The 57,671-nt window shown below is 39.0% G+C and carries 53 protein-coding genes (1 of these 53 only partly in view); 18 read left to right on the top strand and 35 right to left on the bottom strand.

Annotated elements, in window-relative coordinates:
* Positions 1-124: 124 nt before the first annotated feature.
* Positions 125-1,699: a sensor histidine kinase gene (locus tag G4Y78_RS01370; RefSeq protein WP_163830941.1), complete on the bottom strand. Its 1,575-nt coding sequence runs from the start codon at positions 1,697-1,699 to the stop codon at positions 125-127.
* A 248-nt stretch (positions 1,700-1,947) separates the two neighbouring features.
* On the bottom strand, positions 1,948-2,724 hold the full coding sequence (locus G4Y78_RS01365) for a substrate-binding periplasmic protein (protein WP_163830940.1): 777 nt from the start codon (positions 2,722-2,724) through the stop codon (positions 1,948-1,950).
* 102 nt (positions 2,725-2,826) lie between these two features.
* On the opposite strand from G4Y78_RS01365, the gene G4Y78_RS01360 reads away from it, so the two are divergent.
* Positions 2,827-3,708, top strand: a complete 882-nt coding sequence (locus G4Y78_RS01360) for a fructosamine kinase family protein (protein WP_163830938.1) — start codon at positions 2,827-2,829, stop codon at positions 3,706-3,708.
* Here G4Y78_RS01360 and G4Y78_RS30910 read toward each other — a convergent pair.
* Genes G4Y78_RS30910 through G4Y78_RS01325 form a run of 7 tightly spaced genes read right to left on the bottom strand, consistent with a single transcriptional unit; the run spans position 3,705 to position 10,738 of the window.
* Positions 3,705-4,106, bottom strand: a complete 402-nt coding sequence (locus G4Y78_RS30910) for a type IV pilin protein (RefSeq protein WP_329604933.1) — start codon at positions 4,104-4,106, stop codon at positions 3,705-3,707. The genes G4Y78_RS01360 and G4Y78_RS30910 overlap by 4 nt on opposite strands.
* Before the next feature lie 18 nt (positions 4,107-4,124).
* Complete coding sequence (locus G4Y78_RS01350; RefSeq protein ID WP_163830936.1) at positions 4,125-4,502, bottom strand: hypothetical protein; 378 nt, start codon at positions 4,500-4,502, stop codon at positions 4,125-4,127.
* Positions 4,503-4,520: 18 nt separating this feature from the next.
* The gene (locus G4Y78_RS01345; RefSeq protein WP_163830935.1) at positions 4,521-8,084 is read right to left on the bottom strand and encodes a pilus assembly protein; all 3,564 of its coding nucleotides are present in this window, start codon (positions 8,082-8,084) and stop codon (positions 4,521-4,523) included.
* A gap of 34 nt (positions 8,085-8,118) precedes the next feature.
* Positions 8,119-8,646, bottom strand: coding sequence for a pilus assembly PilX family protein (locus G4Y78_RS01340; protein ID WP_163830933.1), 528 nt, complete (start codon positions 8,644-8,646; stop codon positions 8,119-8,121).
* 4 nt (positions 8,647-8,650) lie between these two features.
* Positions 8,651-9,700 carry a PilW family protein gene (locus tag G4Y78_RS01335; protein ID WP_163836350.1) on the bottom strand — a complete coding sequence of 350 codons (1,050 nt, stop codon included), beginning with the start codon at positions 9,698-9,700 and terminating at the stop codon, positions 8,651-8,653.
* Positions 9,697-10,230 (bottom strand): type IV pilus modification protein PilV, encoded by a 534-nt coding sequence (gene pilV / locus G4Y78_RS01330; RefSeq protein ID WP_163830932.1) that lies wholly within the window; start codon positions 10,228-10,230, stop codon positions 9,697-9,699. The genes G4Y78_RS01335 and pilV overlap by 4 nt, the downstream gene beginning before the upstream one ends.
* Positions 10,231-10,273: 43 nt before the next feature.
* Positions 10,274-10,738 carry a GspH/FimT family pseudopilin gene (locus G4Y78_RS01325; protein WP_163830930.1) on the bottom strand — a complete coding sequence of 155 codons (465 nt, stop codon included), beginning with the start codon at positions 10,736-10,738 and terminating at the stop codon, positions 10,274-10,276.
* 385 nt (positions 10,739-11,123) lie between these two features.
* Here G4Y78_RS01325 and G4Y78_RS01320 point away from each other — a divergent pair, with 385 nt between their 5' ends.
* The gene (locus G4Y78_RS01320; RefSeq protein ID WP_163830928.1) at positions 11,124-12,533 is read left to right on the top strand and encodes a phospholipase effector Tle1 domain-containing protein; all 1,410 of its coding nucleotides are present in this window, start codon (positions 11,124-11,126) and stop codon (positions 12,531-12,533) included.
* Between the two features lie 25 nt (positions 12,534-12,558).
* Here G4Y78_RS01320 and G4Y78_RS01315 read toward each other — a convergent pair whose 3' ends face one another.
* A complete protein-coding gene (locus tag G4Y78_RS01315) occupies positions 12,559-12,702 on the bottom strand; it encodes a hypothetical protein (protein WP_163830926.1) in 144 nt (47 codons plus the stop codon).
* A gap of 229 nt (positions 12,703-12,931) precedes the next feature.
* Between G4Y78_RS01315 and G4Y78_RS01310 the strand changes: the two genes are divergently transcribed.
* Positions 12,932-13,213 (top strand): hypothetical protein, encoded by a 282-nt coding sequence (locus tag G4Y78_RS01310; RefSeq protein WP_163830924.1) that lies wholly within the window; start codon positions 12,932-12,934, stop codon positions 13,211-13,213.
* A gap of 66 nt (positions 13,214-13,279) precedes the next feature.
* On the opposite strand, the gene G4Y78_RS01305 is transcribed toward G4Y78_RS01310, so the two are convergent.
* Both G4Y78_RS01305 and G4Y78_RS01300 read right to left on the bottom strand, forming a co-directional pair.
* On the bottom strand, positions 13,280-13,960 hold the full coding sequence (locus tag G4Y78_RS01305) for a gamma-glutamyl-gamma-aminobutyrate hydrolase family protein (protein ID WP_163830922.1): 681 nt from the start codon (positions 13,958-13,960) through the stop codon (positions 13,280-13,282).
* Entirely contained in the window at positions 13,933-14,919 is a 987-nt protein-coding gene (locus G4Y78_RS01300; protein ID WP_163830920.1) for an amidoligase family protein, read from the bottom strand. The genes G4Y78_RS01305 and G4Y78_RS01300 overlap by 28 nt, the downstream gene beginning before the upstream one ends.
* A gap of 71 nt (positions 14,920-14,990) precedes the next feature.
* Between G4Y78_RS01300 and G4Y78_RS01295 the strand changes: the two genes are divergently transcribed.
* The gene (locus G4Y78_RS01295; RefSeq protein ID WP_163830919.1) at positions 14,991-15,185 is read left to right on the top strand and encodes a hypothetical protein; all 195 of its coding nucleotides are present in this window, start codon (positions 14,991-14,993) and stop codon (positions 15,183-15,185) included.
* A 50-nt stretch (positions 15,186-15,235) separates the two neighbouring features.
* On the opposite strand, the gene G4Y78_RS01290 is transcribed toward G4Y78_RS01295, so the two are convergent.
* Positions 15,236-16,972, bottom strand: coding sequence for a thiamine pyrophosphate-binding protein (locus G4Y78_RS01290; protein WP_163830917.1), 1,737 nt, complete (start codon positions 16,970-16,972; stop codon positions 15,236-15,238).
* 6 nt (positions 16,973-16,978) lie between these two features.
* Positions 16,979-18,574 carry an FAD-dependent oxidoreductase gene (locus G4Y78_RS01285; RefSeq protein ID WP_163830916.1) on the bottom strand — a complete coding sequence of 532 codons (1,596 nt, stop codon included), beginning with the start codon at positions 18,572-18,574 and terminating at the stop codon, positions 16,979-16,981.
* An 878-nt stretch (positions 18,575-19,452) separates the two neighbouring features.
* Between G4Y78_RS01285 and G4Y78_RS01280 the strand changes: the two genes are divergently transcribed.
* On the top strand, positions 19,453-20,037 hold the full coding sequence (locus G4Y78_RS01280) for a TetR/AcrR family transcriptional regulator (protein ID WP_163830914.1): 585 nt from the start codon (positions 19,453-19,455) through the stop codon (positions 20,035-20,037).
* A 70-nt stretch (positions 20,038-20,107) separates the two neighbouring features.
* Here G4Y78_RS01280 and G4Y78_RS01275 read toward each other — a convergent pair whose 3' ends face one another.
* Complete coding sequence (locus tag G4Y78_RS01275) at positions 20,108-22,057, bottom strand: ATP-binding cassette domain-containing protein (protein ID WP_163830913.1); 1,950 nt, start codon at positions 22,055-22,057, stop codon at positions 20,108-20,110.
* Positions 22,058-22,161: 104 nt separating this feature from the next.
* On the opposite strand from G4Y78_RS01275, the gene G4Y78_RS01270 reads away from it, so the two are divergent.
* Complete coding sequence (locus G4Y78_RS01270) at positions 22,162-22,698, top strand: TIGR02444 family protein (RefSeq protein ID WP_163830911.1); 537 nt, start codon at positions 22,162-22,164, stop codon at positions 22,696-22,698.
* 113 nt (positions 22,699-22,811) lie between these two features.
* Here G4Y78_RS01270 and G4Y78_RS01265 read toward each other — a convergent pair whose 3' ends face one another.
* On the bottom strand, positions 22,812-24,113 hold the full coding sequence (locus tag G4Y78_RS01265) for a hypothetical protein (RefSeq protein ID WP_163830909.1): 1,302 nt from the start codon (positions 24,111-24,113) through the stop codon (positions 22,812-22,814).
* A gap of 574 nt (positions 24,114-24,687) precedes the next feature.
* Here G4Y78_RS01265 and G4Y78_RS01260 point away from each other — a divergent pair.
* Both G4Y78_RS01260 and G4Y78_RS01255 read left to right on the top strand, forming a co-directional pair.
* Complete coding sequence (locus G4Y78_RS01260) at positions 24,688-25,464, top strand: ParA family protein (protein ID WP_456242951.1); 777 nt, start codon at positions 24,688-24,690, stop codon at positions 25,462-25,464.
* 223 nt (positions 25,465-25,687) lie between these two features.
* Positions 25,688-26,386, top strand: coding sequence for an FKBP-type peptidyl-prolyl cis-trans isomerase (locus tag G4Y78_RS01255; protein WP_222937618.1), 699 nt, complete (start codon positions 25,688-25,690; stop codon positions 26,384-26,386).
* A 124-nt stretch (positions 26,387-26,510) separates the two neighbouring features.
* On the opposite strand, the gene G4Y78_RS01250 is transcribed toward G4Y78_RS01255, so the two are convergent.
* The 4 genes from G4Y78_RS01250 to G4Y78_RS01235 all read right to left on the bottom strand — a co-directional run bounded on the left by G4Y78_RS01250 (position 26,511) and on the right by G4Y78_RS01235 (position 29,734).
* Complete coding sequence (locus tag G4Y78_RS01250; RefSeq protein ID WP_163830906.1) at positions 26,511-27,542, bottom strand: WD40 repeat domain-containing protein; 1,032 nt, start codon at positions 27,540-27,542, stop codon at positions 26,511-26,513.
* 140 nt (positions 27,543-27,682) lie between these two features.
* The gene (locus tag G4Y78_RS01245; RefSeq protein WP_163830904.1) at positions 27,683-28,108 is read right to left on the bottom strand and encodes a heavy metal-responsive transcriptional regulator; all 426 of its coding nucleotides are present in this window, start codon (positions 28,106-28,108) and stop codon (positions 27,683-27,685) included.
* A gap of 122 nt (positions 28,109-28,230) precedes the next feature.
* The gene (gene rsd, locus G4Y78_RS01240; protein WP_163830903.1) at positions 28,231-28,710 is read right to left on the bottom strand and encodes a sigma D regulator; all 480 of its coding nucleotides are present in this window, start codon (positions 28,708-28,710) and stop codon (positions 28,231-28,233) included.
* A gap of 511 nt (positions 28,711-29,221) precedes the next feature.
* The gene (locus G4Y78_RS01235) at positions 29,222-29,734 is read right to left on the bottom strand and encodes a disulfide bond formation protein B (protein WP_163830901.1); all 513 of its coding nucleotides are present in this window, start codon (positions 29,732-29,734) and stop codon (positions 29,222-29,224) included.
* A 165-nt stretch (positions 29,735-29,899) separates the two neighbouring features.
* On the opposite strand from G4Y78_RS01235, the gene G4Y78_RS01230 reads away from it, so the two are divergent.
* Complete coding sequence (locus G4Y78_RS01230; RefSeq protein ID WP_163830899.1) at positions 29,900-30,316, top strand: flagellar basal body-associated FliL family protein; 417 nt, start codon at positions 29,900-29,902, stop codon at positions 30,314-30,316.
* Here the strand turns inward: G4Y78_RS01230 and G4Y78_RS01225 are convergent.
* The 5 genes from G4Y78_RS01225 to hslO all read right to left on the bottom strand — a co-directional run bounded on the left by G4Y78_RS01225 (position 30,313) and on the right by hslO (position 38,471).
* Complete coding sequence (locus G4Y78_RS01225) at positions 30,313-30,534, bottom strand: ribosome modulation factor (protein ID WP_163830640.1); 222 nt, start codon at positions 30,532-30,534, stop codon at positions 30,313-30,315. The two genes, G4Y78_RS01230 and G4Y78_RS01225, sit on opposite strands and share 4 nt — an antisense overlap.
* Before the next feature lie 346 nt (positions 30,535-30,880).
* A complete protein-coding gene (gene gshA, locus G4Y78_RS01220) occupies positions 30,881-32,509 on the bottom strand; it encodes a glutamate--cysteine ligase (protein WP_163830898.1) in 1,629 nt (542 codons plus the stop codon).
* A 332-nt stretch (positions 32,510-32,841) separates the two neighbouring features.
* Positions 32,842-35,172, bottom strand: coding sequence for a Tex family protein (locus G4Y78_RS01215; protein ID WP_163830896.1), 2,331 nt, complete (start codon positions 35,170-35,172; stop codon positions 32,842-32,844).
* Positions 35,173-35,376: 204 nt separating this feature from the next.
* Entirely contained in the window at positions 35,377-36,936 is a 1,560-nt protein-coding gene (locus tag G4Y78_RS01210; RefSeq protein ID WP_163830895.1) for a phosphoenolpyruvate carboxykinase, read from the bottom strand.
* A gap of 635 nt (positions 36,937-37,571) precedes the next feature.
* Positions 37,572-38,471, bottom strand: a complete 900-nt coding sequence (gene hslO, locus G4Y78_RS01205; RefSeq protein WP_163830893.1) for an Hsp33 family molecular chaperone HslO — start codon at positions 38,469-38,471, stop codon at positions 37,572-37,574.
* A 357-nt stretch (positions 38,472-38,828) separates the two neighbouring features.
* Between hslO and G4Y78_RS01200 the strand changes: the two genes are divergently transcribed.
* Together G4Y78_RS01200 and G4Y78_RS01195 are read left to right on the top strand one after the other, a co-directional pair.
* Positions 38,829-39,905, top strand: a complete 1,077-nt coding sequence (locus G4Y78_RS01200; protein WP_163830892.1) for an efflux RND transporter periplasmic adaptor subunit — start codon at positions 38,829-38,831, stop codon at positions 39,903-39,905.
* Between the two features lie 20 nt (positions 39,906-39,925).
* On the top strand, positions 39,926-43,099 hold the full coding sequence (locus tag G4Y78_RS01195; protein ID WP_163830890.1) for an efflux RND transporter permease subunit: 3,174 nt from the start codon (positions 39,926-39,928) through the stop codon (positions 43,097-43,099).
* 26 nt (positions 43,100-43,125) lie between these two features.
* Here the strand turns inward: G4Y78_RS01195 and G4Y78_RS01190 are convergent, their stop codons facing one another.
* The 4 genes from G4Y78_RS01190 to G4Y78_RS01175 all read right to left on the bottom strand — a co-directional run bounded on the left by G4Y78_RS01190 (position 43,126) and on the right by G4Y78_RS01175 (position 46,126).
* Positions 43,126-43,635: an O-acetyl-ADP-ribose deacetylase gene (locus tag G4Y78_RS01190; protein WP_163830888.1), complete on the bottom strand. Its 510-nt coding sequence runs from the start codon at positions 43,633-43,635 to the stop codon at positions 43,126-43,128.
* 712 nt (positions 43,636-44,347) lie between these two features.
* Positions 44,348-45,235, bottom strand: a complete 888-nt coding sequence (locus G4Y78_RS01185; protein WP_163830887.1) for an alpha/beta hydrolase — start codon at positions 45,233-45,235, stop codon at positions 44,348-44,350.
* A gap of 147 nt (positions 45,236-45,382) precedes the next feature.
* The gene (locus G4Y78_RS01180) at positions 45,383-45,607 is read right to left on the bottom strand and encodes a helix-turn-helix domain-containing protein (RefSeq protein ID WP_163830885.1); all 225 of its coding nucleotides are present in this window, start codon (positions 45,605-45,607) and stop codon (positions 45,383-45,385) included.
* Positions 45,608-45,625: 18 nt separating this feature from the next.
* Positions 45,626-46,126 carry a DUF2975 domain-containing protein gene (locus G4Y78_RS01175; RefSeq protein WP_163830884.1) on the bottom strand — a complete coding sequence of 167 codons (501 nt, stop codon included), beginning with the start codon at positions 46,124-46,126 and terminating at the stop codon, positions 45,626-45,628.
* Between the two features lie 194 nt (positions 46,127-46,320).
* Here G4Y78_RS01175 and rsmD point away from each other — a divergent pair, with 194 nt between their 5' ends.
* From rsmD to G4Y78_RS01160, 3 genes are read left to right on the top strand one after another with little or no spacing between them, the layout of a single operon-like run.
* Positions 46,321-46,938 carry a 16S rRNA (guanine(966)-N(2))-methyltransferase RsmD gene (gene rsmD, locus G4Y78_RS01170; protein ID WP_163830883.1) on the top strand — a complete coding sequence of 206 codons (618 nt, stop codon included), beginning with the start codon at positions 46,321-46,323 and terminating at the stop codon, positions 46,936-46,938.
* A gap of 8 nt (positions 46,939-46,946) precedes the next feature.
* Positions 46,947-48,284, top strand: coding sequence for a YdgA family protein (locus G4Y78_RS01165; protein WP_163830881.1), 1,338 nt, complete (start codon positions 46,947-46,949; stop codon positions 48,282-48,284).
* Between the two features lie 2 nt (positions 48,285-48,286).
* A complete protein-coding gene (locus G4Y78_RS01160; RefSeq protein WP_163830879.1) occupies positions 48,287-49,273 on the top strand; it encodes a hydrolase in 987 nt (328 codons plus the stop codon).
* Positions 49,274-49,318: 45 nt separating this feature from the next.
* Here the strand turns inward: G4Y78_RS01160 and G4Y78_RS01155 are convergent, their stop codons facing one another.
* Together G4Y78_RS01155 and G4Y78_RS01150 are read right to left on the bottom strand one after the other, a co-directional pair.
* Complete coding sequence (locus G4Y78_RS01155; protein WP_163830878.1) at positions 49,319-50,254, bottom strand: substrate-binding domain-containing protein; 936 nt, start codon at positions 50,252-50,254, stop codon at positions 49,319-49,321.
* A gap of 491 nt (positions 50,255-50,745) precedes the next feature.
* Complete coding sequence (locus G4Y78_RS01150; protein WP_163830876.1) at positions 50,746-51,042, bottom strand: hypothetical protein; 297 nt, start codon at positions 51,040-51,042, stop codon at positions 50,746-50,748.
* Between the two features lie 226 nt (positions 51,043-51,268).
* Here G4Y78_RS01150 and G4Y78_RS01145 point away from each other — a divergent pair, with 226 nt between their 5' ends.
* Entirely contained in the window at positions 51,269-52,225 is a 957-nt protein-coding gene (locus G4Y78_RS01145) for an ABC transporter substrate-binding protein (protein ID WP_163830874.1), read from the top strand.
* Between the two features lie 52 nt (positions 52,226-52,277).
* Here the strand turns inward: G4Y78_RS01145 and G4Y78_RS01140 are convergent, their stop codons facing one another.
* Positions 52,278-53,030: an AraC family transcriptional regulator gene (locus G4Y78_RS01140; RefSeq protein ID WP_163830873.1), complete on the bottom strand. Its 753-nt coding sequence runs from the start codon at positions 53,028-53,030 to the stop codon at positions 52,278-52,280.
* A 133-nt stretch (positions 53,031-53,163) separates the two neighbouring features.
* Here G4Y78_RS01140 and G4Y78_RS01135 point away from each other — a divergent pair, with 133 nt between their 5' ends.
* Positions 53,164-53,652 carry a nuclear transport factor 2 family protein gene (locus tag G4Y78_RS01135; RefSeq protein ID WP_163830872.1) on the top strand — a complete coding sequence of 163 codons (489 nt, stop codon included), beginning with the start codon at positions 53,164-53,166 and terminating at the stop codon, positions 53,650-53,652.
* 70 nt (positions 53,653-53,722) lie between these two features.
* Here the strand turns inward: G4Y78_RS01135 and G4Y78_RS01130 are convergent, their stop codons facing one another.
* Both G4Y78_RS01130 and G4Y78_RS01125 read right to left on the bottom strand, forming a co-directional pair.
* The gene (locus G4Y78_RS01130) at positions 53,723-53,917 is read right to left on the bottom strand and encodes a YqaE/Pmp3 family membrane protein (protein ID WP_163830871.1); all 195 of its coding nucleotides are present in this window, start codon (positions 53,915-53,917) and stop codon (positions 53,723-53,725) included.
* 266 nt (positions 53,918-54,183) lie between these two features.
* Complete coding sequence (locus G4Y78_RS01125; RefSeq protein ID WP_163830870.1) at positions 54,184-55,575, bottom strand: FAD-binding oxidoreductase; 1,392 nt, start codon at positions 55,573-55,575, stop codon at positions 54,184-54,186.
* A 255-nt stretch (positions 55,576-55,830) separates the two neighbouring features.
* On the opposite strand from G4Y78_RS01125, the gene serA reads away from it, so the two are divergent.
* Entirely contained in the window at positions 55,831-57,060 is a 1,230-nt protein-coding gene (gene serA / locus G4Y78_RS01120; RefSeq protein ID WP_163830869.1) for a phosphoglycerate dehydrogenase, read from the top strand.
* A gap of 263 nt (positions 57,061-57,323) precedes the next feature.
* A complete protein-coding gene (locus G4Y78_RS01115; protein ID WP_163830868.1) occupies positions 57,324-57,572 on the top strand; it encodes a hypothetical protein in 249 nt (82 codons plus the stop codon).
* A gap of 34 nt (positions 57,573-57,606) precedes the next feature.
* Here the strand turns inward: G4Y78_RS01115 and G4Y78_RS01110 are convergent, their stop codons facing one another.
* Positions 57,607-57,671, bottom strand: partial view of a hypothetical protein gene (locus G4Y78_RS01110; protein ID WP_163830866.1) — the end only. The gene runs 808 nt beyond the window's last position; 65 of the gene's 873 nt are visible here — the last part of the coding sequence; its start codon lies off the right edge, out of view — the gene reads right to left on this strand; it ends in the stop codon at positions 57,607-57,609.

The following is a 57,671-nucleotide window of genomic DNA, read 5'->3' as shown; positions in this document are numbered from 1 at the left end:
CCCCCTAAAACTGCATATTATGACCACAGCAACAAAGTATACCAATTCTTTCGGTGTATATGTTAAAGATTAGACCATTAAGAAGTTTAAATTCTTTCAGAGGTATATCTATTTTTCAAATCAGTCAGGCAATGTCAGAGCCTAATACATTAGAATAATCTATAGCAGGCAAGGAAATAATAAATTTAGCCCCTTTATCAGGTTGGCTTTCACAAATGATCGTTCCCTGTAACTTTTGAGTAACAATATTGTAAACTATATACATGCCAAGCCCAGTTCCACCTTGATTTGCCTTCGTGGTGAAAAAAGGATCAAAAATGTGGGCAAGCGTTTCAGGAGCCATGCCTTTACCATCATCAGCCACAGTTAAAATAACCATATCCCCTTTATCTTCAGCAGCGAGTTTCAACATTCCAACCCCACCCTCTTCATAGCCATGCTGTAAGGCATTACTAACCAAGTTAACTAATAGTTGGTGAATTGCTGTAGGAAAGGTGGATAATTGTATAGATTCATCAATATCAATAATGGGAGTAATATTTTTTGATGTATAGTGTGACAATATGGTTTCTATAACTTCTTCAACTTCTTCTTTTAATTTTACCTTTTGAAATTTTGCTTTAGATTTACCTTTTGCAAACTGACGAATATTAGAAGTCATTCGATGTACAGAGTTCAAACTTGATGTCAACGTTTTAATATGATTTTGGCAATTATGTAATAGTGCTAAGATCACGTTTTTATTTACAGACTCTTCATCACACTGATGTTCTGCTTCAAACAGTTGGTTCTGCAGAGCTTCAGTTGCAGATTTACTTGTTGCTAAGGGGTGTTCTATATCTTGAGTAATACCTTCCAACAAGCCTCCTAATGCAGCCATTTTTTCCGTTTCTACCAAAGCATCTTGTTTTTGCTGCTGCAATATATTCATACCACTACTACTTTGCTCACTGGAGCTATCATCGATTTTCTCGTAAATTGCACCTTGCTCACTTGATGTTACAGGATAATGCTTATTTGTTGCATAATAATGGTAACGTTCATTTATTGCATTGATTAGAATATCCAGCTCATCATTTTCTTTACTGGGTCCTCGCAATAGCGTCAATTTCTTTGAAGGCTCTCCTGGTTGAGTATTTTTTAAATATTCAGCCATTCGAATTAGGTGGCGTGTTACAAGATTCCAAAATACTAACAAAATAACAACAGCAACAATTGCTGTTTTTATACTATTTGAAATAAGAATTACCGCAAACTTATCCACCAGCCTGCTATAAATCTGGCTCATATCTGCCACTACCTTTAAACGTCCTAAGTCAATTGGGGATGAATTGAGTGGTTTAGCAATTAACTCAAACTCCTCTTCTTTTAAGGTTCGGCCTTCATCAATTTTACCTGCCTTCCAAACCACTTCATCGTCCTGGCGAATTTCGGCATATACAACTTCAGGAATTTGGACAAATGCATCCAGCTGGATCTTAATTTGTGGTTCATCAAACAACCATACCGATCGCATAATACTAGGTACACTGGATGCTTTGATTTGTTGGAAAACACCATTCATTCGGCGCATATCTTCCCAATAATCCAGCCCCAACTGCACACTGGTGGTTAAGATGGCAATTGTAGTACTCACCCCAACGACAGCAATGAGTAGTCGTCTGGCAATGGCTCCATATTTCTGTTTATTCAGCAACATACAGTCACTAACCTGCAGCAACCTGTAGCGATACAGGTTACTTAAGTTTTTATCGCGCCGCCTATAGTGATGGACTTTAAAGTATTTACGTCAGCAGCCATCGCCATTATAATAGCGTTTACTTTCATTCTGAAAATAACAGTCAAAATACCGTCAATTTTGTAAAATTTTCACTTAATCATCAGTATAGACAAGAAAGTAGTAGTTTTTCTCATGTCAGCAATTTAACAGCTCTATAAATTACACTGCTATTTATAGAAGTGATATAGCTGTTTATAATCAGTAGTTTTCTTATATTCTAATAATGCTTTATTAATTATTTTTATATCTTCTTGGCTAACGGTTTTTTTGCTAAACATAAAAAATACAGGGTCAGCATTGACGATATAGGGGTGAACTTCTATTTTATCCAAAATACCTTGTTCTGCTGCTTTATATTTTGCTGTTGGGGGTTCCATTAAAATACCATCAACATAGCTTGCTAATAGCATTCTCAACGCTTTATTATCAATCATAGGTCTTTCCAGTAATAACTTTTTAAAGCGCTTGTCCTGGCGAGCTGTATTAAATTCATCTCCAAACCAGGCTCCCAACTCAATTAAAACCCGCATCTGTAAACCAACAACATCTGATAACTTACTTAGTTGCCAACGTTCTGCTTCTCCCTTTCGAATAATAATTCGATATTCCTCATCTCGATAGCTTTTACTATAAAATGCATATTTTTTTCTCTCTTCGGTAATAGAGGCTGTAGGCAACATATCTAAGTTACCTTGCTCAATTTCAACCAATGAGCGCTTCCAAGGCATTTCAATAAAATGATAATTACAACTGGCCCGTTTAAAAACATTTTTAATTACTACTACATCAAGACCTACCACCTCTTTATTTTCATTTTGGTATAAAAAAGGCTCATAATAATTCCAAGCAATTAAGAAAGTTTTTTTTTGGCATTGAGCATACGTTATAGAACTAAACAGCCCAAAACTGACCAACAACACCAAACTCGTAGTAACAAGTGACAAGATAACCAGCCTATTTTTTCATTTACCAATAGCTAACCAATTGATAGTATAGCTCAGTCGCTTATAGGAATATTAATTACATGCCTCTCACCTTGACTATATATGATACTAACTAAAAACAAGTACTTAATAACAACCATCAATAATGCCATTAGTGTTGCAACTAACAGCAATTTCCACACTATAACAGCAACTCCCACTTACGGTGGGGATATTAACCAAACTTTTAAGTTGAAGAGTAATGATCAACAGTTTTTTCTTAAGTTACAGTCTGGAGCACCCTTTAATTGGTTTCAGCAAGAATTTAATGGGCTTTTAGCCATTAGAGCCACCCAAACAATTGATGCACCAAAGCCTATAGTAGTTAGTGAGTTTGAAGACTATCAGTTTCTTGTTTTGGAGTACCTTCAACTTACTGATACTGGTGACTGGCATCAATATGGTGAACAGTTAGCGAATTTACACAAAGCGCAAAGCAACCAACAATATGGCTGGGTAGAGGATAATTATATTGGACATACTATCCAGAAAAATAGCAGGAGAGATAATTGGGCAGAATTTTTTGCTTTTCAGCGCATTGGCTACCAACTGGAATTAGCTTCCTGCAAGGGGTATACACTAGCAATTCCTAACCAACATATAATTAATAGCGTTCATCATCACTTAGTTGAACACCAACCTACAGTAAGCTTAGTTCATGGTGATTTATGGAAAGGCAACATGGGCTTTACAATAAAAGAGCCTGTACTGTTTGATCCTGCTTGCTATTACGGGGATCGGGAAGTTGATTTAGCAATGACGGAATTATTTGGCCAACTACCAGAACAGTTTTACCGTGGCTATCATACAGTTTACCCTATTGATAATAGCTACCAACAGCGAAAACCTATTTATAATCTATACCATTTACTTAACCATTTAAATTTATTCGGTAGGTGTTATTTATGCCCAATTAATAATATATGTACTCTGATCTCAAGTTAGTCCCAGTTTGTTCTTTGACCTGTTTGTGTTAAAGACATTGTAGGCTCTCCAGCCATAGGACCTTCAGGAACAGCATTCAAAGTGTATGTAGTTGCTGTTTGATTAGTTATAGTCAACTCATAGTATGGATTACTTGGAGTTGCTTGATCAATTGGAACCTTGTTGGTGCCAAGTAAAGTTTGAGGTGTCGCCCCCACATAAGTTGCTGGTGATTGTTCGGTATAAAACCTCTCCATTGCATTAGCCAGCTGCATTAAGGCAGACTGAGCGTCGGACCGCATAGACTTTCTTACATATTCCTGGTAAGAGGGATAGCCAACCGCAGCCAATATTCCCACAATTGCAACTACTATCAATAGTTCAATTAATGAAAAACCAAGTGCAGTACGTTTCATCATTATTTTCTCTGTTATTATTTACTGAGGTGGGGGGGCCATTTCTACGGGAAGCTCCCATATTTCATCAATATAGTTGGTCTCACCAAATTTTTTTATCGTAAAACCAATAACCATGCCGTCTTTTAAATCTGCTAAACTACCAAATTCAGTTTTTAACAAATGTACCTTTGCGTTATTCCATATACTAAAATGCAGTGCATCTGCTTCCAGCACATTTTTTCCAGCATTAATCGAGTTAATAATCCTGACCTGCTCAAATTGAGCAGGATAATAAGTCGGTAAATTTTTAGTTACGATATTTGGTTGAGTAATATCTTCAGCACTGGCAATACCAACCAGCAATAGCAGAGGGACTATATATAGTTTTAAGCACTTACAAATTTTGACGAATTTCATCAGTTTAGCTCCAACACGTTACTCAGCAAACAGCTGTCTCCAAGAGAGCCGTCCAGTATTCATTCCTTCAAGATTAGCTCCAAAACTGCTTATCTCTCCTGTGTTTTCCTGTATAACTATTCTGTTACCAATAAATGATGGATCATTAGGTATTTCATCCAGCCTAATACCTGATACAGATGTGCCATTGGGTAAACTATCCTTCTCGTCAAATTTTCCATCATTATTCAAGTCAAATAAAACAGTGGTTTTGGACTTGCCTCCTGTATTTGGGTCAATTCCTATTAAAAAACCACCTGGCAATACTTCACAGGCTAATGCTGGGTTTGGTATTACCGTAGTTGTTAAGAGGCTGTTTCCAATTAAGAATAGTCTGCGAACAGCCCGTTCACCTGGATATTCGATAGTGCCACCACCAGCAATCTCAGCATCAAAGTCCAGCCGCCAACCCATCACATCATCATCTTTAGAATAATTCACTGGATTATTGGTTAAGCTCCTCACTATAAATCCACTGACTTGATCAACTTCATTAATAAATTCTTGCTCAACTAACTCACTTTTACTGACAGGATAGCCTGTACTGCTAAAATCATCCCAAACACCATACATTGATTGTATATCAGTAGATCCTATATCATCTTCTTTAAACCAAGTGCCAGTGCCTACTATCACAATGACACCTCCAAGTCCTTGCTTTGGATTACGAACAACTATTGGCTGATTAACTATTGGTTGAGGTTTGCCATTGGAATCAGTTGCGGTGAAGATAATTTGCCGACTCTTTGTATCATCCCATAATCCTGGATTAGTCGCAGTTAAATCAAAGCGCCATAAATTACCTTGCAGATCACCCACATAAACATAGTCTGTAGTACCATTACCATCAACATCCACAGCCCTAGGCACTCCTAGGCCATTAGGTGTTAAGCCATCACTACTTTCTGCCTTACCTTTTCCTGTCACTGACTTGTAATAATCCTGGTTGAGCACCCAACTACCATCAAGCCCTCCACTCAATTTAGCGATAAAAAGTGCAGCATCGCCATCCGTACTGCTGCTGTTATAACCGTTACCAAAAATAGCTACCCAGATTTTCTCTCCATTTTCCTTAGCATTGGTCATGGTTATAATTGGCCGACTATAGGTAAATCCAAGGTCAGCATCATCCGCAGAAGTAAACTCCCACATCACATTATTAGCAGCCCCTGCTTCTGTGGAAAAAGTTGTTGGGTCTGTAATATCTATGGCAAACAAGCCTTTACCGCCAGCCCCTAGAGCACCAATTAATACGGTATGCCAAGCATCACCATAAAAAGCATCATTAATACTGGGCCTTTCGTCCACATACATTTTATGAACGTAATCAGGGAAAGTTAGGTCAGTTAATTTATCAAAGAATATATTGGGCACATAGGCAAAAAGTTCTTCTCCTGTATCGGCATTAAACCCATGAAGCATGCCATCATTGGCTCCAACATATAGCACAGGTGTCCTATTACTATAAGTAGAAGCAAAGCTAGAGTATGGTTTACTGGTTGGATAAGGGTCATTATCTCGCCCGGTAAACAAAGGAGTACCTACGTAACTTGGTGTAGAATGAATAATATCTCCTAACCTACCTTTATTTTTTAATCTACTACGGAACTCACCTTGGTCTGCTTGATCTCCTTCATGAGTCTGATCACCTCTTAAATAGGCAAGGCGTTCGTCACCTATTTTTCCATCGTTATCACCATAACCTGCGGGCAATGCAAAAGGAACAGGATTATCTAATAAACTTTTTTGAGTGGTAGTTAAATGAGTATCATAGTTAAACGGAACACCTGTTTTAGTACCATCAGCATTCACTCGGTAAGTAATAATATTCCGGTTATTGATGTTATTACCTGCCAGCTTTTCATCCAGTTTTTCAGCTGCTGACCATAGTATGGTACTCGTATCAACTACACCCGTTGTAGTATTAACAGGATGAGCTAATACATCCCCGTTATGTAAATCGGGATTATATAAAGCACGGTAAGCAATAGCATTGGTTTTTAAACTTTGGGTATTAAATGCCACTGCACTGGCTGCCCCAACGTCTGCCTGAATACCCCGGAACATTTCTTTTAAACCAACAACTAACTGCCCTGGATCACTTGCACTTAAATAATTACCTCGACCATTGTAGGCCGCGTGTAATAAATCATCTACTTTTGCCAAATTACTTGAAAACGGATTGGGCCAATTAAAAGCTGTTGCAGGATTGGTTGGAAAACCATTCACACTGCCAGTTAAACCAAATCCAACTGTAAAGGTTGACATATGCTGATGCAAAGTATCATCAGCAGTTAATGAAGTAGAACGTTCAATATCATATTTGGTCGTGGGTACCTTGTTATCTAAACCAGATAAATCAGTTTTGTAGTATTTCATTGCAACATCAGCAAGCGTCTCACTTACGTCATCAGCAAATGCACCACCATCAAATTGATTACTGGTATTTTTATCTTGGTTACCCACACTAGGAGAGTCGCCATTATAAAAGCCATCTGTCATCAAAAGAGAGTAGTTTTGCTGGCAAGTACCAATCGGTGCTGGTTGAATAGGACAATCAGAGCCACTAGCATCAAACCGATTACCTGACTCACAAGCAAAATATTTTCCCACATCGCGTAAATTTTTTCTTAGAGGCGTTCCTTGGGCAGGAATAGGAGTACCATAAATTTTATCTAGCAGTGCTTTCTTATTCCCTGAAAGAGCAGATGCATTCATAGATGCAACAGGGTAATTATTATTTTTAGTATTAATAGTTGTAAAGCCTATTCTGGCATTAGTTAAATCTTTTAAAACAAAGCCTAATGCACCTTTTACTACTAAATCTCTTGAGCGGTAATAACTAAACCAATTAGCAAAGTTTTGCTGGATTTTTGCATCAGCAGCACTAATCTTAAATTCTGTTTCTTCACCATTTTCATACAATCCATCACCATCGTCTTTCCAGGTATAATATTTAAATTCAGGAATCCAAAACCATTGTCCTTGCCATATCCAATTTCCTTTAGTTAAATCAACATACTCTTGTGGATCATATGGGTTATCTGGTGCTTTTGTAATATCAATATCTTTAAACGGATTACCATTTTTATCTAACCCAGGCCAAGGTTTATATTCCTTAGTAGGATTGAAATACAGTTTATTAAAACTGCTAGTTCTGAAACGCCAGTTATCCATTTCAGCAACACATATACCGTAATAATTACTACTACTATAAGTATTTGTATTAAACCTCATTCCATAAGCATAAGGATAATTAAAATTACAACCTGGCTGATGTACAACACTTCCACCATTAGAACTACTTATATTAGTTCCGTTAGGTTGGTTAGCCGTCATCACACCTGATGCCATTAAAGCTTCCCAGTCCATACTACCAGAGTCGTCAAATAAAATAACTATATTTGGTTCTGCCCCCGGTGCTATTTCCAATGCATTTTGAGCCAAATTTAAAGGCCCTGATTTTACTATTGGTACAGCTATTATTAATGCAACCGCCAGCGCAATAGGTGTCCTTCTCATTATGTGCTTATGGCATTTCATACTTTTTATACCCCTTGCAAGCAACCCCTGCATATTACATTTGTTTTGCATACATACTTTGTAAAATAACTTGTGAATCTGCTGAGCTCCCTACTCCTTTAGCAGTGACTCGAAAAACTTCAACCTCACCTAAAGCGGCACTTTCACCATAGTTATCTTGATTTAATGTGGCATTTTCAGGTTTAATAGTTGCGTAATTTTCTATATAGTATTCTGGCAAACCAGCAATACCATAATTAGCAACTTTTTCTTTCTCAAGTGAACGAGTTTTGACAGTGTTCCACTCTTCCCACATTTTATTATCGACTGCACTTTTTGAATAAAGGCCATTCGTTCCTTGATCAGAAAAATCAGCTAAAGTTCCAATATTATTCTGAACAAATAACTCAGCATCCATTAAAGCTGTTTCTGCGGTTTGAAATGCAACATTATAATCTCTAAAATTTGCACTTATTTTAGAGTCTAAATTTGACCGATCAACAGCATTTATACCAATAATTGATAACACTAGCAAAATAATTAAACTAATAAATAAAACAGCACCTTCCTGTTTTTTTTTCATAGTATCAACCTCCTCTATTTCTTAGTTTGACTGTATGCGAAAACGTCCGACGTAATACACCATCATCCTGACTACCAATTGCATCTATAGAATTAACTGTTAACTCAACCTTAGCTGTGATAACACGATTAAAGTCTGTTATAGAAGAGGCATTCTGATACTGGTCAATAGTACCGTCAGGTGTTCCTGCAGTTGTATCTACACCATAGAGTATTTGTAAATTTTCGACCCCACGCAGCATTTCAACAGGGTCACTCGCCTCTTGTCTTCTCCAAAGCGAAAGCACTGGATTGCCCCGATTATTAGTTATATTGTTACCATCAGCATCTTGCGCTCTACCTATGTAATAAATATTAGTAACAAATTTATAAATACTGGCTTCTCCTGGATTATATCCAGGGCCATCTGTTAATGGTGTATTTTGATTACCTGGAACAAATTTACCACCCGCATTATGGGTTAAATTAATATGATTGGTTCCTGCCTGCACATTAGCACTTGTCACCTGGAATAATGACGCTTTGGTGCAGTCACTGATAATAGTTATTTCTCCATCTTCAAGTGTTGTATTGTTTTCAATTTTCATATCTTCCGATGTAGTTGGATTATTACTAACTAAAGAAGCGCCATTATCGATAACCCTTCTTATCACTACTACATCAGTATTTGTCTCTGGTGCCGGGGTTGTACCTGAAATAAAAGCCGGCAAATTAGGCTGCCAACTTGCACCATTAGCATTAAATCCTTCTATTCCAATATTAAAATTGTAAGCAAAATCATTAGCTGTACTCTGTAAAACATTTTTTAATGATATATTTGATAAGTTGGATAAACATCCCATATACCCAGCCATTCGAATATCATCACTAATAAGATCAATAGCAAACCTAGCATTATCTTGTAAATTGGCAGTGCCTTGAATCATTCGATAAGTTTGCTGGTTATTAGTAAATATACTGATGATACCACCTAATAATAATGCACCTAACACCAGTGAGATCATCATCTCAACAATGGTAAACCCCTTGTTTATATCCAATTTACTAGTCTTCATATTTCCGTGACCATATTATAAGAAGAACGGTTATCTGGATCAGTGGAGATAGGATCAGCCCATTCAACCGTAATGGTGTAAGTATTACCATTTATTTCGATTGATCCTGTTCCATCTCTCAGCAAACCTTGTACTCGAACTGCTTGTCCATCTCCACCAATTGTAAAAGTCGAACAATTATTATTTTCATTAAATCTACCCAATAAGCATTTCCACTGTGCCAAATCATAATCTTTTAGTGCACTAGCATTGCAAGTGCCAGTCTCACAGCTATTAGCAGCCACACCAGGTGCATCATCAACACCTGTTGTATAGTCTGCTGTAGGATTAGCCCGTATTCTATCCAAAATATTATTTGCTAAAAAAACAGCATAACTCCTATCAAATGACTGACTGTTATTTTTCAAGCCAACCGCTTGCAAACCAGCTAATCCTAATAACCCAATAGACAACACAAGTATTGAAATTAATATTTCCATTAATCCAACACCTTGCTGCTTAAAGTTGATTTCTCGCAGGGCCTTTGGCATTTTTGTTACCTGTAAATTAACAAAATATTTCATTAATTTTACTCTATTTTATTTTTTCTATTCTAGTGACTCCAGAAGCAGTGACAGTTATCAACCGGCTGGAGTTTGCACCTGGTAGTTGGATATCAACCGTGTCTTGGGTAGTAGCAAGAAACCCTCGCGAATTAAAAGTAATGGTACTGAAATTATTATTGCTATTTAACGCAATACTTTGCTCAGTAAGTGAAGGAAAGTCTCTAATCACTTCATTATTAGCATCACGGACTTCCCATCCACCTCCCCACTCATTATCAGCAGTGCTGCTCTTCGCAACCACACTAATTTGTTGTCCTCTTTTAATAGCTTCGTTACGTGCTATCGCTAACGCTCCAATAAAAGAATTAGCGGTTGTAGTAAGCCTATTTTCATTAATCATATTATTAAAAGCAGGGTAAGCAACACCTAAGAGAATTGAAGCAATAGCTAACGTGATTAACATTTCAATGAGCGTAAAACCTGTTGACCGCATATATCCTTTTCTCCATGCATATTTAATTCGCTCTTCTAATAAATAAGTTAGTACACTGAGAATTTCGCGGAAGCGTAAAAGACAAGCCTCAAATTTTTAGTGATAAGCGGACATTCTTATGGTGAATTGAGTCACATGGTAGCGTCAACTATTCATCATAGTTATATAATTATTGAGTCAAATTTTTTATTTTGACTCAATAATTAATATAAATTGTCAAATAAATGGCTATTTATTGTATTGGTTATAAAAGCTTTGCTATTTGATGACTGCTATATATCAGGAAAAGTTGTCAAAAAATATTTTCCGTTACTATCCTTCCCCTGCTTCTATACTTAAAGTGGAAGTTACCGTTTTTTGAAAGCTGTTTGATGAATTTTATGCAATGGCCAAGCGAATTATTTTATGCTGTGACGGCACGTGGAACCGGCCAGATCAAATAGACAAAAATAGTAAGCGCATAGTTCCTACAAATGTAGTAAAAATTATGCGCGCCATAGAACCCATGGCTTATTCAGGCCCAGGCTTACGCTTGCAAGTTCCTCAAGTCGTTTTCTATGACCCAGGTATTGGTACTGAAGGTCTGATGGAAAAGTATCTGGGGGGATTTACTGGCTATGGCATATCACGCAACATACTACAAGCTTATCGATTTCTTGCTAATAACTACTGTAACGGTGATGATATTTTTTGTTTTGGCTTTAGCAGAGGGGCTTATACTATTCGCTCTCTCTGTGGACTTATTGGTTTAATAGGATTATTAAAGAAAAATGATCTAGACCTTTTACCAAAAGCATATAAGTATTATCGGATGTCACCAGAACAAAGATTCCTTACCAACGAGCATGAAGACTATTTACATATCAAACAAATTTCTAATAACAATATTGCTATTCGTTTTCTTGGCGTTTGGGATACGGTAGGTGCACTAGGTATTCCCTTACCCTTTCTGCAAAAATTATCACATAAGTACTGGGTAGGCTTTTTTGATACTAAATTAGGTAGCAATGTAAAAATCGCCAGGCAAGCTATTGCTATTGATGAAAAACGTACACCGTTTGACCCAGACCTTTGGACTAACTCCACAGCCGAACTTTCACCTGAACAAGATATAAAACAAGTATGGTTTAGTGGTGTACATGCTAATGTGGGTGGCGGCTATCCTGAATCCTATTTATCTGACCAGGCATTATTATGGATGATGGGAGAAGCAAGTGAAGCAGGCTTACAGTTTAATGCCCAAATGATTTCTGAAATTGAGCAATATATCCAGCAAATAGATACATCTACAAATAGTTCCGTTCCTGTTATAAACCAAACTTATTCATTATTTTATCGTTTTCTTGACATCATTAGACTAAGAAATCCTGGACGTGCAATCGGCAGTAATCAGCGTCATAAAAAAGGTCTCCTTCCTGCAATGAATGAGTTTGTTCATCCAAGTGTCGAAAATTTAATAGCGCTAAAAAAACATTATCGGCCAGAAAACTTACTTAAAGCATTAGATTATGATGAGATTCAGTATTTAGGTATCGGTCCTCGCGCTAATCAACCACAAGACCGTCGTATTTCTCCTCGTATCAACTGTTATGAGCCTGCTGAAATTGATGCAGGTAGGGGCCACGAACATATTCATTGTACAATAGTCAACCAATCGGCTGGTGGTGCAGCTGTTTGCTGCGAAGAACCACTAAAACTTGGCCAAGTGATACACCTGAATCGCTCGCGTAGTTCTAAAGTGGGCGAAGTCGTATGGCAATATCAAGATAATGTTGGAATAAAATATGCGGCCTAATTTCTTAAGCTTCTCAATTAACAAGTTAGCAACGACCTTTTTTTGCCTGGCCTGGTGGACAAAATTTACCTTTTTTAGGTGAATCAGGTTCAATGTGTATTGTTTCTGGCACATCAACTTCCACCTCTCCTGTTCTGGGATGTATTGTACAGCCCGTATTCCATAACATAAAGTTTACCAAAAAAAATATTACTTTAATATTCAACTGTTAATACCTCATTTTTAGTTAAATTATATGCCAGTTTAGCAAGTGATCAGTACTAAATCATACAAACAAATGAATTTTATGAGTGTTATCGTCACTGACCACTAAATATGACAAGGTGGTATAAGATGGTTCGTTATTTGCTGCTTCAATTCTTCCTAGTTGTACAATAATGCAGTAAGGGGTTGTAATTATGCGACAATATAATAGTAACGAAGAAAAAAATATCAATAAAAGGGAAATAATTGTCAATCAAGAAATTTTCAAAAAATATGAGAGTTATTTGAAAATCAAGCACACAGAGCTCCATATTAGCCATAAGTTTGAATTTTACAGCTGGGCTCATTTTATTTTACATGAAACTATATTGTTATCACCATTTTATAAATTTCATTCAGATGAATTTAAAGAAGTGCTTATATTAACAATAAGATCCTTTGCAACCTCATTAATCACCACTACTCAAAAAAAGTAGGTTATTTTTACACAAATCAAGTCGTCTAATATTTATACACAAAATGGGCGGCTTTGGTTATATAATTTATACTTTACATGATTGCTTTTGTGCTTCAACAACAAGCCAACGGAACAGTGCCAACTGTGATGGTAAATAAATTAAATATTCAGGATGCCATTGCACACCAATAATCCTACCTTTCTGCCACTCTATTGCTTGAGTAATATTGTCTCTATCCCATCCCACCACTTGCAGTTCAGCACCAGTATCTTTGATTGCCTGATGATGAAGGCTATTAACACGTAAGCGAACTTTATTGCATACTTCAACCAACATTGTATCTGATGTTAATTGAACCTGCTTAGTTGGAAATAAACCTGGTCTATTATGGGTGTGTATACGTAGCGGCCTAATATCTTGATGTAAAGTCCCTCCAAACACCACATTAATCAGTTGAGCACCTCTACAAATCCCCAAGATAGGAATTTTCTGTTCCAGCGCTTTTTGAATCCATTCAATTTCTAACTGGTCTCGGCCTGGATCTAACTTAACTTTATCATCAATATCACCATTATAATGCTCTGGTCCTATATCGTTTCCACCACTAATAATTAAAGCATCGAGTTCTTCCCCACTAGGCGGGTGGCGAACACTAATTCGCTCTGGCGCAGCGCCCACCAGTCTAAGTGCCAATGCAATACACCACCAACCTGGAGACCAACGCTGGGCATTACCTGTTACACCAACTCGTGGTTTTTCAGCCATTGATCTATAAATGCTACCCAGTTTTTACGATTAACACCTAAAATGGGCCGGTCAGCTTCAAGAAATGCAGCCCCCAGTTCATCAAGGTCAGCAGGGCGACTCGCTAATTCTTCTACTACCCACCAAGTATTCCATGCTATTGCCAACGACCAGTCAGGTTGCTCTATATTGCAATCAGGTAAACGATAATGAAAAGTTGGACGCGCTTTAATTTTGGGGTCATCTACCACATTGCGTACTCTATCTTCATCGATTTCTGCTAATAAAGGCAACAAGTCCAATGCTCGATTACGACTACCATTATGTGCTAGGTAGTCTGAAAATATTTCCTCCATTGATAGGCTCGAGTTTGATAGCACTTGCTTCATATATTCTTCTGAATAGAGGTCTATATAAGGGCTTATTTTACGAGTTGGATCAACTTCATTAGCCTGAACCAACCACCATTGCAAAATAGCAAACGCTTTTAAATAAGAAGCAAGTGTTGTTGCATCAAGGCTGGGAATTTCAGGATTAATATGTACTCCATAAGCCGATAGTAATGACTCTTCTGTACCAGCTGCTCCCGCTAAACGCAATGCTGATATCATTGGGTCTAATACGGCTAACTCAGTTACAGGAATTGGGGGACAGACTACCTCGACAGGCACTAATAAAGCAGCAACATCACTAAGTTGCTCAATCCACTCTTCATCGTCACCATTTTGTTTGGCTTCTGCAGCTTTACGCTTGAGGTAGTTCCAATCCAGCTCAACATTGAACTTACCAATTAAATCAACATAAAGAAGTTGCTCAGCAGCAGTTTTTTTCTGTAACTCAGCTCCCAGTGATACTTGCAGGGTATCTACAACCTGCTCAAGAGTAAGGCCTGAAAACTCTAGCTCAAACCCTACCCTGCGAGGGCTACCATCATCCCTGTTCACAACAGGCGGCACCTTGTAGTTGGTTGATTGATCCACTGATGCAAACTCCCTTAACGTTTTTAATCTCATTTTATGTATAATAGTTGGTCAACCTATTAGGAGTTCCCATGGCACGCAAAAAATTACAAGACGAACTATCAAGTGCAACTCGCCAAAAAAACCTTGATGAGCAAGTAGCTGCCTTTCTTAAAGCGGGCGGACAAATTACAGAGGTTCCTCGCGGTAAAAGTGGTATTGAAGCCAATAAAACACGCATTGGCATTGTACTAGGCAACCCATCTGATAAGAAAAACGACAGCTAAAGCCCTCCTCTAGTTTGTTTGATGAAGTTTGGTCTGGTGAAATATCCAGGCTAGCCTGCCAGTTTACGATAAATAGCACGACTTACCATTTTTAACTGGGTTTTTAAGGGGAACCGCTTTAAATTAGTGGCAACAACTCCATCCGTAAATCGAGTTCGCTTACTATAGTCAATAGCTATATCCACTACTACTGGCTTATTTTCTCTAACTAGTGTTAAAGCTTGTTGTAGCTTTTCAGTTATTATATCTTCACCTTTAATTTGTAAATATTCACAACCAGCAGCAGCCGATAAACCTGAATAATCAACCACTCCTAATTGTGTACAGGTTTTCCTGTTATAGGGTATTTGTTGTGCTTGGGCTATTTGCGCTAATTCACCATCGTTAAATATTAAATAAATAATGCCTAGCTGATAATTCGCAGCAGTTGTTAACTCCAAACCACTCATCAATAACGCTCCATCACCAACAACCGCTACCACAATGTGCTCTGGATGAGCCAGTTTCGTTGCAATAGCAGCCGGCACGGCATACCCCATGCAATTAAAGTCAGTGGGTGAAATGAAATGCCGTTCTTGATGGATAGGCATTAGCTCTGCGGTTAAAAAAGTATGGTTGCCATCATCAGCAATAACAAATGCATCATCACCAAGCAAAGCACGTAGCTCCCTAAATAAAGCCGCAGGGTTTATTCTTTCATTACTGTAATGGGCGAGCCACTCTGTTAAATAACGTTGCTTGTTATCCTGAATGCTGCCAGCTAGCTCTGCATAATTCTTAGCAGGGCTTAACTGTTGGAGTTCAGCTAATAGTTCAGGCAATACTTGTTGAGCATCACCTTCAATAGCAACTGTTGCTTGGTAATTTTTATTAAAAACCTGGGGGTTGATATCCACATGAATAAGCTTATCTGGAACAGGTAAGCCATAACTTCCTGTAGCAATTTCCGCAAAACGCGTCCCTACTGCTAATAAACAGTCACACTGTTTAAATGCCTCTTCAGCTGCTGGCACCGCAGCAGGCCCAAACCCCATACCAACATGCAACGGATGATTAGCAGGAAAACTGCTAAGCCCTTGTAACGTTGTAGCAACAGGGGCAGATAAATGTTCTGCTATTGTTTGTACAATAGTTCCAGTATCTACAGCGCCCCAGCCAACAAAAATAGCCGGCTGTTTTGCTTCAACTAATATTTCAGCAGCTGACTTAATCGTTTGAATCACTTCACTAGATAATTCTACTGGGGCTTGTGGTTTATAAATCGGAATACTGTCTACAACACCTGTCTCCAACTGGATGTCTACTGGTACCTCAATAAAAACTGGGCCAGGCTCACCAGCAATGGCAATATCATAAGCTTTATATAAAGTTTCAATAATTTCTGAATGTTTTTTAATATGAAAAGTTGCTTTAGTAATAGGAGCCAATAGATCATGCTGTCGTATGTCATGAAGCTGGTAATGAAATTCGCCTTGGCTACGAATTCCACCACTAATTATTAACATCGGAATACCGTCCAGATAAGCTTCAGCAATTCCACTGGCTGCTTGTGTTATTCCCGCACCAGGCACAATTACTAATACTCCTACTTTACCTGTCGTCCGGCTATAAGCATCAGCCATAAAAGCACCATTACCTTCATGGGTAACTAAAATAGGCTTAATATGTTTGGAGCTAGCTAATTCATCATATATTTCTGTGTTATGTACACCCGGTATTCCATAAGTAAAAGCGATCTGTAATTGCTCCAAACCATGTCTTAATAGCCATGCACCTGTTTTTTTCATCTATCCTTATCCCTTTGCAATATCCTCTGCTGCACTCATAGCCGTTAAAATACATCCTGTTAAAAAAGTGCCTTCTAAAGAGCGTTTGCCGCATAGACCACCACCGCCAAATCCTGCTGCTTCACCGACTGCATATAAGCCTGGCATCATCTGTTGATCTTGTTGCATAACCTGACTGGCTAAATTAGTTTGAACACCACCAAGGGTTTTACGTGAAATCAAGTGTAGTTTAATGGCTATTAGCGGGTAAGCCTTTGGGTCATCAATAGGCTTTATTCGACAAGTTCTTACTTTATCCCCCCGCCAAGTGCGTAACTGCTTTATCCTGCGTAATTGATCATCATTGTAAAACTGTCTCCCCCTACTAACATTTTGGTCATAACAATTAATAGTATTTTTCAACGTATCGCTGCATAGATGAGAGCCTTCTGATATTTTTTTCATTTTATCTGCCAGCTCAGTGATGCTATTTGCTGTGACCACATCAGCTGATCGGTTGACTAAATAGTCCACCAGCCAATGGTTGCCTCGCAGGTTTTCCAGTAAAAAAGGAATTAGCCTTCTATCACGTAATGATGGATTATGATCAGCTCCTGAAATCGCCAGCTCTTTTAAAGCAATGCGTTTATTTAAAATCTGCCAAGTATAACCAGCAGGCTCCTTTGCCACTTGCTGACATAAAAAATGGGTATCATACCCCGTCACTAAAGGTTCAGGCCCCATTCGCTCACCCTTAGCATTAAGCCATAAAGCTGATTTGGCAGGAATTAAACTCAGACCATGATCAGTAAACTGTGGTGAGGGATGATGAATACCAGCCGCATAATTCCACATCTTATCCAAGTGAGTGACAGCACCGCCTAGGCCAATCACTTGATTATGAATATGGCCATTTGCAGATGGGTGCGCCCCATTAAGTAAACGACCAGGCTGATCGCTAATCGACCAATAGCTTTTCACTTTTTCTATATTGCCGGCAATTCCACCCGTGGCAATCACCAATGAGGAACACCGATAACAGTGCATCTGCTCAGTATCACTTGTTGCTGATAACTCATAGACAGCCCCACCTCGGTTAATATGCTGGATAGTTTGCTCATACTTAATGGTGAGTTGCTGGTTTACATTAAACTGATTAATTCCCGCAACTAATTGTGAAATCAACCTGGCAGCTGTACCCCACAATACATGATAACGGGGTACTGAGTTACCTGGTGTATAAAGCCCCCGTTCTACCCACTGTACCACTGGAAAAAATTTTAGCTGCAAAGCTTTGAGCCACTGCCACAACTTGGGTGAAGACTGAATATAATATTCAGCCCACTGCCGGGGCCAATAATCGTTTGGAGAAAACTCCGCAAAACTATGCCAGTCTTTCTTAGCAAGTGACATACTGTCTTTTATTCTATTTAACCTTTGCAATGGTGTATCTACCAGCAACATTCCACCAAATGCCAAGCGAGCCAAACCACCTAAGTGGCAGGGTGGATTTCGCTCAATAATTAACAGAGTTCCTTTATAAGAAGATTGTAAAAGCTCATAAGCAGTGACTAAGCCTGCCAACCCACCACCAATAATAATCGTGTCATAGTAGTTATACATAATCAGTAGTTATATAGTGAATGAGGCTGGAAATAGAGAAGCAGATCCTTGCCATAGCCTTCAAGAATGATTTTTATAAATACAACGAGCATTCGTAAATTGAAATTACTATGTACCTAAAGAATATGTCACCATAGCAAATTGTCGCAACTCAAAAATGGACCACTGGGTAATTTATTCGATAGGTAACGAGTAGTTTAATTATTGACTAGCAAGTTCTCATACAAGAAAATCACCCACAACTTAATCTACAAGTTTCAACAGTGGTTAATCACTTATACCAATCTTCCAAAAAACTCAAGATCACAAGTCGCAGTCAATTACAAAATATTTTGGCACCAATATCTCATGATTAAAATGATGTAACTCACCTTCACCCACACAATAGCTAACCATACAACACATCAGGTAACAAATTGATAGATTTTCAGTACAAGCACTATATAAATCTGTTTTTTTTAATGCTTGTTTCTCAGAAATTCCTTCAAAGGTCGTGTAATTTTGCCAGCTATCAGCCTTACACGAGCACTCATTAAAAAGTGTGAACTTCAGGCTTAGTTGATGTGAAACGTTACCATGTTCCAAACTGTTAACGTGAAATATTACCAAGCCTAAATAAAACACCTTAAAGTAGGTTATTAGCAGTGTAAGGTTCTTGATTGAATTCAAATAATTAAATGACCACAACTTTACCTTACATAAAGGGTGAAAATAACTGGCTTATGATTATGCAAAAATACAACACTTTTGATTATGTGTTGTGTATCCGCATGCTCATAAAAACGATAAGTCCGTTTTACCCGTTATTAAGAGTATATGCCTGTTAAGTGTAAGTAAGAGGTTTGGTCTGAACAACAAAAGTATGAGATGAGGTTTCTATGGGCCGTCCTATAGAGTTTAACAGAGACGAGGTTCTTGATCAGGCCCTCGAAGTTTTCTGGAATACTGGCTATACCGCCACGTCTGTAGCTGACTTGGTCGAAGCCACAAGCTTAAAGCCAGGCAGCTTATACGCAGCTTTTAAAAGTAAACGTGGCCTTTATATGGCTGCAATTGACTGTTATGCACAACGCCGGCTGGATAAGCAGGTTTGTTGTTTTGAGTCGATAGACTCACCATTAGCAGCAATCAAACTTTATTTTGAGCAGTTAACCACAGACATTTTGCAGGATAACGAATCAAAAGGTTGCTTTTTAGTTAATACATTACTTGAAGTGGCTCCTCACGATGAAGGCATTCATCAAAAAGTGAGCAGTTATTTACGACAAATAGAAGCTGGCTTTCGCCATATGATTGAAAAAGCTCAAAAATCTGGTGAAATTACAGCAGACAAAGATCCAAAAACACTATCTCAGTTGCTGATGATTGGCATTACTGGTTTACGCGTGCTTACAGGAACTAAACCTAATAAACAGGAATTGGATCATATGTTAGCTCAACTATTGAGCAACTTGACAAGCTAGTAGCTATTTACATGGAATTTTTAAAACAAGCACAGGGGTAAAACCCATGCTTGTTTTTCGTTTAAGTGACTCAGGCAAGAGAATTTAATTCTCTTGTCATTGCCTCCAACTCTTCCTGTGCCAGCATCCAGTCATCCTCCAAAAGTTGTTGTTGTTTTTTAAGCTGGCTTTGCTCATCTAATAACTGACGTAATTTCGTTTTATTTTTTTCCTCATACAAAGAGGAGTCTCCTAGCACTTTATTTAATGCTTCAAGCGCTTGGTCGTTTTTATGAATATCTACTTCAAGCTGTTCTACTTTTTGCTTAAGTGGTCTTAATTGAGCACGCATCTCCGCTTCCACACGCTTTTGTTCCTTTCGCGACTTCGAAGCATTTTTGTTCAGTTCTTTGCTTGTATTTTCATCATCCTGCTGGCTGTCGATGGTAGTTTTTAACGCCAATTGTGCTTTCTTTTGTTCAATGAGCCATTTGCTATATTCAGATAAATCCTGCTGATAAGGTTTTACCTGCCCGTCACTTACCAACCATAAGTCATCGACCGAGCTATTTAATAAATATCGATCATGTGAAACTAACACTACAGCACCTTCGAAATTTTGTAATGCCCTTGTCAATGCAAAGCGCATATCAATATCTAAGTGGTTGGTAGGTTCATCTAATAACAGCAAATTTGGTGCTTGCCAAGCTATCACTGCCAATGCCAAACGGGCTTTCTCTCCACCAGAAAAATCTGCAATAGTGGCAACTGCTTGATCCCCCACAAAATTAAAACCACCCAAAAAGTCTCGAATAGCTTGTTCTGAAGTTGTAGGTGATAAGCGCTGGATAACTAACAGCGGTGTAGCAGACACATCTAAAGCATCCAAATGTTGCTGAGCAAAGTAACCTATTTTAAAATTTTGCCCTTCCTTTTTTTCTCCTGCCTGGACAGACAATTGTCCCGCCAGCGTTTTAACTAGCGTTGATTTACCTGCACCATTTGCTCCAAGCAAACCAATTCTGGCACCAGGTTGAATATCAAGGTTAACCGACTGCAAAACAATCTTATCTGGGTAACCTAAGTCAGCTTGATGTAATTGCAATAATGGGCTGGAAACCCGATTGTTGTTGCCAAAACTAAATGAAAATGGGCTATCGACATGAGCCTGAGCAATACGCTCCATTTTATCTAAGGTTTTTAACCGACTTTGGGCCTGCCGCGCTTTAGATGCTTTGGCTCGAAACCGGTTAATAAACTTCTCTAAATGAGCGATTTCTCGCTTTTGTTTTTCATATAACGACTGCTGTAAAGCAAGCCGTTCTGCTCTAATTCGCTCGTAAGCAGAGTAATTGCCTGAATAACTGTGAAGCTGTTGTTGCTCAAAATGGATTACTTGATCTACTACGTTATCAATAAAATCACGGTCATGGGAAATTAATAATAATGTCCCATGATAACGTTTCAGCCACTCTTCCAACCAAATAATGGCATCAAGGTCTAAGTGGTTGGTTGGCTCATCCAATAACAGTATATCTGAGCGGCACATTAGTGCCTGTGCTAGGTTTAAACGGATCTGCCAACCACCAGAAAAGGTATCAACTGATTTTTGATAATCTGATGGGTTAAATCCTAAACCCTGAAGTAATTGCTCAGCTCGATAGTGAGCAGTATAACCATTAATGGCATCCAGCTCAGCATGAATAAAGGCTTCTCGCTGGTGATCTTGCTGTTTTTCAGCCAATAATAACGCTTGCTCCAGCGATCGTAGTTGTGCATCACCATCAATAACATACTCAACTGCAGCTTTATCACAATAACCCACCTCTTGTTGCATATGGGCAATACTGGCTTTCTCTGGCATTAATAGTTCGCCACTATCAATGGTGAGCTGACCTAACAGCATAGCAAACAAACTTGACTTACCAGAGCCATTAGCTCCAATTACCGCTACTTTTTGGCCATTATGAATAGTTGCACTGGCACCAACCAATAACTGCTTACGGCCACGAAATAATGAGATATTTTCCAACTTAATCATATACTAGTGCTGCATCCTATAAACAAGTAGCGCTAGGCATTATCCTTGAAAAAATAGGAACATGCACCTTTGTCTGCAATTTAATATCAGAATTAGGAGATTAAGTGAATCTAGGCACAATTCCTCAGGTTTCAGCCACCGCCAATCCTTTCTGGACTTTTTCCTGCACTGTTTATCAACAGACAAACATTGCTAAAACTGCTTTACAATTTCAAAACCAATGGCAGTTGAATATTAATATCCTATTGTTTTGTAGCTTTTGCAGCCTGCATCAGCGGAGGCTCAGCAAGCAGAATAGCCAACAACTATGGCAGCAATTAGCTCAATGGCAGCGGGAATATACTTTACAAATCAGAAAACTCAGACAAAAACTTAAAGGCTACAGTAAAGGGGAAGACAAATCGCTTTATCAACTAATGAAGCAAGTTGAGTTACATTTTGAATACCAAGAGCAGCAAATCCTTTTCGGCCTATTCGATAGCCTTGATCAAGACGACCAAAAGAACCTGGATGATCTATTTATTACCAATACATCAAACTATCTTGATAGTATTAATCAATTTCCATTTCAAGAACTACAAGCAGCACTTCTGTTATGGTTTAACGAGATAAAGCAATATTGGCAAAATCACCGTAAATAAACAGGAATAAAAACGCGAAATGGGACTAAAAGTCCCATTTTCGCCAGCCACGGCTTCAGCTTTTGAATACTTTTTCTGGCAGCAGCTTTTAGGTAGCGACTACCAGACAAGCACTACATATCTGTCGCCGGATCAAAAATACTACGAATATTGTCGTCTGATGAATCATCCGGCTTTTCTTCAGTCGTAGTTTCCTGCTCTTCTGCTTGTGGTGCTTCTTCAGCTGCTGGCTCCACAGCCTCTTCAATTGTTTCAACTTCAACTACTTCTGGTTTTTCTTCAACAACTTCAAAACCAGTATCTTCTGTTAGTTGATCCAGCAAAGACTCTTGAGTTGCCTCTGGAGCAGTGGTCTCAGCTACTTTTTTCTTAGGTGGACGGCCGCGACGACGTGGCGTAGCCTCTGCAGCTTCAGTAGTAGCGGCTTTTTTGGGACGACCTGGACGCTTCTTAGCTGTGGTAGCTACTTCTGCTGTCGCGGCTTTTTTTGGACGGCCTGGACCACGTTTAGTTGTCGTGCCGGCTTCCGCTGTCGCGGCTTTTTTGGGACGACCTGGACGCTTCTTAGCCGTCGTACTGGCTGTTGCAGTAGCCGCTTTTTTCGGACGACCTGGACCACGTTTAGCTGTTGTACCGGCTGCTGCAGTAGCCGCTTTTTTTGGACGACCTGGACCACGCTTAGCTGTCGTGCCGGCTTCCGCTGTCGCGGCTTTTTTGGGACGACCTGGACGCTTCTTAGCCGTCGTACTGGCTGTTGCAGTAGCCGCTTTTTTTGGACGACCTGGACCACGTTTCTTAGCTGCCGTACCAACTGCTGCAGTAGTTGCTTTTTTTGGACGACCTCGGCCGCGTTTAGCAGTTGCACCAGCTGTTGCAGCCCCCGCTTTTTTCGGACGACCTGGACCGCGTTTAGCAGCTACTTTTGCTGCCTTTTCAGCTATTACAGATTCTTTTTTTGCTAATTTAGCTTCTTCTTTTGCTATTTCCTTCTCTGCTACAGCTAATGCCTTAGCACGTATTTTCTCATACTTGGCATTTAACTTAGCTTCAGCCTGAACATTTTTCACTTCGTCAGCAACAGCTTTTAGCTGATCAAGCTCTTCCTTAACAGAGCTAACTACTAACTTAGCTTTTTCAAGCTGGTTAACGGCTGCAGCAGTCTTTTTCAACTTGATCTTTGCCTGTGCAGCGGTTTGGCGTGCTTTAGCTTTCTCATACTTAGCCTTAACCTTGGCTATTTGCGCCTTAGCCTTAAGGTTATTTTTTTCTGCATCTGCAAGACGTTTCTCTTTTGCTTTTTCAAGCTTATCTTGCAGTTTCTCTATTTCCTGTTGAATTTCAATAACCGGATCTACTGCCTTCGCAGCAGCTTTCCGTCGAGTCACCTTTTTTTTGACTGGCTTCTTGGCTGGCATTTTACATCCTCATCGAAAAGTGGATAAAAGAATTATACGATTAAAACAATTAATATCCATATTTAATGGAAAAAAAATATTATTTTTTTGCTAGCTTATCGAAAATTAATCCCCATCGGCAAACCTTCAATGAGAAAACTGCCACATGAGTCCTGCAATGACCTCCATTCATTCATGATATCTTAGAGCGTGTTTAATATTTACCATAGCTTCCTAAGCGCAAGATATACCTAAAGTGCAGGATATTAGAAACCAGCCAGACAATTTGCTAAACCGTTATCTGTAGCACGCAGGTTTTGCTCACCAAAAAACCAAGCAGTTCCTTGCACCAATCCATAAATCTCCTACCAAGGTAACCAACAATAATTTAGCCAATACAGCCACAAGAGATGGAATAAATATACTTCAAACTATTAATAGTCAATACTCATATAACTCTGCTGCCTTTTAATAGACAACCAATTGAAAGATAACAATCATTTTGCAACAAATTTGGTCAATACTTGTTCTTATAGGAGCAATTTTTAGCGCTCCTGTCAGCTTTCACTCATGACTATTGTTAAGAGGGTTCCCCATGATCAAGCGAGTGGTTTTTAACCAGAAAGGAGGCGTAGGAAAATCAACTATTGCCTGTAACCTAGCAGCTATTGCAGCATCTCAGGGTAAGCGAGTATTACTCATTGACTTAGATAGCCAGCGTAATTCTTCTTGCTACTTACTTGGACATCAATACAACAGTAGTCTATCTACCGTAGCAAACTTTTTTGAACAAAGTTTATCCTTCAGTTTAGGCGGCGTTAATCTAAGGGATTACACTTTGAAAACTAACTACCCTAATTTACAGTTAGTACCAGCAGCAATACACTTAAGCGAATTACAGCACAAACTAGAAACCCGCCATAAAATATATAAACTAAAAGAAGGGATCGACCGGCTTGAACCTTATTTTGATGAGGTTTACATCGATACTCCTCCGGCTTTCAACTTTTATACATTATCAGCCTTAATTGCAGCTGATAATTGCTTAATTCCCTTTGATTGTGATCAGTTTTCCCGACAAGCATTAACTGATTTATTGGCAAATGTTACAGAAACTCAGGCAGATCATAATGCTTGCTTAACTGTTGAAGGAATTATTGTCAACCAATTTCAGCCTCGGGCTAAACTCCCTCAGCAATTAGTGGATGAGTTAATTGTTGAACAATTACCTGTATTAAATGCTTATATTTCTACCTCAGTTAAAGTTAAGGAGTCTCACCAGGCCTCAACACCCCTAATTCACTTTGAACCCAAACATAAAGTAACCCAAGAGTTTTGCCAGCTTTATCAAGAACTTTGTACAGCAGCCTAAGAAAAGTTTTCTTAAGCAGCCCCAGCTTGGTATTAAAGATAACACTGTGCGGGCGAACTTTTGCCTTTACTGCGGTTCAAAGGCAAGATATGGTTTGAGCAACGGAATGGCCATCCAAATACAAACCCTAGGTCATAGCGCAACAATTGGTCGTAATGACCATGACTCGTCGTAATGGTAATAGCGGTAAAACAGTAAAAGGTAATGAGATAACGAGATGACAATGAAATTTAAAATGCTTGCTGCTGGCATCCTGCTAGCCTCCACCTCTGTAGTGGCTACTGCAGAATCCAAAGCTGTTGAGCTGGCAGATGAAAAGCAAAAGTTAAGCTATGGTCTAGGGATAATCTTGGGTGAAAGACTTAAAGCTGATTTTGATTCACTGGATATCAACGCATTAGCTAAAGGTGTTGAAGACTCCATTCAAGGAAAAGAGCCTGCAATTCCTCAAAAAGAACTGATGGCACTCATCCAAAAGGCACAGCAAGAAAAAGCCCAAGTCGCCCAAAAAGAGTACACAGCTAAAGCTGAGGCTAACCGCAAACGTGGTGATGATTTCTTAAAAGAAAATGCCAAAAAAGATGGTGTAAAATCCACTGATTCAGGACTTCAGTACAAAGTATTAAATGCTGGTAACGGTGAAAAGCCAAAAGCAGAAAATACAGTGGTTGTTCACTATGAAGGCCGCACCTTGAATGGTGATATTTTTGATAGCTCATACGAGCGCAAAGAGCCTGCCAGCTTTGGGGTAAAACAAGTAATTCCAGGCTGGACCGAAGCCTTACAATTGATGGCTAAAGGCTCTAAATGGGAACTGTATATTCCATCCAAACTTGCTTACGGCCCAGGCGGCTTCCCTCCTAAGATTGGTCCAAATGAACTATTAGTTTTCAAAGTTGAGTTAGTAGATATTAAAAAATAATTAGCATTCCCATGAAAACCATTTCTCTACAGCACTTTATATTGCCATCATGAGTAATGGTTTTCACCTCTAGTGGCGCATGCACAAAGTTGTTAACTTTTTGGCACATGAACCACTAGCCCGCTTATTTTTTTAGCAAATAAGCATAACCATTTGACCCTAGCGCATAATAAGTACCAGCACTTTCTCCAAATGCTACAGATTGCAAAGCAACACCTGTTGGCAACCACCAACTTCTTTTTGACACAACCCAACGATTCAGAATTTTTTTATCCTTCACTCGATAAAGTTTAATTTCACGATTATTTGAGCCAGTTAATAATTGCGACGAATCTGCAGAAAATCTGGCACTGGAATAAGTATCACCACGCTGCATCCAATGTACATATTCATTAAGCTCATGAACCAGCTGACCCGAAGCTGTTTCCCTAATTTGCGCTAATCCACTTTGTGCGCTGATAAAAGCATAAAAACCATCAGGAGATAATGCTACTGTAATAATTTTATTTCCCAAATCCCAGCTATGCAGCATTTCACCTGTATTTAAATTCCATAACTTAGCCGTAAAATCATCAGAACCAGTTACTCCCAAATCACCACTCGCTGAAATTGCCACATCGTTGACTCTGTCTTCATGCTCAACAGTTCTAATAATTCCACCCTGTTTAATATTAAAAACAATGGCACGAGTATCACTGCTAATACCCATAAAAGCTAAACCACCATCCTGAGTCAGACCTAAACTGGATACCTCTCCAGGTGCTTGCCAATAGGCTAATGACTGTCCAGACTTCAAATCCCATAAAACAATGGTTCGTAAATCATCTATCGTAGCAGCAACCAGGTCATTCCCTGCAATTCCCACTGCCACTAAATCACTATATTGCCCCTTGGTATGATTCCAGTCATAGAGTCGTTCTGGCTTTGTTAAATGCCAATAACTACCACCATGGTAAATAGAACCAATCAGTGCGTAATCACCATTACTGGATAGTGTAGAAGTATAATACCCCTGAACTGCTAGCTCCCAGAGCTTTGCTTCATCTGAACCTGTACACCCTGGCAACAACATAAGCCAAACAACAATCATGGCTGATAGCTGGCTGCGCGATGATAAAAAATATTGTTGTCGACTCCTTGCCAGTTGGTAATCCATGTTGTTATTGGCTTTTTCTGCTAGAACGGATTAAGTGTAGTATAGCTTTCGAGAATGATATTTCCCCAGAAGCCGCTGAAACAACAACACTAACAGTGTTATTAAAAAGGTAGGAATAGACAGAACTTGAGTTGTTCTGCCTATAATTCTTCTTGAAAAGCAATCGCCCTTAGCAAGTGACAGTGCTCTGGTGGGGTGTCAGCTTCAGAGTGACAATCGCTAATCAGCCCCTCAAGAGCTTGCTTAATTTGTAGTAAATCCGCCACCCGCTTTTCAATATCAATTATCTTTTCTTTTGCTACCGCATGGATTTGCTGATGCTGGCTGGTTAGATCAGGTGTATGACTTAAGTTAAGTAATTCTTTTATTTCTTTTAAGGAAAAGCCCAGTTTTTTTGAACGTATAACAAATTGTAGCCGGTTGGTGTCTGCTTCGGAATAAACTCGATACCCCGAAGCTCTTCGATGGGGGGAAGGTAACAAACCTTGCTTTTCATAGTAGCGAATAGTATCAACGGTCACATTGCAACTTTTCGCTAGCTGGCCAATGGTAAAGCGCTGCTCCATGACATGCCTCCAAGCCCGAATAATTCACCCGATTACAGCAATTTAGCATGCAACCTAGTGAGATCAAAGTCTTCAGTATTTGGCATGTTTTATCACTAAAAGCTGCCTGATAGCTGCTGAGGCTATACCATTAGCTCTTTATGGGAGTTATGCAAAACTTCTATAAGCTGATCTTCCAAGGTAAACCTCTCTTCAAGCACTTGGCCTACCACTGATAGCTCAGAAGGAAATTGATCAATCAGGTCATTACAATGTGCTGTTGTATCAAATCTATCGTTGAAGTTTAATAGGACCTCTGTTGTTCCCTGGATCTTTGGATAAATTTTGTCAGCTAACTCCAGACCACCATCATTAAACTCTTTCCCTTCTTTTAATAACTGCTCATACACTTCAAAGTGACCTGCTGAGATATAATCTACCAATATCTGGCAAAAAGCCTGCACTCTTTCAGGCACAGCCTCACTCTTGTCTTCATCAAAAGCGTTTAGGCCACTAAGCTTACAATAAGTAACTAATAGCTCTTGCCTCTCATTTAACCAGCGATCGATTATTTCAGACACTCCCCCCCAACGTTCTTTAGCAGTTTTACAACTCTCAAGCATCACTCGTTACCCCACTATTTGTTGCTGTCTTGCTTTCTACTTTGCTGACCTGATCTCAAGCTTTTATCTAGTGTTATTCTTCACTGTATATATCTGCTTCCCCAAGCAAGCAGACCTTATCCATATCCGCTAGATTAGGCCAGAGAGATTTTTGCAGCAAGTAAAATAATTGATTGATAACTGACAAAATTGCTTGACAAAATCGTATTAAAAAAGCGTCTTGTAAGGGGAAAAAGCTACAGGTAGGATTAAGTGTTTTGGTTCACTGCTTTATAGAAATAATCTGTAAGGCCCCTAATAAAAAGCAATAAAAAATAACCTAACAGAACTAGCCGAAGTTATAATCAGAGACGCAGGCTATATTCTACTTCCTGGATAATTCACCAATCAAATTGCTAATCTTATGTGATCAGGCAAACTCCCCAGGTTTAATCAATATACCCTATTAGTTAATTCACTTTGACCAAGCTACAAACAGATTAAGTATTATTCAATTACATTTAATGGATACTTAGCTGAAGATTGCTCTTGGCCCTCTTTGCCTGAACAACTCAACTAAAGAAAACAGTGTAAAACCAATGAAAGCCACTAAAGTCCAGCCAGGAATACTTAATCCTAAGAATCGCCAAACTACCTCTGCACAATCACCCGTACCTGTTAACATATGCCCCAGAACTTCAGTAAAAGGCAACACATCCATCATATATTCAACACTAGGCATACACTCTGGTACCTGGTCAGGCGGCAAGCTTTGCAACCATAATTGCCTGGTGGCTAAAGCGACACCAAAGCCGGAAAACAGCAAGGCAGCTCCTCCATAAACACGGTAGCCCTTACTCTCAGGCCCATGTATCACCGCAATAAGACAGACCAATGCAATAGCCATGAATACAATTCGTTGCATAATACACATTGGGCAAGGCTCCAAGCCAAGACCATGCTGCATATAAAGAGCCCCTCCAAGTAGCGCTACACACACAGCTAAAGCAAGCAAAAATAAAAGTCTGGACTGAGGTAGTGTCATAGATAATTGCTCCCGCTTTTTTAAGACACCCAATGGTTCAAATGGGACTACACTAGTGTAGAGAAATGCTATATGCAAGGGTCGTGTTTGTTGTTGTAGAGCGCTAAAAACATTGTTAGTTCATTTCTCGGGTTAATTAGCATAAAGCTTCACCAAGGTGGGTATATGCTTAAGAAAGTACTTTTTTTTGTCAATATTTTGCTTACTAGTTTATGGCTAACCAGCCAACCTTGCTTTGCCGAAGAAGAGGAAAAAGCACCTGTCGAATACATAGAACTCAAACCCTCATTTGTGGTCAACTATGGTGCTCCCAAAGGCCGGCTTAAGTATTTGAAGGCTGATATTTCTGTTCGTGTTTATGGAAAACCTGCTGTAGCAAAAGTTGAGCAACACATGCCATTATTGCGTGATGGTTTGGTACTGTTATTTAGCCGCCAACTTGAGAAAGATATAAATACAGCAGCAGGAAAAGAAAACTTACGACAAGAGGCGTTAAAAATTATCCAAAACCGCCTCAAAGAAGAAGAAGGCAAACCCATTATTGACGACTTGTTGTTTACATCATTTGTAGTACAGCGTTAAGCAGCTGAAATACTTAGCTCATACTGATGCAAACCATCATCAAAACCAGCTAACCAAGCAGCCGCCAACCTCCTATGCCTGTAGGGAGGGGCCTTAAAAACTGTATTGACACCTGCCTGGTAACCTTGTTGGTAGGCGTTCGTTAAGTCATCCAGTGAACATTCCCCCATCTCACCGTCACTGGTTTCAGCCTGATCTGGCGCTTCCTTTTTAGTCATATTTACCGCCCTGGGTATATGCTTTTAGATAATAATGAAGGCTACACAACATAGGGTGTACTATGCAGCCTCTTAGCTAGCCTTAAATCAGACTAATCATGTCGTTCTATTTTTATTTATAGTGCTTTTGCCAGTAAAGCAGCGTGATAATCATCACAAAATGAAATATTCTGCCAGGCTTATAGCCTAATCTTAAAAATTTCCGATTTATGAAGACAAAAATAAAGCTTAGCTAATCCATATATTTCATTAAATTTTAGGTTATTCTAGCCTGAGTATTAATGCTCAGACCTTCTGCTTCACATCCTTCAAGCCTTTGGAACCTACAAAACTTGAAGGCACATATTTAACCAATACAACCTGGGTCGCTGATACCTGGTGAAATAGAACTAGCAAGAGGGGCTTTAGAAAGAGTACGAAAATAGTCAGCCAAGAACTCAGGAAAGCTTTGAGTATCCTTAGCCTCTAGATGACGCTGATCAATCCAAGACTGCTTAGCTAAAGTGTCAAAATAGTTTTGCCGCTTAGTACAAAGTGATGTTGCTAAGAAGTAATCAGCATGCTGCTTAGCTAAAACGACACCAAACTCTTTAAAGCTTAATTTATTTTGCTGTAACTCAGTAATGACTTTTGCTGAAGGTGTCTGCCCACTATCTTCTACTTTGCCTAATTGCTCCTCAATAGCCAATTTATGATTGGCTCCGCCCCAAGCACTATCCAACAATTCAGCAACCGGCTTCAACTCAGTTAACAGCTGTTCAGCCCAATCCGTTAACTTAATTGGTTGTTCCTGCCTTATTAGCATTAACCCAGGTTTACGGCCTTCATTAACTGTTTGGTCAAAGTTATGCTGAATCGCTTTGCACTCCAACTGATCAATATCAGGGCTATCCGCTAAAGCACAATACGTTAAAAATACATCTAAAAAATGACTGGTCGTTAAGTCAATTCCTAGTGGAGTAAAAGGGTTTAAATCCAAACAACGAATTTCAACATACTCCACCCCCTTTCCAGCCAACGCATCAATGGGGTGCTCACCTGACTGAGTAATTCGCTTTGGTCTTACAGGACTGTAATATTCGTTTTCAATTTGCAATAAATTAGAGTTCAATTGCTGGTAATGGCCATTAACATTAACACCAATTTGCTCATATTTAGGGTAAGGAGTTTGAATCGCTTTACTTATCGTATCAACATAACTGGATAAAGTGTTATAACATATGTTTAAGCCAGCCTGTGCATTATTTTGATAACCCAAATCACTCATTCGTAGGGAGGTTGCATAAGGCAAATAAAACGTATCATGATTAAGTGGTTGCAAATTATGCTTATCATGCTTTAAAAAATTTCTGCTTACTGCAGGCGAAGCTCCAAATAAATACATTAATAACCAGGCATAACGGCGAAAGTTACGAATCATGGCGAAGTACTTTGTGGATTGAAAATCCTCTAAAGTCAGATTGTTTTTTTCCTTCTCTTTTAGTAACTCCCATAACGCGGTTGGCAACGAAAAATTATAGTGAATACCCGCTATCGTCTGCATTGCTTTGCCATACCGATGCGCTAAACCCTCTCGATAAACATACTTCATTTTACCAAGGTTAGAATCACCATAATAAGCAATGGGAATTTCCTCATCAGAACCAAGCAGACAAGGCATACTATTAACCCATAATAATTCAGCACCTAAATGTTGGTAGGTGTATTGATGCAATTGATGCTGAAAATGCAAAGCATCTGCCGGATTATGGTAAACAGGCGTAATAAACTCCAGCAAAGCTTCTGAGTAATCTGTAGTGATATAAGGGTGAGTGAGTTTTGAGCCAAGCTGATCAGGGTGAGGCTGTTGAGATAAGTGTCCTGCTATATCTACTCGAAGACTTTCCTTTTCAATGCCATGCTGAAGCTGCGAAAGCAGTTGTACATTGTCTGTTTGACTTAATACTGCAAGAATTGCCTGATACTTAGTAGTCAAAGCGCTACTTCCTTCAGTTAAAAGTAATAAACAACACCACTATACAGAGCTTACTTGATTGTCAGAAAAGTAAAGCGTTTTTACCAGTATGCAAAAGTCTAAGTATTCTCTATTTATAGCTATCTAAGTTTATTACATGCAGACTAACGATTTTGTTCAAGAATAGCAAAATTCTACTTACCATCAGGTTTAGTTACTAGCCCCCTGGCGACTTAATGATAACAGTAAGTGTTATTTTTATTACTTTATATCCTGCTACCTCATATCCACTAGCTTTCAGTGCCTTTATAAGCAAAAGGCTGAACAATGTTCAGCCTATCAGTACTTCAACTCTACTTTTTCCGTAGTGTTTTAGCATTAGCAAACAAGTCAGCAAACGTACCGCCTGTTGCTTGTTGTGCAGCTTTGCCTTTTTGACCACTAGGCTTTCCTTTCGCCTGTTGCTGTCGATTGCCTTTTGCTGATTGTGGCTTTTGTTCCTGTGCTGTCGCCGCTGAATCAGTCAAGCGCATGGATAATCCTATCCGCTTTCTGGGAATATCCACTTCCATGACTTTAACCTTCACAATATCTCCAGCTTTTACGACATCACGCGGATCTTTAACAAACTCGTTGGAAAGCGCCGAGATATGAACTAAGCCATCCTGGTGAACCCCAATATCCACAAATGCTCCAAAGTTGGTAACATTAGTAATTACCCCTTCCAGGATCATATCGGGTTTCAAGTCAGCAAGGGTTTCCACCCCTTCTTTAAATTCAGCGGTCTTAAACTCAGGTCTTGGGTCACGCCCTGGCTTATCCAACTCTTTAATGATGTCAGTTACGGTAGGGATACCAAAGGTTTCATCAGTAAAACTGGCTGGATTAAGTTGTTTTAAAAATTGACTATCACCAATAATTGATCGGATATCTTTGGCGCTGCTTTCAGAAATCTTTTTAACCACAGGATAAGCTTCTGGGTGAACACTGGATGCATCCAGAGGGTTGGAGCCATTCATAATTCGCAAAAACCCAGCAGCTTGTTCAAACGTTTTGGCACCTAACCGAGGTACTTTCTTTAAATCACTACGCTTATCAAAAGCACCATTTTCATCACGGAACTGAACAATATTGGCAGCAATAGTCTGGTTCAAGCCAGATACTCGCGTTAATAGTTGTGCGGAAGCCGTATTTACATCCACCCCCACAGCGTTTACACAGTCTTCTACTACTGCATCTAACGAACGAGCCAGTTTAACCTGACTAACATCATGCTGATATTGGCCAACGCCAATGGACTTTGGATCGATTTTTACCAATTCAGCCAATGGGTCTTGTAATCTTCGGGCAATAGATACAGCACCACGGAAAGAAACATCTAAATCTGGAAATTCTTTAGCCGCTAATTCTGACGCTGAGTAAACCGATGCTCCCGCTTCGCTCACCATAATTTTGGTAAGTTTTAATTCCGGGTAACGTTTCATTACCTCGCCCGCTAACTTATCGGTTTCACGGGAGGCAGTACCGTTACCAATACTGACTAACTCTACTTTGTGCTTAACACAAAGGGCTGCTAACACACTAATAGACTGATCCCACTGATTCTTTGGAGCATGGGGAAATATAGTGGTGTGATCGACTAATTTACCTGTGCTATCCACTACTGCCACTTTAACCCCAGTACGCAAACCTGGGTCTAAACCAATAGTGCAACGCGGGCCCGCCGGAGCAGCCAGCAATAAATCATGTAAGTTATCTGCAAATACCTTTATCGCTTCTTCTTCTGCTGATTCTCTAACCTGGCCCATTAACTCAGTTTCTAAATGAGTCAATAGTTTTACTCGCCAGGTCCAGCGTACTACTTCTTTTAACCAAGCATCTGCTGGTCTGCCTTTATCTTCTAACTGCCAGAACTCTGCGATCATTACCTCGCAAGGAGTGGTAGCGGTTTTACCTTCCTGGTCTCCAACAACAATACTGAATTGCAAGACTCCTTCATTACGACCACGAAAAATAGCTAGTGCCCGGTGGGATGGCATTTTTTGTAATGGCTCATCATGCTCAAAGTAGTCACTAAATTTGGCCCCTTCCGTTTCTTTACCCGCTACTACCCTGGCAGATACAGTGCCATCATCCCATAAGAATGTACGAAGCTTACCTAGCAGCTCTGCATTCTCACTAAAGCGCTCCATTAAGATATATTTAGCGCCATCTAATGCTGCTTTGGTGTCTTCCACTTTGGCTTCAGGGTTTAAAAAAGTTTGAGCTTCTTGTTCTGGGTTTAGCTCGGGGTTAGCTAATAATTTATCTGCTAATGGCTCAAGCCCCGCTTCAATGGCAATTTGTGCTTTAGTGCGACGCTTGGGTTTATAAGGCAGGTATAGATCCTCTAAGCGAGTTTTGGTATCTGCTTCTTTAATAGCTTTGGCTAATTCTGGCGTAAGTTTTTCCTGCTCTTCGATACTTTTCAGGATAGTTTCCCGGCGGTCTTCTAACTCTCGCAGATAACGTAAGCGCTCTTCAAGATTACGCAGCTGGGTGTCGTCTAATGCACCTGTGACTTCTTTTCGATAACGGGCAATAAAAGGAACCGTTGCTCCTTCATCTAATAAAGCCACCGCAGCAGTAACTTGTTGTGGTCTAACCTCGAGTTCTTCAGCGATACGCTCAAATATACTTTGCATGAATAACCTGTCTTACGCATTGTAAACATAAGTCAGATTATACCTAGGATTTTTTGCTTTTCGAGAAATACAAAAACAACCTTACATTCGGTTTTGTTGCATTTATCACAAATAGTTTAGGAACCTAGCGGATATTACCCTCACCCCAGCCCTCTCCTGAAGGGAGAGGGAGCTAACAATATGAGGGCAAAGAGAAGAAAAGGATTAATCTTCTAACTGTGGGCCTGCTTCTCTAATTGCATCAGTTACATCAAACTTGTCGAAGTTATCAATAAACTGTTTTGCCAGGTCTTTGGCTGCTTCGTCATAAGCCGCTGGATCTGCCCAGGTATCTCTCGGATTTAGCAAACGTGTTTCAACACCTGATACTTCAACGGGGATTTCCAGGTTAAACAATTCTAGCTTTTTAGTTTCTACATCAACCAAACCGCCGCTTTGAATCGCACTGATAATAGCTCGGGTTGTTGGTATGCTGAAGCGCTCTCCACCTTTACCATTAGCTCCGCCTGTCCAACCAGTGTTAACTAAATAGACTCGGCTGCCAAACTCCTGAACCCGCTTCATTAATAGTTCAGCATAAACGCTGGCAGGTCTTGGGAAAAATGGCGCTCCAAAGCAAGTTGAAAAAGTCGATTTAAGGCCTTTCCCGCCACCCATTTCAGTGGAACCAACCAGTGCCGTATAGCCACTTAAAAAGTGATAAGCCGCGGCTTCTTTAGACAATATAGAAACAGGTGGTAATACCCCTGACATATCGCAAGTTAAAAAGATAATGGCTGATGGCTCACCAGCACGATTGATTTCTACACGCTTTTCAACATGCTCTAAAGGATAAGCACAACGACTGTTTTCTGTTAAAGAAACATCATTGTAATCAGGTAGCCGGGTCTTCTCATCAATCATAACATTTTCGACGATGGCACCAAAGCGAATGGCATTCCAGATAACCGGCTCATTTTTTTGACTTAGATTAATACACTTAGCGTAACAGCCACCTTCTATATTAAAGACAGTACCTTTACCCCAACCGTGTTCATCATCACCAATCAAGAAACGACTTTCATCAGCAGATAAGGTTGTTTTACCTGTACCAGACAAGCCAAAGAATAAACAGGTTTCGCCATCTTCTCCCACATTTGCTGAACAGTGCATGGGTAAGACATCTTTTTCTGGTAATAAAAAGTTCTGCACAGAGAACATGGCTTTTTTCATTTCACCGGCATAACGCATGCCTGCAAGCAATACTTTGCGTTTAGCAAAATTAATAATAACGGCCCCATCAGAGTTAGTGCCATCTCGCTCTGGAGAGCACTCAAAACCTGGTACATTTAAAATTTGCCAGGTTTCTTTACCTTTAGGGTTGTATTCTTCTGGACGAACAAACAGGTTACGACCGAATAAATTGTGCCAGGCAGTTTCAGTTGTCATGATTACAGGCAAGTAGTGTTCTGGATCAGCCCCTACATGCAAGTGTTGCTCAAACTGATCTTGGCCTGCCAAAAAGTCAGAAACACGCTCCCATAGATCATCAAACTTATCTACTGGGAATGGACGATTAATATCGCCCCAAGCAATTGCATCTGAAGTGCTTGGCTCTTGAACAATAAAACGGTCTTTAGGAGAACGGCCGGTACGAACACCCGTGGTAACAACAAGTGAACCATTTGCAGCCAGTTGGCCTTCTCCCCGCTTAATTGCAAGCTCAGTCAATTGAGCAGCACTTAAGTCACTAAAAGTTGTACTGCCCGTCTGGGTCTCTGTCATTCGTCAATACCTCACCGGTTTATAAAAACCGAAGTCTTTTTTTGTTATCTGATAGATAACAGCTGGTTGATCAATCCTGTGTATACCCTTCGCGAATGATTTTTAGGGTTTGTTGTCGTCGCTCTTGACCACCATGGAAGGTGGAAATGCAGTTAATGCATGGAGCATTTAACTGTCACCCCAATCATTTATAAAAACATAAACTCATAGGGCTTCATCGCTCGACAGCCGCCCCTAAAAGCCATTCGCTTTGGCTATATAGTCAGTTGTTTTGCTTTTTAAATTAGTACACAAAGCAAAACCCCCTAGAACATCTCTAAAAAATAAGTTTCAGTAGTGCTCTTTTATTATATAAACCCCCATCTAGTCAGGCGATTTAATACCTACTTTAACTAGAGGATGCTTTTTAGGGCGATTTCTCTAATGGGGATTGCAATTATGCCAAATATTCATGTTGTGAGCGAATTTCAAACTGATCAAAGCTCACACATTTATTTACTAACATTTGTTTATCACATTCAATCGTATGATAAAAATTAACCTTCTTTGAAAGAAATACGGCTATTTATTAATACATTGATTAATAAATAGCTTTCAATAGCCTATTTTTAATGGATTACCTTTAGGTATGTCCTTTAATGAACGACTGGCGCAGCACCTTTATCATCACCTGAAGTATCAAACAGCTGTTCTACTTCAGGTGCCGAGAATTCATAGTACGCACCACAAAACTGGCAATTCATACTAATACGTTGCTGCTCTTGGAGAATACTAGCAACTTCCTCATAACCTAGAGTAAGCAATGCTTTTCCAGTTCGCCCTTTAGAACAACTACATTTAAATGCCGCAGGCTGTGGATCATAGAGTCGTACGGTTTCTTCATGAAATAACCGGTGTAGTACATCTTCAAAATCAAGGCTCAACAATTCTTCTGGTGTAATAGTATCAGCCAGACAATTTATTCGCTGCCAGGTCTCTTGCTGTTCTTGTTCCTCATGACTATTTGTCGTGTTGTTAGGAAGTGCCTGTAATAACATACCAGACACCCGATCCTGATCAGCATACATCCAGAACCGAGTGGGTAACTGTTCTGACTGCTGAAAATATTCAGCCAAGCAGTCTGCAACTGTCGCCCCATGTGTAGGTACTACACCTTGATAACGTTTACCGGCTTTAGGATCAATCGTGATAGACATAACACCTTTTGGCATTAGGCTGGAAAACTCCACATCATAATTCACCTCCCCTTGCCAGCTAGCTACTGCTCTAAATTGACGTTTTTCATTGCACTCTGCCATTAGTAGGGTAACTGGCCCCTCACTACGCGCTTGCAACGTTAAAGTGCCTTCAAACTTTAGAGTAGAACTCAGCAAAATAGCTGAAGCTATTAGCTCCCCCAATAGTTGTCGAACAGCTGGAGGATAATCATGATTGACTAACGCTTGCTGAAAGCTGTCTTCCAGCGAGACGATCTCGCCTCTCACTGCCGTGTTATCAAAACTAAAACGCTGGGCTATATCTTTTGTATTACTCATAGATGCAAATTAACTATCTAGAAACTTTACTAACGCTATTATAACGGCTTACCACGCTAAAGTGTTTATGTGTTGTGAATATCAAAGTTAAAGTTGATATGGCAAAACGATGTTGACGGCGATAACATTATTAGTTTATATGTTAACAGTGTAAACATTGTTAAGTGATAGGCATAATCACATTAAAAGTGGCAGCTGAAATACTTCATCAGCCATTAAAGACTCAGCACATTTTGGCCAAACAGATTCTTCAAGTATCAGTTAAAGATCTAAAGGCCTTGTTGTTATGGGACTAGATGCAAAATTACTGTGGCCTGACATAGCATTCAGGCTATGCAGTCAAGTGAGGGATTAACCATGAAACTGCAACATTTGGGATGGTTCACAGTGGTCATTGTTACTCTAGCTTCAGCTTGGGTAATGGCTGAGCCAAAGGCAAATCAACCAACAATTGTTGTAACTACCTCCCCTGTTATTAGAGAAAAACGCATTATTCCAATTAAAACCAGCGGCAGATTAGCGCATGCCAAAGAAACCCGCCTGTCTTTTAAAACCAGCGGCTTAATTAATCGAATTTATGTTGATGAAGGCGAAACATTCCAACAAGGTGACATTTTAGCAAGTCTAGACCTGGCTGAAATCAACGCCCAAGTAAACTCTGCAGAATCCAACGTTGCTAAAGCAAAAAGAGATTTAGCACGCCTAATGGATTTATATAAAAAAAATGTCATTCCCTTACAACAACTGCAAGATGCCCAAACGGCTTTTCGTTTAGCTGAATCTGAACTAAAAATAGCGACTTTTAATCGTCGTCACTCCATTATTAAAGCGCCTTTTAATGGTCAGGTTTTACAACGTTTTACTGAAGAAAATGAGTTAATTAACTCTGGAACCCCTCTACTTACAGTGTCAGAGAATCAAAATAGTTGGGTAGTTAAAGTTGGCCTAGCTGATCGAGATATTGTCAAAGCCACAATGCAAGATCCAGTCAAATTATCATTTGATGCTTACCCTCAAACTGCTTTCACTGGCAAAATAAGCAAGATTGCTGCAGTTGCAGACCCGAAAACAGGCACCTTTGAAATAGAAGTCAGTTTAACTAACCCACCGTTACTGCTTCGTTCTGGTTTTATTGCCAGAGTTGATATTTTACCGAAAAGCACTCAGCAATTAGCATTTATCCCTGTTGAGGCCATTGTTACTGCCAAAGGCAAACAAGCGATGATATTTGCCTATGACCCAAAAACCAGTCAAGTTAGCGAACAATGGGTCACTATGAATAGTTTATTAAATAAAGAAATTGCCATTAGTAATGGTTTAAAAAATATCTCAGATGTTGTGACGGACGGCGCCAGTTATTTAAAAGATGGTATGACTGTTCAGCGAATTACGGATTCTACCGAAAAAGAATTAAGTCAATATTCAGGTTTATAAGTCACAGTAAATAGATAACCATGAAGCTACCACACCTAGCAGTTGTAAATTACCAGTTCACCTTAATTATTGTATTACTTATGGTAGTGCTTGGTGTAGTCTCACTAAAGACCATGCCCCGCTCTGAAGACCCACAAGTTACCATGCCAATGGCCACGGTTTATGCAATATACCCTGGCACTTCGCCAATGGATATGGAAAAACTGGTATTGGAACCAATTGAAGAAGCCATTTATGAATTGGAAGACATTAAAGTTGTTAAAAGCAAAATAGAAGATGGGCTGGTCCTGGCCCATGTCGAGTTTCTGGATATTGAAGACCCAGAAGATTATTACGATGACGTTGTGCAAGCCATGGCGTCAATTCGCGATGACTTACCCGATGAGTTACTACGACTCGAAGTACTTAAAATATCGCCTTCCGACGTTAATATTTTCTTGGTTAGCCTGCTATCAGAAACAGCTTCTTACCGCCAGTTAAAACGTTATGGAGAACAGCTTGAACGACAGTTTGAACATAGCCCTGGAGTCAAGCAAGCTGACGTTTGGGCTTATCCAGAACAACAGGTGCAAGTGCACGCTGATTTAGAAAAAATGCGTGAGCTACAAATTTCCCTGGATAATTTACTAGATGCGCTGGAAGCTGCTAGCGTGAATGTACCAGCTGGCCATGTTGATGCTGGCACCCGTCGCTTCACAGTGCGCACTAGTGGCGATTTCAAAAATCTTAGCGATATTCGCCGCACGACAGTCAAAGCTTCTGGCGACAGAATTGTTTTTGTTGAGGATATTGCCGAAATCAACTTTGACGATGCAGAACCTACTTATAATGCTAGATATAACGGCCAGCGTGGTATTTTAGTTTCTGTCAAACAACGAGAAAACACCAATATTTTTTCGGTGATGAAAAACCTCGACACCACCCTAGCTAAATTCCAGCAAAAGTTACCAGCCAATATCAAAGCTGTGGCCATTTTTGACCAGACTAGAAGCGTTGATAAGATGGTTAATGTATTAACAGGTAACTTGGTTCAAGGATTAGTGCTTGTTGGCTTAATCGTGCTATTAGTACTTGGCTTTAAACCCAGTATTATCGTGGTATTAGCTATTCCCACTTCCATGTTGATAGCGATCGGTTTAGTAGATTTAAGTGGCTTTGGTTTACAACAAATGACTATTGCCGGGTTAGTGATTGCATTGGGCTTATTAGTAGATAATGCCATTGTGATTATTGAAAACATTGGCCGGTTACTTAAACAAAACCAAACTCCTTTTCACGCTGCCGTTTTAGGCACTCAACAAATGGGTGGTGCAGTCGCCAGTGGCACCATTACCACATTGTTAGCCTTTTTGCCTATGCTGATGTTACAAGGCCCTACTGGATTATTTATTCAATCACTACCGGTAACTGTTATTTTAACATTATCAGTTTCACTGGTTATTGCTTTAACATTATCCCCCTTATTAGCCAGCCGCTTACTTAATAAAAATAATTGTGCTTACCACTTTGCTGATAAAAACCCTAATGATAACAGCCTCTCTAAGCCCAACCTGGTTACTAGCGTCTCTTGTCGTATTGCTGCAATTAATCCCGTACCTCGGCTGATTAGTCTGCTAACCAATCGAGTTTATGCTCCACTATTACAGTTATCATTAAAATGGCCCTGGCTATTATTATTCTCAGCATGTTTGTTTTTTGCTGCTAGCTTAACCCTTTTCCCTAAAGTAGGGGTCAGTTTATTCCCGAAAGCAGAAAAACCGCAATTAATGGTAAATATTGATACCTCAGAAGGCACAAGCTTTGATAAAACCCAAGCAATCGCTTTAACTGTAGAGCAAAGAATATTAACTCACCCCCAGGTTAATAGCGTAGTAACGAATACTGGCAGAGGAAACCCCAAGGTTTATTACAATGTTGACCCAAAACGAGAAACACCTAACCATGCCCAATTGTTTGTACAATTAAAAGATAGTGCAGAACTGGACCTGCCAGCTTTAGTAGATGAGCTTCGACAACAGTTTAGTGATATCCCTGGGGTTGAAATAGCCGTTAAAGAATTCATTCAAGGCCCTCCAATTGATGCTCCCATCGCTATTTGGGTGATAGGCGACAATATCAGTCAGTTAAAGCAACTATCTGCTCAAGTAGAAGCAATCATTAAACAAACTCCTGGCACAGTGAATGTACGAAATCCAACAGGCAACTATAAAACAGATTTAAAGGTTAATATCAATCGAGACAAAGCTGGACTATTAGGAATTCCACTAATCACTATCGATAAAACCGTTCGTGCTTCTTTAGTCGGTACATCTGTTGGCAGCATGCGGGATGAGTTGGGTGATGAATATAATGTGGTAGTCAAGCTCGCTGATACCGATAAGCCTACATTAGACGACTTTAACCGGGTAACAGTTACCGGTGTTACGGGAAATACTGTGCCCTTACGCCATGTTGCAAATTTAGAGCCTGATGAAGGACAAGCTACATTCCGTCACCTTAATCTAGAGCGCAGCGCATTAATTACTGCTGATGTCAAACATGGCTACCAAGTAGCCACGCTTACCCAGGCTATTGCCACCCAATTGGATCAACTCAACTGGCCAGTGGCTATGAGTTATAAAATTGGTGGAGAGGAAGAAACCCGAGCTGAATCTTTTGCTGGTATAACCAAAGCTCTATTAGTTTCTTTACTAGGCATTTTTGCTGTACTGGTTTTTCAGTTTAAGTCATTGTCTCAACCTATTATTGTGTTTGCCGCTATTCCTTTTGCCATTATAGGTACATTATTTTGCCTTTATGCTACAAATAACAGCTTTTCTTTTATGGCATTTATCGGCTTTAGCTCGTTGGTTGGCATAGTGGTTAATAACTCAATCATTTTAGTGGATTATTCCAACCAACTTAGAAATGCAGGAAAGGGTATTTTTGATTCCGCTTTTGAAGCAGGAAAAACCCGACTATCACCTATTTTATTGACGACCCTGACAACCGTAGGCGGGTTGCTACCCTTAACCTTATCCGGCAGTAGCCTATGGGAGCCAATGGGCTGGACTATCATTGGTGGGCTACTGTCGTCTACTATTCTGACCTTGTTTGTAGTGCCAGTGTTATATGTATTGTTAACACCTAAAACCAGTGCACTTCGTAAAAGTCAAACAACTGACGTAGCAAACCTGCCATTGGGGCTTCAATAACAACATACAGTTACTATGCTCAAGAGTTAATAAGCAAGTACTTTATGGTAGGTTGCTAAATCAGCATCAGAGAAACAGCAGAAAATAATTTCTTCAAGCGAGGTTTCCTGTTCAGTAAATTTCTTTGCTTCTGTTATCGCAACCTCAGTTGCCTGCTCAATGGGGTAACCATACACTCCAGTACTAATCGCAGGAAATGCTATCGACAATAGTTGATGTTCTGCAGCTAACTGTAGTGAATTTGCATAACAGCTGGCCAATAGCTGAGGCTCATTATCATGGCCTCCTCGCCAAATTGGCCCTACCGTATGAATCACATACTTAGCTAACAACCGGTAGCCTTTCGTGATTTTGGCCTCACCAGTATCACAACCATTTAGCTGCCGGCATTCAGCTAGAAGCTCCGGCCCAGCCACACGATGAATAGCTCCATCAACACCACCTCCTCCAAGCAAACTACTATTCGCAGCATTGACAATTGCATCCACAGCAAGCTTGGTTATATCCCCTTGCACTGCTTCTATTTTTGTAGCCATTTGCTTCTACCAATTAATCTTGTTACTTATAGAATAGAATATATCGCACGCTTTATGCCGTGTAACGACATTATTTCTCTTTTGGTAGTAACCTATAGGAGAGTTTTAAAGCAATCTGTTTTAGCTCTAACCTTTACACTACACTAGCCCGCTGTCACAAATACCTTCTCATATGGAAACTACAATCCTCAGTAAAGAAATTACCCACTCGAAAAAAATTAAAAAAACTAGTTGTGATTGTTGTCTCAGCTACTGGTAATGAAATAGAGGCCGTACTCATAATGTAGATCCTATTGAGCTTGCACCTACTGTAACTGCAAAACTTTAGCAACTTAGTGCAACTATGAAAGTATATAAATAATAACAATATAAGGTGTGAGCAATATGTTACTAGTACCATCAAATGCTACTTTTTCTTTACTAAGGGTTGCAGCTAATGTATTAACAGCTGCAGTGTATATGGTTTTCAACCTAAAGATTTGCTAACTATTGAACAACATGCATTTAATAGTACTGCCGATGAGTTTTTAGGGCCTATTGCTTCACCACTAAAAGGCATTGTCAACTTAACTGCGCCAAATATCATTGCAAGCCTTAATCATAATTATCAGTAATAGCGCTTTCGTTAATATTGTTAAACATCAACTTATGAATCAAGCAATAATAAGCTATTGGCATACTCACCAATAGCTTATTTCATTAATCATAGTTTTTAGCTTTCAATAAATTTTTTAATATTTACAATAAATTTTTCCGGCTCCTCAAAGTGTGGGTAATGCCCTGAAAACATAAATGCTTTTGCTATATAACTGGAAGATTGGGTTGGCTTAAAATAATCACCTCCCATTAAAAAATCATAATAACCTAAAATATGCAGAACAGGCTGAGCCAACATTGTTATATCAAAGTGAGGACGTGGATTATTGGGATCATTCATTGTCCCAGCTACATCACGAAATACACTTTGATCTTCTGCAATGTTAACTGTTTCTTTTATCTTTTCATATTTTTCTTTTGTTGATAAGTTTGCCCAATAAAATAATGACCTCTTATTACTGTGTTTCAATACTGACCTTATCTCTTGTTTTTTCTTCCATAATTCGTTACTAGGCAAATCAAACAACCCTTGTAAATCGACTTCAAGATTTTTATAAGAATCTTCCTGAAAAAGCTTCAGCAGTAACAAGTCTATCATCAAATTTCTATTTGCTGGAGTTAGTAAATCAGGTGATCGCCCCAGCAGAATAACTTTTTTATCTAAGTATTTATTTTTAATAAAGCTCTCATAAACCAATGTCGCACCATAACTATGCCCCATTACTGCACTAATATTATGGCCACTTGCTTCAATTTGCTTAATCATTATTGGCAAGTCATTGACATTGTGATCATGAGATAACTCATATATTCCTTTAGATAATCCACAACCCCGCTGATCATAAGATAGCCAACCAAATTCTGCTACATACTCAGGGTTATCTTGTAACCAGGCTTTAAAGTACTGAGAGTGATTCCCTGGCCCACCATGCACAAATAGTATACTATTTTGTTTGTTATTTGGGTTATAGGACCACCAATGTAAATCAGCGTTGCTATCCACTGCATGTTTCTCCTACACACTAAAAATTACTTTCTCGCATATATTACCCTTGGGAAGCAAGATTTTCTCATGGGTTTAGTTATGTTAAGGAATACAACAGTAATGGTTACAACCTGACTATAGTTGCAGAGTGTAATTCAAGCGCTTTTATTTTTCAGAAGTACTATCAGACTTCTCATAATGCAATATATCTCCTGGCGTACACTCTAATGCTTTACATAGCGCTTCTAAAGTAGCAAACCTAATACCTTTTGCTCTCCCATTTGCTAATACAGATAAGTTTTGAGGTGTTATACCTATTTTTTCAGCTAAGTCTTTAGACTTTATTTTTTTCTCAGCTAACAATTGTTGAATACGACATTCAATAGGCACTTTACGCTTCCTTCTTGACTAAATGTACTCTTCCAACTCGGATTTAAGTGCACTACCATGCTTTAATATATAGGCTATGGGCAATATGACAACACCTGCAATTAAGTAAAATTCTGTTGCCATTGGCATAAGATTTATATTTACAGTAAAAGTACTACTTATATTCAGAGGCTGAAAAACTGCATCTAGCAAGAAATCAACACCATATGAATAAACAGGATAAAGCAAACAAAGCCAGCCTATAGCAAAGCTATAGCGAAGGTTAGTTAGGTTGAATATTTTTTCTCTATAAAATTGCAAAAATATACATACTAATAACACTATCATTATCACTTGATAAAACAGTTCTAACCCTATAAAGGTCATAACTCTCGTAAAAATCTCTACATTACCACTTGTATCCTTGTCCAAAATAAACCCTTCACCGGTAACAAACAAGTAAATATTGTAAGTAAGAAACACCAACAAGCTGACTATCGCTATCCCACTGGTTAGCTTTATCTTTTTAAGTGAGTTCACATTTATCTCCACACAAATAAAGTTATCGTAAAACAATAATAGATTATCGTATTACGATAATAATTACAACGATTAATTACTTCGGCAAAAAGCTGTATACACCTAATACCACACCTTGTGCTTTTGCCAAACCCTGACAACAACTGTATAAATCAGGTACAGTTAGTTTGCTTTTGGACTTTTGCTAATACTCAATGAAATCATCCCGCTCTAAGCCTCGTCATAATCGCAATAAAAAGACCACCAGTTACTTGCGTATCATTGGTGGCCAATGGCGTAGCCGTAAATTGGCTATTCCTGATCTGCCAGGTCTACGTCCCACTACTGATCGCGTGCGTGAAACCCTATTTAACTGGCTGATGCCAATTATTCCTGGTGCTAGCTGTTTAGATGCATTTAGTGGCACGGGCGCTTTAGGATTAGAAGCGTTATCGCGCGGTGCAAAATTTGTTCAGTTTATCGAAGCATCACCAGTTGCTGAGCGACAGTTAAGTCAGCATTTATCACAATTGCAGGTCCCTGGAGATGATGCGAGTATAACCAATACTGATGCAGTGCAGTGGCTTAACCAACCAAGCACCCAGCAGTTTGACATAGTATTTCTTGACCCTCCTTTTCACCAAGACTTACTAAATCAAACCTTTCAGCTACTTGAAACCTTAAATTGGCTTGCTCCCGATGCTTATATCTATGTGGAAGCTGAGCAGGACTTAACTACACTTCAAGTGCCGGCCAGTTGGCAGCTGCACCGTCAGAAACAGGCAGGACAAGTTTGCTTTTACTTGTTTAAAAGACAATTAACAGAGAGTTGAAGAACTTTATGAAAAAAGTTGTAGGCTTAGGCATTGTAGCCGTTGCGGTTGCAGGTGCACCTTACCTCACAGGAACCTTGGCAGAGAAGCAATTCAAAGCAGAAATGGAGCATTTACAAAGTTCTTCTACTCTGCAATCTGTTCCATTTGACTTAAAAATTGATGTGGATTACCAGCGCAGCTGGCTGACTTCAACTGCCGTCAACACCGTAACAGTTAAACTTGCTGATCAAGAACCATTCACTTTTAAAATAAACAACCACATCAGCCATGGTCCAATTTTATTTAAAGGGCCCAATAAAGTTGGTTTAGCTGCCATTGAAACCAAAGTTCCTCTGACTGATGAGCAACAAGCAAACATTGCCAAAATTTGGAAAGACAACAAAAACCCCATTCAAATTCAAAGTCATATTGGCTTTACTGGCAACTCCACTATCAAAGCTTCTATAGCTGGCTTCAATTTAGACAATATTGAAGGAAAAGCCTCTGACTCCGTCATGTTTCAACCAGCAGAAATGACTATCTCTTTCTCTGATAATATGTCTAATCTTGTTGCAGACTTTAGCTGGAATGGCATGCAAATCAACTCTTCTGAACTGAACATGTTTATAGGCAAAGTCACTGGCAAGTCTAACAAACAGTTATTGTTAGAAGACTTATGGTTGGGTGATGATGAAATAAAGCTCAGCGCTGTAACCATCAATTCCAATAAAACACCTAGCAACCCATTATTAAACACACCAAACAATATCACTCTGGAAGATTTTATCGTAACAGCTCACTCTGAAGCAGATAACAATCAGATGATAAAAGCTGATACAACATTTTCTGCAAAAAAAGTCGTTGCTGAAAATAAGCCGATTGCGAATGATATTAAGCTAAAAATCGCTTTAGAAAACTTGCCAGCTCAAGCTGTACAATCCATCACTAAGAAGCTTACCCAGCTTCAAAAGCAAGCAATGCAAAGTGGTGCTGGCAAGCAAACACCAATGCCTGACTTTGCTGCAATTCAAGAGGATTTAAATCAAATTCTGGCAGCAGGGCCTGTCATAAAAATTCCTACCTTACAGGCAAATACCGAACAAGGTAAAATAGAAGCTGACTTAGAGGCAACTATCAAAGCTGAAAATGCTGCTATGTTACAAAACCCCTTATTACTAATGGGAGCAATACAAGCTTCAGCTAATGTCAGTGTACCTGCCAAGTTAATAGAAAATACTCCATTGGCAGCACAAGTTCCCATCTTCGTTAGCCAAGGGTATATAATTAATGACAATGATCAATTGAAGTCAGCCATTCAGTTCCAACAAGGACAATTAACAATTAATGGCAAACCCATGCAGTAATAATGTTATCAAGTAGTAGCTTTAAACCGGCCTGGTGGTTACCAGGCCCCCATTTACAAACCGTCTGGTCGCCTTTACTGCGCCGCCCTTCAGCATTAGTCAGACAAAGAGAAAGGGTTACCACTGTTGATGGTGACTTTATTGATCTAGACTGGCATAGCCCGCAAAAAAGCCACAACCTCGCCCTGATCCTTCACGGCTTAACTGGCAATTCCAACTCCCACTATGTATTAGGGTTACAACAAGCGCTTCATAAAATTGGCTGGGACAGTGTGGCAATGAACTTTCGTGGCTGTAGTGGCGAACCCAATTTATTACCACGAGGTTACCATTCAGGTGATAGCAATGATCTAGCATTCATCATCAAGCACCTTGACCAAAATACGCGTTACTTGAAATTAGCTGTCATTGGCTTCTCACTGGGGGGTAATGTACTACTGAAATGGTTAGGCGAAATACAGCATAATTACCCTATCATTGCTGCAGTGGCAGTTTCTGTGCCTTTCCAGTTGGACGAATGCGCAAAACGAATGAATCAAGGATTAGCTAAAGTTTATCGCAATTATTTCTTACGCGACTTAATCCAATATATTGAAATTAAAAAAAGTTCTTTTATGGCCCAAGGCGCTATAGATCAATATAAAACTTTAACCACATTGGGTAACATCAAGCGTTATAAAACATTTTGGGATTTTGACCATAATGTCACTGCCCCGCTGCATGGGTTTAATAGTGCAGCTGATTATTATCATCGTTCCAGTAGCAAGCATTATTTAGCCGCCATTCACTGCCCAACATTGATTATTCACTCGTTAGATGATCCATTGATCAGTGCATCCTGCTTACCTAAAGAACAAGATTTAAGTGAGTTTACTGAATTAGAGTTAACAACAACTGGTGGACATGTAGGTTTTGTTAGTGGTGAGCACCCCATGCGCCCAAACTATTACCTTGAGCGACGGATACCTCAATTTCTTCAAGAGTTTTAGCTCACCACTTTTTATACCAGCGAAACTCATCTATGAAAATATAGCTTAAATTTCTGTTTGAACGCTTGAAGTCACAATCACACCTTCATCTTCCTGCCAGGCTTTGCCCATTTTTTCAACTTTTTGCAACCATTTGTCAACTAATACAAGCCCTTCTTTCAAGTTAATCGTACCCTCATCAGAAATAATCTGCTGCCCTTCACCACTTAATATAAACTGAACCAGTTTCTTGACTTCTTGGTTATCATCATTTTTTTGAACAGCTATATACAAAGGTCTAAAGAAAGGATATTTCCCTTTCATAATATTTTCTTTTGTTGGGATAAACCCATCAATTCCTATAAATTTTACATCAATTTTTTTTGCTGAGCTGATTCCATTTATTGCGATTGCGCCTTCATACTCTATTGTTGCTTTTTCCAGCGGGCCTGTCGATTTATATTTATTTCCTTTATTTTTAAACTCATAGCCTGGGTCATCAAAAATTAATAGTCGCGACATATAGCCAACGCCTGATAATTTACCTTTGCGTGTTAGTGGCAGTATTTCTATACTATCTCCTCCAAACTCACCCCAGTTGGTAACCTTTCCATCAAAAACGTCTTTTAAATTTTGTATCGTTAAGTTATCTACTTTTTGTTTTTTATTTACCATTACTACTAGAGCATCCCAACCAACTTGAATTAGTTTGAGGTTGTTTTCTTCTTCGACTATCCCTCCAGATGTAGCAATTCTGTGGCGACAAGAAGCACCTATATCTGTCATTCCTTGAGAAGTTAATCGCAAGCCTTTAGTCGCACCACCTCCTGATAACCTTATTTTTATACCTGATTTCTTCTCATATATGGAAGCAATTTTTTCCATATAAGCTTTCTTACTAATACCACATCCTGTGATAGATATAGTATCTTTAGCGTAAGAATAAATACTGAAAATCCCTACCACATAAAAATAAAATATTTTAACCAGTATATTTTTCATAATCTCAAGCTCACAAGCACATATATTAACAAAATAATAGTTAATATATAAAAACAAGCAGGTTATTGGCTAACCCTTTTCGACATAAGAATATTCTTAGCGATGTTAAAGCTATCTGAACATCACTATATCTAAAACGAAGTAGTTACTAAAAACTATTTATTTTTACTAACCAAAAATAATTAAACCAGAAAACAGAAAGCTGAAATCTCTACATTTCATTTCTAACAATGAATCTATAAGCGATGGATATAGCGTGAAAAAAACTCATTATCATAATTCGTTAAACTCATACTGATTAAGCAAAAAGCAAGATATGTAAATCAATATAAACAACTGTTTAAACTAAGACCACCTCAGCTAACTTGTTATTTTTATTAAAAATTTTAATCACATCCGCAGCTTATCCACACTATTATCCCCTAATTTTGTGTATTATTCACAAGCGTGGATAACTCTGTGTATAACCTATGAATACCCTCTTAATATATTCACTCATCATCAAAACTTAAGTTTCCCCATTGGTCACATTGATAGTTTTTACTTGCTACTAAATTCTGGTCAGCTATATAACTTAGCTTCTTTACAATATTTTGTATTCTCTTCTCTGATAATGGTTGCAAACTCTTACCTTGTAGAAATTGTCGATAACAGTGTTTGTCTTTAATAGATGGTATTAATTGTATGAAATATTTTTTCTGGTTAACCACAATGACAATGGAAAAGCCCTGGGAGTCTTTAACAGCCACCCATTGAATAGGCTGGTTATTTATAATACAGCTCATCATTTTCTCTTTTAACCTTTTATATTGTCTATAAATGATATAAATTACTGAACATATAATATTATAATAATGACAACTAATTGGCTTATTTATAGTCTTCTCATTGAGTGCACATCAGTTCACTTTGTGTAAATTTACTGTATGTTTTTATTAAAAAAGTAATATTTACCCTCTAACTCCATAATTGCACTATGCTTTTAACAGTATCACTTTAATAACCTAAAAACTCATGTTATTAGCAGTTTTCCGTATTATTTTAGTCTTTTTTTTAGTCAATTGCTTGGCTGAAGCTGATCAAAAACAAACGCCCATTAAAATTGCTATAAACGATTGGGCCAGCCAAACTGTATTATCTTACTCAATTGGCTCTTTATTACAAAAGCAAGGATATACCGTTAAATACCAAAATATTACCCTAAAACAACAATGGGGGGGATTAAGGCTTGGTCATGTCCACCTACAACTTGAGGTATGGCAGTACTCAATGATTGAGGACTTCAATAGAATGCTATCCAATAAAGCAATATTAGATGCTGGTACACATGCTGCTAAAACCAGAGAAGACTGGTGGTATCCAGTCTATATCAAACAATTTTGCCCAGGCTTACCAGGTTGGAAGGCACTTAATGATTGCAGCCAGCTATTCAGCACACCTGAATCAGGCAGTAAAGGTGTCTATTATACTGGCCCATGGATCAGTGACGAAGGCATTAGAATTCGTGTATTTAAACTAAATTATCGTCTTATCAGTCTTGATGCTGTTACTCTCAATAAACTGTTAATTAGGGCAACTAGCAATAAACAACCTATTCTATTACTCAACTGGACACCAAACTGGACTGACAACCGGGTTAGTGGAGAATTTGTAGAATTTCCTGACTTTGCCCCTGAATGTATAACTGATCCAACATGGGGAGTAAATAAAACAGAAACCAAAGATTGCGGCGCTCCCAAACATGGTTGGTTAAAAAAAGCGGCAAATCCTGAGTTTCCTGTAAACTGGCCATGTGCTTATCAGTTTATTCAGAATATCAATTTTACCAGTGATATGGTGGCTGAAGCAGCTGCTTTATATGAGTATGACAAATTTACCTATAAAGAATCGGCTAAGAAATGGTTAGAAAAATATAAAACTTCCTGGCAACAATGGATTCCTGAATGCATGTCTGCAGTAAGCAGTGAATGACTTTGCTAATTATTTATACTCTTCGAGAATAATTTTTAAACCTAAAAATTAATCATGATGGGTATAATTCATTGAAATAACCAGAGGGTGTAACCCCTAGTACTTTTTTAAAGCTATGGGTAAAAGCGCTAACACTGTTATAGCCCAACTCAAATGCTACATGCGTAACAGATGAGCCTTTCGAAAACATCTGTAATGCATGATGAAGTCTAGCTTGCAAACGCCATTGACCAAATGAAAGCCCAGTCTCAGTTTTAAAACGACGCGTGAATGTTCTTCTAGACATGTTCACTTTTTCAGCCCATTCATCAAGTGATAAGTGATTATTTGGTTCATTGATTATGGCTAAAGCCATTTTAGTTAAACGGTCATCTATAGGCATAGGTAAGAGCAGTGGCTCATGCTGGGTTCTTTTCATTTCATCAATTAGTACTTCTAATACTCTGCATTCTAGCCTGCCAATGATGTTTTCTTTCATAGCAGCAACCAAACGGTCTATGATCGCTTTCATGAAAGTTGAAATAGCCATAACCGTAGGCTGTTCTGGTAACTGAAATGATTTCGACTGGTCGAGGTGAATGATAAACCCATTAACAGGAATATGAGTTTCTGCACTATGATAGCAGTATGGAGGCACCCAACCTAATCGACCTGGAGGCATTGACCAAACCCCTACCTGAGTTTTCACTGTCATCACCCCACTGAAAATAGCAAATATTTGACCTTCAGCATGCGAATGACTAACTGTGTGACAAGCTTTGTCAAGCATAATGGGTTGGATAGAAAAGTCTAATTCCTCTTTCATACACTCGTTTTAATTATGGCCCAATATAGCAACTATAAGACATTATACCGCTATCAAGCCACTATTACACCCTATACACTAGCAACCTCAATAATCACTGCAATTAAGTCTAGTTTTTAAATAGGAAGAAATAATGAACAAAATTATCTTAACTTTTCTTTATGTAATAGGAGTATTTACTATGACAGCCAATGCAGAAAGTTCTCTTCAGCAACAACCATTATTTAATTGCAAAGCAAACTTAAAAACCTGCTTAGAAGAAATGTATACAACTGTTTTTAGCAACCCTCAGCAAATCGATAATTTTTTTGCTGAAGATTATACTCAATATGCTGATGGAGAAGTGCTTAACTTAACTGAATTTAAAAAGCATGTTCAAATAGTTAAAAATAAAGTTAAAAATATTCACTTTGAAGTTACAGAAGCAGCCAAGTCAGAAGACACTTTTTCAGACCGGCATTTGGTAACACTTGAATTACATGATGGAGCAAAAGCTGTAATAGAGCTAATCCAAATATCTAAGCTTAAGAATGGTAAAATTTGTGAATTGCGTGAGTTATCAAGAGTTATTTATGGCAATAAAGCACTAAAAGCCCTTGCTTCTCAAAAACACAACGATTAATTAAAACAAGGCCTGTAAGCTACATATAAATGCTATATACAGGCCTTACTTTTACAGTATTTTAAAAATATTACTCTCTATCTTTTAATGCTTCTTCTATTTTTTGATCTGTTTTATACTGGCTTAATGCATACACTGACCAAATAGCCGCAGGAATCCAGCCAATTAATGTAAGTTGCAGGATAAGACAAATAATGCCAGCAAAAGGCCTACCAATTGTAAAAAATTGCAACCATGGCAATAGTAACGCAAGTAATAATCTCATTGTCAGTCTGATTCCTTATATAAACAAACAAGCAAATTGTTTATCAACAATTATTAATATGACTATATAATCTAGAAAATAATCAACTTTACTATCAAAAAGCAAGTTCAGCCTATTTAATTAAACTTGCACCAAAAAATATTTCTTCAAGCTTATATTTTCCTAAGCTTGATTTAAGTGATAAACGTAGGTTTGCTATAAGGCTTTACGTATTTTCCGTAAAGCCTATAGAATAGATGTAAACAGGGGTATGCCTAAGTAGGAGGCTATATAATCACCTTACCTGGATTCATAACTCCATTAGGGTCGAATACATTTTTAATACCCTTCATTAATTTTATTTCTTCCTCGCTACGGGAATAAGTTAAATAATCCCGTTTGGTCATTCCTACTCCGTGTTCTGCAGAAACTGAGCCCTGATATTTTTGCACAATCTCAAACACCCAATTACTGACTTCTGAGCATTTTTCAAAGAAAACTTCTTTGACGAGATTATCCGGTTTTAAAATATTTAAGTGGACATTGCCATCGCCAATGTGGCCAAACCAAATAATTTCAAAGTCGGGATAATGCCTATTAACAACGGCTTCAACCTCAGTTAAAAAAGCTGGTACATGAGAAACACTTACGGCAATATCATTTTTATAAGGCGTCCACTGGGCTATGGTTTCGGAAATATCTTCTCGGCAACGCCATAAAGATTCTAACTGAGCCAGACTTTGACTCATTACTCCATCTTCAACCCAGCCCTGCTCCATGCAATATTCAAACACCTCCATTGCTTGATCAGCAACTTGCTCGTTAATGCTTTCAAACTCTATTAATGCATAATAATCAGTCTGACTTTCAAACGGACGTTGTACATCACTGTGTTCAACCACTTTGGCCAGTGCTTTTTCTGAAAAGAACTCAAACGCGGTTAAATCAATCTTTTCCTGAAAAGCCTGTAGCACATTCATAATCGCACTAAATTCAGGTACCCCAAGGACTAATACTGTTAAGTCTTTAGGTGGGCGGGTAAGCTGCATGGTGGCTTCCACGATAAAACCTAAGGTACCCTCGCTGCCTATAAACAAATGACGGAAGTCATAACCCGTATTATTTTTAACCAGACCTTTATTTAAATCTAACAACTCACCTGTACCAGTAACTACTTTTAAGCCAGAGACCCAGTTACGCGTCATTCCATAACGAATCACCTTAATACCACCCGCATTGGTTGCAATGTTGCCTGCAATTTGGCTTGAGCCACTGGAAGCAAAATCAACTGGATAAAACAGCCCCTGTTCTTCAGCATACTGCTGCAACTGTTCAGTAATCACTCCAGGCCCACACACAACAGTACGATCAACTGGGTTGAAAGCTGTAATTTTGTTCATATAATCAAAAGCCACCACTACTTCACCATTGGCAGCAACAGCTCCAGCACTTAAGCCTGTTCTTCCCCCAGATGGGACCAATCCAAGCTGGTATTCATTAGCAAATCTAACAATTGCTTTAACCTGCTCAATAGACTTTGGGAAAACGATGGCCAACGGTTTTGGTTCATATACTTTGGTCCAGTCTGTGCCATAAACCGCAAGGGATTCTGGATCCGTTTTTACCTTGTCAGCATCAACCAATGTTTGTAACTGCTCAATGATTTGCTCAGGGGTCATCTGGTTACTCTCAAAAAACTCAACTCAAATTGAATAAAAGTCATTCATTATAAACGCCTAATTTTGGCACAGTATGCTATCATATGCCTCCCCTGGACTTGGCCAGATCGGTCATTAATTGAAAGAATTGCGCCTAAGAGCAGGGTTCAAGAAGTCTGACAGCTGTATATACAGCTTTTCGTATGTACTGCTCTAGCGACTTTTTTACTAAGTTGTAACTATCTACTAAGCCACTACAGCGGATTTAAAGTCATCATGGCCAAGACGTCTTTGGACAAAAGTAAGATCAAGTTTTTACTTCTTGAAGGGGTGCATCAGTCTGCTATCGACACCCTAAATGCTCATGGCTACACCAACATTGAATACTTAACCACCTCGTTACCAGCTGAAGAGTTGAAAGCACGCATTGCTGACGCTCATTTTATTGGTATCCGATCTCGCACTCAGTTAACGGCTGATATCTTTGATGCTGCGAAAAAACTGATTGCTGTTGGCTGCTTTTGTATTGGCACCAATCAGGTTGATTTAATTGCAGCCCAAGAGCGTGGCATAACCGTCTTCAATGCTCCATTTTCTAATACGCGCTCTGTTGCCGAATTAGTCATTGCCGAAGCCATTTTATTAATGCGTGGAATACCAGAGAAAAACGCTTTGGCACATAAAGGTACTTGGCGTAAGTCCGCGAAAAACTCCTATGAAATTAGGGGGAAAAAGCTAGGTATCATAGGCTATGGCAGCATTGGCAGTCAGCTTAGTGTAATGGCGGAATCTCTGGGTATGGAAGTGTACTTCTATGATGTCATCACCAAACTACCTTTAGGCAATGCCACCCAAATCAATGACTTAAACAAGCTGCTGAGTATGTGCGATGTCGTTAGTTTGCATGTGCCTGAAACCTCAAGCACTCAAATGATGATTGATACTGAGCAACTGACAGCAATGAAACCCGGTGCTATTTTAATCAATGCATCTCGCGGTACTGTGGTAAACATTGAAGCTTTAGCCACTGCAATCGAGTCAGACAAACTACTTGGGGCAGCTATTGACGTATTTCCTGTTGAGCCACGCTCTAATGATGATGAGTTTGTTTCACCACTAAGAGGTTTACACAACGTAATTCTTTCACCTCATGTGGGCGGCAGCACCATGGAAGCGCAAGAGAACATCGGCCAGGAAGTCGCAGAAAAACTGGTTAAATACAGCGATAATGGTACCACCATTTCCTCTGTTAACTTTCCAGAGGTCGCACTACCTGCTCACCCGAAACAACATCGGTTGTTACACGTTCATAGAAACCAACCTGGCGTGTTATCAGAAATTAACAAAATATTTTCTGATAATAATATAAACATTGCCGGCCAGTACTTACAAACTACTGAAAAAGTAGGTTATGTGGTCATTGATGTTGATGCCGAAAAAAGCCAAATTGCTCTAGAAAAACTTCAGCAGGTTAACGGCACCATCAGGGTTAGAGTTTTATTTTAATACCTTTTCTTTTCCTCCTCTCAATGGGGAGGAAAAACTTACTATTTACCCTACCTATATGTTAACGACCTTGTCGTCAAAACAAAGTGTATATAACATTTCAACTATCGTCTTAGACCATAGGACGCTCGCCATACAATCTAAAGTGCTAAACTAAAAAATATCCACTCTTATACAAGTTAATATGTTATTTGTATAAATTTACATATTAACTTGTATAAGAGTAGCTAAAATTAATACATAGCCTCAAGGAAAGAGCTTCCATGTTACTTCATTTACTAGCTATCATATTTGGTATATTAACTGGTTACTTTATTGTTGCAAAAGTTGACAAACCACCACTTATTGTAAAGGATTACAAAGTAATTCCTACTAGCCAACTAGCTAAACAACCATCAACGACAGAAAGTAAGTATTCAAAAAAATTTAAAGTAGCTAGCCAGGTTAATTCCATAAAACCTTATAAAATAAATAATAATGCTTGGGCAGAGAACGAGCCAATAAATGATTAGCTCGAACTGTTCAAGGCTAATAACACACTTCCATTTACTCACAACCTGGATAGGTTAACCAACCAACGTATTGCCCTGTTATATCAGTTGCTCGCAGGT

The sequence above is a fragment of the Spartinivicinus ruber genome (assembly GCF_011009015.1).
GTDB lineage: Bacteria > Pseudomonadota > Gammaproteobacteria > Pseudomonadales > Zooshikellaceae > Spartinivicinus > Spartinivicinus ruber.
This window is presented reverse-complemented; position numbering and strand designations above follow the sequence as displayed.

Coding starts and splice junctions, on each gene's coding strand:
- G4Y78_RS01260 (WP_456242951.1), top strand. CDS start 24,688: ATGATCAAGCGAGTGGTTTTTAACCAGAAAGGAGGCGTAGGAAAATCA.
- G4Y78_RS01190 (WP_163830888.1), bottom strand. CDS start 43,635: ATGGCTACAAAAATAGAAGCAGTGCAAGGGGATATAACCAAGCTTGCT.
- serA (WP_163830869.1), top strand. CDS start 55,831: ATGGCCAAGACGTCTTTGGACAAAAGTAAGATCAAGTTTTTACTTCTT.
- G4Y78_RS01145 (WP_163830874.1), top strand. CDS start 51,269: ATGTTATTAGCAGTTTTCCGTATTATTTTAGTCTTTTTTTTAGTCAAT.
- G4Y78_RS01160 (WP_163830879.1), top strand. CDS start 48,287: ATGTTATCAAGTAGTAGCTTTAAACCGGCCTGGTGGTTACCAGGCCCC.
- G4Y78_RS01140 (WP_163830873.1), bottom strand. CDS start 53,030: ATGAAAGAGGAATTAGACTTTTCTATCCAACCCATTATGCTTGACAAA.
- G4Y78_RS01340 (WP_163830933.1), bottom strand. CDS start 8,646: ATGAAAAAAAAACAGGAAGGTGCTGTTTTATTTATTAGTTTAATTATT.
- G4Y78_RS01195 (WP_163830890.1), top strand. CDS start 39,926: ATGAAGCTACCACACCTAGCAGTTGTAAATTACCAGTTCACCTTAATT.
- G4Y78_RS01165 (WP_163830881.1), top strand. CDS start 46,947: ATGAAAAAAGTTGTAGGCTTAGGCATTGTAGCCGTTGCGGTTGCAGGT.
- G4Y78_RS01305 (WP_163830922.1), bottom strand. CDS start 13,960: ATGGCTGAAAAACCACGAGTTGGTGTAACAGGTAATGCCCAGCGTTGG.
- G4Y78_RS30910 (WP_329604933.1), bottom strand. CDS start 4,106: ATGATGAAACGTACTGCACTTGGTTTTTCATTAATTGAACTATTGATA.
- G4Y78_RS01245 (WP_163830904.1), bottom strand. CDS start 28,108: ATGGAGCAGCGCTTTACCATTGGCCAGCTAGCGAAAAGTTGCAATGTG.
- G4Y78_RS01225 (WP_163830640.1), bottom strand. CDS start 30,534: ATGACTAAAAAGGAAGCGCCAGATCAGGCTGAAACCAGTGACGGTGAG.
- G4Y78_RS01370 (WP_163830941.1), bottom strand. CDS start 1,699: ATGTTGCTGAATAAACAGAAATATGGAGCCATTGCCAGACGACTACTC.
- G4Y78_RS01325 (WP_163830930.1), bottom strand. CDS start 10,738: ATGCGGTCAACAGGTTTTACGCTCATTGAAATGTTAATCACGTTAGCT.
- G4Y78_RS01275 (WP_163830913.1), bottom strand. CDS start 22,057: ATGATTAAGTTGGAAAATATCTCATTATTTCGTGGCCGTAAGCAGTTA.
- G4Y78_RS01335 (WP_163836350.1), bottom strand. CDS start 9,700: ATGAAGACTAGTAAATTGGATATAAACAAGGGGTTTACCATTGTTGAG.
- hslO (WP_163830893.1), bottom strand. CDS start 38,471: ATGAGTAATACAAAAGATATAGCCCAGCGTTTTAGTTTTGATAACACG.
- pilV (WP_163830932.1), bottom strand. CDS start 10,230: ATGCCAAAGGCCCTGCGAGAAATCAACTTTAAGCAGCAAGGTGTTGGA.
- G4Y78_RS01290 (WP_163830917.1), bottom strand. CDS start 16,972: ATGAAAAAAACAGGTGCATGGCTATTAAGACATGGTTTGGAGCAATTA.
- G4Y78_RS01230 (WP_163830899.1), top strand. CDS start 29,900: ATGCTTAAGAAAGTACTTTTTTTTGTCAATATTTTGCTTACTAGTTTA.
- G4Y78_RS01135 (WP_163830872.1), top strand. CDS start 53,164: ATGAACAAAATTATCTTAACTTTTCTTTATGTAATAGGAGTATTTACT.
- G4Y78_RS01360 (WP_163830938.1), top strand. CDS start 2,827: ATGATACTAACTAAAAACAAGTACTTAATAACAACCATCAATAATGCC.
- G4Y78_RS01265 (WP_163830909.1), bottom strand. CDS start 24,113: ATGCCAGCCAAGAAGCCAGTCAAAAAAAAGGTGACTCGACGGAAAGCT.
- G4Y78_RS01295 (WP_163830919.1), top strand. CDS start 14,991: ATGGCACGCAAAAAATTACAAGACGAACTATCAAGTGCAACTCGCCAA.
- G4Y78_RS01115 (WP_163830868.1), top strand. CDS start 57,324: ATGTTACTTCATTTACTAGCTATCATATTTGGTATATTAACTGGTTAC.
- G4Y78_RS01235 (WP_163830901.1), bottom strand. CDS start 29,734: ATGACACTACCTCAGTCCAGACTTTTATTTTTGCTTGCTTTAGCTGTG.
- G4Y78_RS01215 (WP_163830896.1), bottom strand. CDS start 35,172: ATGCAAAGTATATTTGAGCGTATCGCTGAAGAACTCGAGGTTAGACCA.
- G4Y78_RS01315 (WP_163830926.1), bottom strand. CDS start 12,702: ATGTTATGGAATACGGGCTGTACAATACATCCCAGAACAGGAGAGGTG.
- G4Y78_RS01255 (WP_222937618.1), top strand. CDS start 25,688: ATGAAATTTAAAATGCTTGCTGCTGGCATCCTGCTAGCCTCCACCTCT.
- G4Y78_RS01280 (WP_163830914.1), top strand. CDS start 19,453: ATGGGCCGTCCTATAGAGTTTAACAGAGACGAGGTTCTTGATCAGGCC.
- G4Y78_RS01210 (WP_163830895.1), bottom strand. CDS start 36,936: ATGACAGAGACCCAGACGGGCAGTACAACTTTTAGTGACTTAAGTGCT.
- G4Y78_RS01285 (WP_163830916.1), bottom strand. CDS start 18,574: ATGTATAACTACTATGACACGATTATTATTGGTGGTGGGTTGGCAGGC.
- G4Y78_RS01350 (WP_163830936.1), bottom strand. CDS start 4,502: ATGAAATTCGTCAAAATTTGTAAGTGCTTAAAACTATATATAGTCCCT.
- G4Y78_RS01125 (WP_163830870.1), bottom strand. CDS start 55,575: ATGACCCCTGAGCAAATCATTGAGCAGTTACAAACATTGGTTGATGCT.
- G4Y78_RS01310 (WP_163830924.1), top strand. CDS start 12,932: ATGCGACAATATAATAGTAACGAAGAAAAAAATATCAATAAAAGGGAA.
- G4Y78_RS01130 (WP_163830871.1), bottom strand. CDS start 53,917: ATGAGATTATTACTTGCGTTACTATTGCCATGGTTGCAATTTTTTACA.
- G4Y78_RS01200 (WP_163830892.1), top strand. CDS start 38,829: ATGAAACTGCAACATTTGGGATGGTTCACAGTGGTCATTGTTACTCTA.
- G4Y78_RS01345 (WP_163830935.1), bottom strand. CDS start 8,084: ATGAAATGCCATAAGCACATAATGAGAAGGACACCTATTGCGCTGGCG.
- G4Y78_RS01155 (WP_163830878.1), bottom strand. CDS start 50,254: ATGAAAAATATACTGGTTAAAATATTTTATTTTTATGTGGTAGGGATT.
- G4Y78_RS01250 (WP_163830906.1), bottom strand. CDS start 27,542: ATGGATTACCAACTGGCAAGGAGTCGACAACAATATTTTTTATCATCG.
- G4Y78_RS01150 (WP_163830876.1), bottom strand. CDS start 51,042: ATGATGAGCTGTATTATAAATAACCAGCCTATTCAATGGGTGGCTGTT.
- rsmD (WP_163830883.1), top strand. CDS start 46,321: ATGAAATCATCCCGCTCTAAGCCTCGTCATAATCGCAATAAAAAGACC.
- G4Y78_RS01320 (WP_163830928.1), top strand. CDS start 11,124: ATGGCCAAGCGAATTATTTTATGCTGTGACGGCACGTGGAACCGGCCA.
- rsd (WP_163830903.1), bottom strand. CDS start 28,710: ATGCTTGAGAGTTGTAAAACTGCTAAAGAACGTTGGGGGGGAGTGTCT.